Genomic DNA, 57,050 nt, shown 5'->3' with positions numbered 1-57,050 from the left:
TTGCAGTGTGGCCCGGCGCAATACACCACGAACAGCGTGGATTTACCGTAACCCGCCAATCCTTCGGCGGTCAGCAGTCGCACCGGCAAATTGATTGCGCCCGGCACATGTCCGCGCTCGAACGCCTGCGGACCGCGCACGTCCACCAGGACAAAATCCACGTCCCCCGCCTGTTGACTGTTGTAGACGTCGGAACAGTCGGTTTCAAAGGTCAGACGGTTGCTGAAATGCATCAGGGCAATGGCCGATGGTGCGGCGGGAACATTGCGGACCAGGCTGGTCATGGGTCGTACTCCAGTGTCTCGGTGGGTGTGAGAAGACTTTATTCCCCAGTCGCCAGCGGCTAAAGTGGCGCACAAGACACTCACCGGGAACTTTCCGCCAAATGCAGCCCACCCCTGGATTGGTCGCGATTCTGGCCTACGATGGCCTCTGCACATTCGAGTTCGGCATCGCCGTGGAGATCTTCGGCCTGGCACGGCCGGAGTTCGATTTCCCCTGGTACGAGCACCGGATCGCCGCCGTCGACCAGAGCCCGATGCGCGCCATGGGCGGGATTCAGGTGCTGGCCGATGGCGGCATGGAACTGCTCCGCGACGCCCGAACCATCATCATTCCCGGCTGGCGTGATCGCAGCGCCCCGGTGCCCGAAACGTTGCTCGCAGCCCTGCGCCAGGCCCATGCGCGCGGGGCGCGGTTGCTGTCGATCTGCTCCGGTGTGTTCGTGCTGGCGGCGACCGGTTTGCTCGACGGTCACGGCGCTACCACGCATTGGCGCTACACTGCGGAACTGGCCGAGCGATTCCCGAACATTCTGGTGGACCCCGACGTACTTTACGTCGACTCGGGGCAACTGATTACCTCAGCGGGCAGCGCTGCCGGTATCGATGCCTGCCTGCACCTGGTGGCGCGGGATTTCGGTACGCAAGTGGCCAATTCGGTGGCGCGGCGACTGGTGATGTCACCGCAACGCACCGGCGGCCAGGCGCAGTTCATTCCGACACCGGTCAGTCCTACGCCGCGCAGCGATCTTTCACGCGTGATGCAGTGGGCTCGTGAGCGCTTGCATGAACCCCTGGAGGTTCGCGACCTGGCCAGCGAAGCGGCCATGAGTGAGCGCACTTTTCTGCGTCGGTTCACAGAAGCGACCGGTATGCCGCCCAAAGCGTGGTTGCAACATGAACGCCTGGCGCGGGCTCGGGAGTTGCTGGAAAGCACGAGCCAGAACACCGACCGGATTGCCGAACATTGCGGCTATCGCTCGGTGGAAAGTTTCCGGGTGGCGTTTCGCAACGTGGTCGGCGTGCCGCCGTCGGTGTATCGGGAGCGGTTTGGACGGGAGGTCAAAACGGGAATTTGAGGCCCGTGCCCCCCTGACCTCAAGGCTTACGCAAAAGATACGTATCCATAATCCACCCGTTGGCCAACCGCGCGGCCTTGCGCACCCGCTCGATCTCATCCGCCACGTCCTTGAGCTTGCCGCTGATGAGGATTTCATCCGGCGTCCCCAGGTAAGCGCCCCAGTAAATCTCTGTCTCCTGATCCGCCACCTGATGGTAGGAGTCTTCCGCGTCCAGCATCACCACCAGGCTGTCGGCATCACTCACCTGCCCGGCCGCCAACCGCCTGCCGGTAGTGATTTCAATGGATCGACCGATCCGGTTCAGCGGCACCTTGTGCTGCGCCGCCAACGCCTGAACGCTGGTGATGCCGGGGATCACTTCAAACTCGAAGTCACATCGGCCCGACGCCAGAATCGCCTGCAGGATTCTGATGGTGCTGTCATACAACGCCGGATCGCCCCACACGAGGAAACCGCCGCACTGGCCGTCGGACATTTCCTCATTGATCAGCCGCTCGAAGGTCAGCTGCTTGGCAAGGTTCAGATCTTCCACACTGGCCTTGTAGTCCACATCACCGCGCTCACGCTCCGGACTATGCGCTTCAACGAAGCGGTAAACGTGTTCGCTGATGTAGCGTTCGCAAATCTCGCGACGCAGGTCGATCAGCTTGTCCTTGCTCTGGCCTTTGTCCATCAGGAAAAACACATCAACCAGGTTCAGCGCCTTCACGGCCTGCATCGTGATGTAGTCGGGATTGCCGGCACCGATGCCGATGACCATCAGTTTTTTCATTAATACCCTCCCTCAACGTCAGCGCTCGACAAACGCAAACGCCAGCAACCATTGAACCGCAACTCGATAGCTGACAGCGGTTCGACGTCGACCCGATTAAACGACGGGCTTTGCAACATCCGGGTCAACGCCGCACGAATGACAAATGGATGGGTGATGGCAACGATGTGGCCCGGCGTAGCTTCCAGTGTCTTGAGCCATGCAGCCACCCGGTCACCCAGTTTTGCTACCGACTCGCCACCGTGAGGCGCGGAATGCGGATCATCGAGCCAGGCCTGCAGTGCCTGCGGTTCGGATTTCTGCAGATCATCGATCTGCGCGCCGTTCCAGCGTCCAAAATCGCAATCCCTCAGCGCCTCGACAATCTCCACATCACTGCCGAACAACCCGGCGGTTTGCCGTGCTCGACGTTCCGGTCCGCTGAACAGCCGCGGCGTCCCCTTGAACCGGGAACGAAGGGAGCCTTGTGCCGATTGCCAATCCATCTCAACAGGCTCATCCGTAGGAAAACGCGCCAATTTCTGTGCGACGGTTCGAGCGTGGCACATCAGGGTCAAACGGGTTGCCTGCACGAAAGATCACTCGGTTTAAGGAAAAGAAAACGGCGTCAAGCCACCATTCAGGCGTAATTGTGCCGTAAGAAGTGCGATCGGGGGCGTTTCATTACACCGATCCTCCCTAAAAAACAGCGATCTCCGACATCACTGTCAGCGAGGGCCTACAACGCTGATCGACATCCGTGTAGCCCCCGACCTACGGGCATTTCGCCCCATATTGGGGCTGGACAGGACCGCGCAAAAATTCACTAGACATGGGGCGCGGGATAAATAAATACTGCTGTAACGGATTATAAAATGTAAACAACACCCCCCCATCCAGCAGGAGCCCGGATGCCCTCTCCCAGAGACATGAACCACCGCCTCCGTTGCCAGAACCCGACCGGCCTCTCAATTGCATGGGACGCCGAAACAGTGCTGTCCCGAATAACGACTGATTAGAAAAAGAGCGGCGCTGGCAAGCCATCAAGCGACCGCCGATTAAACGCGTGGAAACCGACAGTGATAGTCAGGTTCGTGCCAATCGCCGAACCCTTTGATACAGGAGTGCATCCATGCTGGTCTTACGCCCAGTGGAGTTAACCGACCTGCCCCAGCTGCAGCGACTGGCGCGCGAAAGCCTGGTCGGCGTCACGTCCTTGCCGGACGATACCGAACGCTTGCGTGAGCGGATTCTCGACTCCTGCGCCTCGTTCGCCAAAGACGTCCAGGGTCATGGCCCGGAAAACTACTTCTTCGTGCTGGAGGACCTGACGAACCGACGCCTGGCAGGCTGCTCGGAGATCCTCGCCACGGCCGGTTTCGACGAACCGTTCTACAGCCTGCGCAACCGCCATTTCACCAGCGCCTCGCGAGAACTGAACATCGAGCACGGCGTGCCGGCGCTGTCGTTGTGTCACGACCTCAGCGGCCATACCTTGCTGCGCGGTTTTCACATCGATGCGGCGCTGGTGCGTACGCCGTCCTCCGAACTGCTGTCACGGGGGCGACTGATGTTCATTGCCGCTCATGCGCAGCGCTTTGCCGAAGCGGTCATCACCGAGATCGTCGGCTACAGCGACGATGAAGGAGGGTCGCCATTCTGGGATGCGCTGGGCAAACATTTCTTCGACTTGCCCTACGCCGAGGCCGAGCGCCTTTGCGGGCTGGAGAGCCGGACGTTCCTGGCCGAACTGATGCCGCAATACCCGATCTACGTGCCGATGCTGCCTCAGGCGGCGCAGGACTGCATCGGCCGCATCCACCCCGATGGCCAGGAAGCCTTCGATATCCTTGAACGCGAGGGGTTCGAGACCAACAGCTACATCGACCTGTTCGACGGCGGCCCGACCTTGTACGCGCGTCTCGCCAGCATCCGTTCCATCGCGCAAAGCCAGACCGGCACGGCAACACCGGGCGACGTCATCGATGCTCGCGGCCGCTATCTCGTGAGTAACGATTCGTTGAAGGACTATCGTGCCATCGTCGCCGATCTGGAGTACACCGCCGGACATCCCGTGCCCCTAAGCACCGAGATGTGCACGGCCCTGAACGTGAGCGAAGGCAGCCCGATCCGGTTGATCGCCCTGTGAGCATCATCCGACCCCATGCCCTGCATTTGCGTCGGCCCGTAGAAGGAGCTGCATCATGATTGTCCGTCCGGTTCACGTCACCGACCTGCCCGCCCTGCTGGCACTGGTACGGCAGGCTGGCCCGGGGTTAACCACCCTGCCCGCCAACGAGGATCGCCTGGCCCACCGGCTGCGCTGGGCACAACGGACCTTCGCCGAACAGGTCGAGAGGGCCGATGCCGACTACCTGTTCGTGCTCGAAGACGATGACCAGCAAGTGGTGGGGGTCAGTGCCCTGACGGGGGCCGTCGGGCTGCGTGAGCCGTGGTACAACTATCGGGTCGGGCTGACAGTCAGTTCATCACCGGACCTGGGCATCCAGCGACAGATTCCAACCCTGTTTCTGAACAATGAAATGACCGGGCAATCGGAAATCTGTTCATTGTTCCTGCGACCCGATCAACGCCAGGGCAGCAATGGCCGATTGCTGTCGTTGGGACGCTTGTTGTTTGCGGCCGAATTCGCCCACCTGTTCGGCGAGAAGCTCATCGCCGAACTGCGAGGCAGCGCCGATGAGCAAGGCTGTTCACCGTTCTGGGACAGCCTGGGCCGGCACTTTTTCAAGATGGACTTCAGCCACGCGGATCACTTGTCGGGACTGGGCAGCAAAGCGTTCATCGCCGAACTGATGCCGCGCCAACCGCTGTACACCTGCCTGCTCACCGAGCAGGCCCAGGCCGTGATCGGCAAGGCCCACCCCAACACCGAGCCGGCGATGAAAATCCTCACGGCCGAAGGTTTCACCCACAAAGGCTATATCGACATCTTCGACGCCGGCCCGGTCATCGAGGCACCGCTGTCGAAAATCCGTACCGTGCGCGACAGCCAGGCGCTGGTGCTGGCCATCGGCACCCCGGACGAACAGGCTCCGGTCTGGCTGATCCACAACCGCCGACTGGAAAACTGCCGCATCACCGCCGCCCCGGCCCGACGGGTGGGCAACAGCCTGATTGTCGACCGACTCACCGCCAAACGCCTGCAATTGCAACCCGGCAACTCCGTACGCGCAGTGCTACTGCTCAATCAACAGCAACAGGCTGTGGCAGCCTGAAAAGACGGCCTCCCGCCCAGCAGGATGGGGCCCGTTCAGGGCCACCCTGCAAATTCGTCATCATTCTCACCCCTGTTGCGTGATAGCCTTTTGTATCTTCGGCGTTGACACTCTTGTTCAAGCCTTTCCATTCCTTTGTATTGGTGGAACTCATATGTCCAGGCTTTCCCATCAGGATTTGCGCCGTAACTTCCGTGAACTGTTCGCGTCCAACAAGTGCTATCACACGGCATCGGTCTTCGACCCGATGTCGGCACGCATCGCGGCGGACCTGGGTTTTGAAGTGGGAATTCTGGGTGGTTCGGTTGCCTCGCTGCAGGTACTGGGCGCCCCCGATTTCGCCCTGATCACGCTCAGCGAGTTCGCCGAGCAAGCCACCCGTATCGGTCGCGTTGCCCAATTGCCGGTCATCGCCGACGCCGATCACGGCTACGGCAATGCATTGAACGTCATGCGCACCATTGTCGAGCTCGAACGCGCCGGCGTGGCTGCCCTGACCATCGAAGACACGCTGTTGCCCGCGCAATTCGGCCGCAAGTCCACCGACCTGATCGGCGTCGCTGAAGGTGTCGGCAAGATCCGCGCCGCGCTGGAAGCACGGGTTGATACGGAAATGGCAATCGTGGCTCGCACCAATGCCGGGATTCTGCCGGTGCAGGAAGTCATCAGCCGTACCCAGCAGTACCAGAAAGCCGGGGCGGACGGGATTTGCATGGTGGGCGTGCGTGACTTCGATCACCTCGAACAGATTGCCGAACACCTGAGCGTGCCGCTGATGCTGGTCACCTACGGCAACCCGCTGCTGCGCGACGACAATCGCCTGGCCGAACTGGGCGTGCGCGTCACCATCGACGGGCATGGCGCGTACTTCGCGGCGATCAAGGCGACCTACGACAGCCTGCGCGAGCAGCGGCAGATCTTCACCCAGGCGTCGGATCTGAGCGCGACGGAACTGACGCATACCTACACGCAGCCTGAGGAATACATTCGTTGGGCGGAAGAGTTCATGAGCGTTAAAGAGTAAAAGCGTGCATCTGTTCTGACGCCAACGCCCGCCGGCGATGGCGTCAGCATTGACGACTTGTTTCTTGGCCAACTCCATATCATCCGCGATAACAGATAAATCCGCGGCGCCGCGCTCTCAACCTCCGCGTATTCCTCCGGCGTATGAATATTGCCGCCCACAATCCCGAACCCGTCCAGCGCTGGCGTACCCACACCTCGCCTAGCCGGTGCCCTTCAGCGTCGCGATCACGGGATTGCGTTTGTCGAGGGGGTGTTCGGCACGAACTCGATGGTGGCGCCGAGTTCTTTCAGTTCATCGATGGCGATGTCGCTGACCTGGGTCAGGCCAGGTTCGTAACCGGAGCCGGAATCGGCAATCCCGATTCACCAAAGATTCCACAAGTGCACGGTGCAGCGTTCAGATAGAGTCGATCAGTTCGTGACGCGGCTTGCCATCCCCACAACAGATCACGCGATTACGGCCGGTGGTCTTGGCTTCGTAGAGTGCCTGGTCAGCGTCGTTGAGCCACAGCATCGCGTCATTGTGAGCCGGGTTGAAGGCGGCGAGCCCAATGCTGAGGCTGACTTTCAGCGCCGGGTTCTGTTCATAACCGAGGGTGGCGAAGCGATCACGAAGCGCATCCATGGCGGCTGCGGCGTGATCGAGCGCAAGGCCCGGGAGGATGACGCAGAACTCGTCGCCACCGTAGCGACCCGCCACATCGGCCGCCCGCAGATTCTGTTTGAGCATCTTGCTCAGCTGACGCAACACGATGTCCCCGGCGACATGGCCGTAGGTGTCGTTGATGGTTTTGAAATGGTCGATGTCGATCAGTGCAATCGCCCCGCCCTGCGGCTGGCGTTTGCCGCGCTGGAATTCGATTTCCAGCTGATCTTTCCAGGCCCCGTGATTGAGCAGGCCGGTGAGGCTGTCGGTGCGGCTCAGGGTCAGTAATTCACGTTTGTGCCGTCCCAGCGTGGTGGCCTGTCGGAAGCAAATCCAACCCAGCGCCAGCGGATACAGGGTCAACAGCGGCAGGCAGGCATACATCTGCAACGGGCTGGTTTGCGGCACGAAGGCCGGCACAAACACCAGAAATCCGACACCGACCCCCAACACCTGCGCAACGGCCCCCACCAGCAGGAAGCGAGGGCCGCCGATGGCTACGTTGTTCATCGCCATCATGGCGATGGTGGTTGCGCTAGGCAGCGGATTGAATTGCATGGCGGCAACCCAGAAGCCACCCAGAAAGGCATCGACCAGCAGATTACGATGTTCGGCGTGATAGGGAGCTTTTGCCCGACGCGCCCATTGGTAAGCCACGTGCGGCCAGAAAACACCGTTGAAGAGCATCAGCGCCCAGACCCACGGCACCGGGTCCAGCGGGTACATCGCGGCGGCCACACACACCAGCCCCGCGGCGAGCCCCAGGGTTCGCGTTGCGTAGAGCCTCTTGGTTAGTGAAAGTCCTTTTCCGCCCGTTTTTTCCATTGGAGCCTCTGCGCCACTGCACGGAACCTGCTGACACCGAGGTTTCAGGTGTGCTGGAAGTCTAACAGGGCAACGTCAAATAGCCATCACCGGCTGGCAGTCTGAATACCGCGGTATTGCCGTGAAGCAGGCGTCGAATGTTTGGCTATACATGAAGAGAGGGTTCAATACACAACGATAAAAAAGGAGACCCATGCAAACTTTTCAAGTGTTGATCATCGGCAGCGGATTTGGCGGACAGTGTGCGGCGATCAATTTGCTCAAGGCCGGCATTGATGATTTTCGACTGCTGGAGCGGCGGGACTTTTTCGGCGGCACCTGGTGCCAGAACACCTACCCCGGTGCGGCCGTCGATGTGCCCTCACCGCTTTATTCGCTGTCCTTCGCCCCTTACCGCTGGACCCAAATGTTCGCTGAACAGGCCGAACTGCATCGCTACACGCAGTACGTGGTGGATGAATTCGGCCTGCGCGACCGTGTGGAACTGGAAGCCAACGTTGAACGCATCGAATGGGACGACGACGCCAGACACTGGGCGGTGCACACCGCGAACAAAGGCACGTTCTACGCCCGGTTCCTGATCAATGCCACGGGGCCGCTGAGTCAACCGGTCATTCCGCATTTCGAGGGCATGGAGCGCTTTCAAGGCAAGACTTTTCACACGAACAACTGGGATCACACCTACGACTATCGGCAAAAACGCGTCGCCATCGTAGGCAGTGGCGCCAGCGCGGCGCAGGTGATTCCGGCCATTGCCCCGGACGTCGAGCATTTGCATGTGTTCCAGCGCACGCCGCACTGGGTGCTGCCACGGGCCGATCGCGCCTTCGGCCCCTTCCAGCGCTGGTTGCTCGGCCTCAAACCGGCCTACAAGGTGCTGCGCTGGATGATTTATTGGCAATTCGAAACCCGGGTGATCGCCTTCAAATACTCGAAACCGGCGATCCGCCTGGTCCAGCAACACGCCCTGCGCTTCATCAAACGCCAGGTCCCCGACCCCGAACTCAGACGCAAACTGACACCGGACTACACCATCGGCTGCAAGCGCGTCATTGTTTCGAGCACCTTGTACCCGGCACTCGGTCGGCCCAACGTAACGTTGCACAGCCGCGAACAGGGCATCGCGTCCATAGACGAAACCGGCGTCGTCACCCAGGACGGGCAGCACATCGACCTGGACCTGATTGTCTGGTCCACCGGTTACGACGCCACCGACGGGGTGATTTCCTACCCGGTAACAGGTAAAAACGGCAAGCAACTCAGGGATTTCTGGGCCACCTATCCTCGCGCCTACCTCGGTACCAGTCTGCCGGACTTCCCCAACCTCTTTATCGTCACCGGGCCCAACACCGGCATCGGCCACACTTCGGCGCTTTTCATCATCGAATCCCAGATGAACTACATTCTCGATTGCATTCGCACGCTGAAAGAACAGGGTTTGCGCAGCATCGAAGTTCGCCCCGAGGCAGAACGTACCTACACTGAAATGATCCACCGGGAAATGGAACGCACGGTGTGGAAGTCCGGAGGCTGCCACAGTTGGTATCAAAGCAAGAGTGGTCATGTGATTGCCATGTTTCCCGGGTTCAGTTTCAGCTACCACCGAATGACCCGGACGCTGAAACCCGCCGATCACATCTTGTCCTGATCAGAGAGAAGGGAGACGCCTGATGCTTTTGTTGGTTGTCGCAATCGCGGTTTTCGTGGCCTGGAGCTGGTTGAGCTACCCGGCCATCGGTCACTGGCTCTATGACTTGAACATGGCGGCCGAAGCCAGGCTGTATCGGCTGCACAAGATCGTCGTGCCGATTGCCGAAATGACCGTTTCGACCTGGCAGGGCGGACCGTACGAAGCCTCAAGCAGCGTGCTGATGCTGCACGGCTACAGCGCTGACAAGAACATCTGGCTGCGCTTCGCCCGGCATTTCGTCGGCACTTACCGGGTCATCATCCCCGACATCGCCGGGCATGGCGAAACCGGCTTCAAGGCCGGCGGTGGTTATGACATTCCCTTGCAGGCAAAGCGGATGATCCAGTTGCTTGATGTCTGCGGCGTCGAGAAGGTGCATGTGATCGGCAACTCGATGGGCGGCTACATGGCGGCGTGGCTCGCGGCGACTTACCCGGACCGCATCGCCTCGGTTGCCCTGATCGACCCGGCCGGTGTCACCGCGCCCGAAATCAGTGACCTGGAACGCCATCTGGCCAAGGGCCACAACCCGTTCCTGATTAACTCCCGGGAAGAATTCCGGCGCTTCTACGCCATGACCATGGCCGAGCCGCCATGGGTGCCCGGCGTGGTGCTGGACGCCATCGCCCAGCGTTATGAACAGTCTCGGGATGAATTGGAAGAAATCTTCAGGGACTTCCGTGCCAGCCCGCCAATGGAGCCGAAGCTGCCCGACATCAAATGCCCGACGCTGTTGCTGTGGGGGCGCAAGGACCGCTTGATCGACGTCAGCAGCGTGGCGATCTGGAGCAAAGGCATCGAAGACCTGCGGGTGGAAATCTGGGAAGGTGTCGGCCATATGCCGATGGTCGAGGCACCGGCGGGAACGGCGCGGCTGTATCGTGAGTTTTTGGCATCCCAGCGCACTCAACTCCACGTGTAACACCTGCCAGACTGGCTATAGCAGTCCTTTGCAGAATGAAGTCCGTAAGATTCTTCGTTTGTCGGCGCCGCTGAAGGCTGCGATCTTTTCCCCCATCCTTCACGTCACCGCGCCTGGAATTTTTTCATGAGCCACCCAAGCTTTGTCAGCCCTGACCTGATCCGCCAACGCTTCTCCAAAGCGATGTCCGACATGTACCGCAAAGAAGTGCCGCTGTACGGCGCGTTGATGGAACTGGTGGAACAGACCAACCGCCATGTGCTGGACAGCGAACCGCAGATCGCCCGGCAGTTGAACAGCACGGGCGAAATCCAGCGTCTGGACCTGGAGCGCCATGGCGCCATTCGCGTCGGCACGGCCGCTGAACTGGCGACTCTCGCCCGACTGTTCGCGGTGATGGGCATGCAGCCCGTTGGCTACTACGACTTGACCCCGGCCGGCGTACCGGTGCACTCCACGGCGTTCCGCGCAGTGCATGAGGCCGCGTTGCAGGTCAGCCCGTTTCGGGTGTTTACCTCGCTGCTGCGTCTGGAGTTGATCGAAGACCCGGAACTGCGTGCCTTTGCCCAATCGGTGCTGGATAAGCGCTCGATCTTCACGCCCACTGCGCTGACCCTCATCGAACGCGCCGAGTCCGAGGGAGGCCTCACCGAACAAGAGGCGCAGGAGTTCGTTCTGCAGGCGCTGGAAACCTTCCGTTGGCACCACAGCGCCACGGTCACCGCCGAGCAATACCGGAAACTCAGCGCCCAGCATCGCCTGATCGCCGATGTCGTGGCATTCAAGGGCCCGCATATCAACCACCTGACGCCGCGCACCCTGGACATCGACATTGTGCAGGCGCAAATGCCCGCCCACGGCATCACCCCCAAAGCGGTGATCGAAGGCCCGCCCCGCCGTCAGTGTCCGATCCTGCTGCGCCAGACCAGTTTCAAGGCGCTGGACGAACCCGTTGCCTTCACCGATCAAGCCGAAAGTCACGGCAGCCACAGTGCCCGGTTCGGCGAGATCGAGCAGCGCGGTGCCGCGCTCACGCCCAAAGGTCGGGCGCTTTATGACCGTTTGCTCAACGCTGCCCGTGACGAACTCAAGGACTTCCCCAACGAAGCCAACGCCGCACGCTACAACGCGCTGATGACGCAGCACTTCAGCGAATTTCCTGACACCATTGAGGGAATGCGTCAGCAGGAACTGGCGTATTTTCGCTATTTCGTTACGGAAAAAGGCCAAGGGGCGGAAGCGCTTAAGTCTTCGTCGCTGGAAGATCTGCTCAGCGGCGGTTATTTGCGGGTTGAACCACTGGTTTACGAAGATTTCTTGCCCGTCAGCGCAGCGGGGATTTTTCAGTCAAACCTGGGGGATGCGGCGCAGGCCCACTATGGCGAGCACTCGAATCGGCAAGCGTTCGAGAAGGCCCTTGGGCGATCGACCATCGATGAGTTGGGGTTGTATGCCGAGACGCAGCGGCGTTCGATCGAAGCGTGTTTTGCAGCGTTGAACAATTGAGTCATTAACAATGCAAAAAAGATCGCAGCCTGCGGCAGCTCCTACAGAGGAATGTGGATTCCTGTAGGAACTGCCGCAGGCTGCGATCTTTTGATCCTATTTCAACTTCGCCAACAACGCTTCCGCCGTGGCCTCGGACGACGCCGGATTCTGACCCGTCAGCAGCAGACCATCGGTCACCACATAACTCGCCCAGTCATCGCCCTTGGAATAAATCCCGCCCTTCTCCTTGAGCATGTCCTCCACCAGAAACGGCACAACGTTCGTCAGTTGCACCGCCTCCTCCTCGGAGTTGGTGAAACCCGTCACCCGCTTGCCCTTGACCAGCGGCTGACCATCCGCACCCTTGACGTGACGCAACACGCCCGGCGCGTGACAGACCGCCGCCACCGGTTTGCCTGCCTTGTACAGCGCCTCGATCAACGCGATCGAGTTATTGTCTTCGGCCAGATCCCACAACGGGCCATGGCCGCCCGGATAGAAAACCGCATCGTAATCGTCAGCCCTCACACTGCTCAGCAGCGCGGTCGATGCCAATGCCGACTGGGCCGCGGAGTCTTTGCGGAAGCGATCGGTGGCCGCGGTTTGCGCGTCCGGCTCGTCGCTCTTCGGGTCCAACGGGGGCTGCCCGCCCTTGGGCGACACCAGCGTCAGCTGAGCGCCAGCATCCTTGAAAGCGAAATACGGTGCGGCGAACTCCTCCAGCCAGAAGCCGGTTTTCTTACCCGTGTCACCCAATTGATCGTGGGATGTCAGAACCATCAGGATTTTCATGTCGCGCTCCTTGAATTCGGAAAATGTTCAGTCACCTCGGCGCTGGGTTTGACCATCAGACTGCGTCGTTCGTTGCACTTTTCACAGAGGCTCTCTGCGTGATGGCCAACCGCCTTGATGCGCAAGAAGTTGCGCAATCGATACGGCGAGACACGTTACTTAAGGGCTGAGCGCCCGACTTTTCAGGCCTTCCGGCCCAGTGCGCAAGAAGTTGCGCAGTGCTGCGCAAGTTCTTGCGCACATTCAGGGGTGAACGTTGCCCGGCAAGCTTTTTCAGTGGCCAATAACACACATAAAACACTGATTTATATAACTTTAATCGTTTCTGGCACGGACCTTGATAACAGTCATGCACCCACCGGGCGATATCGCCTCCCGGGCACCTCACTTATTCAGCAAGGAGAGCATCCATGGCAACACCAGCGTACATGTCCGTCACTGGCGAAAAACAAGGCCTGATCACTGCCGGCGCATTCACCGCCGACTCGGTTGGCAACACCTACCAGGAAGGTCACGAAGACCAGGTCATGGTTCAGGCTTTCAGCCACGACGTGATCATCCCGCGTGACCCGCAATCCGGCCAGCCGACCGGTCAGCGCGTACACAAGCCAGTCGTGATCACCAAGGTCTACGACAAGGCCTCGCCACTGCTGCAAGCTGCTCTGACCTCCGGCGAGCGCATGAGCGAAATCGTTATCCAGTGGTTCCGTACTTCGGCTCAAGGTACTCAAGAGCACTACTACACCACCAAACTGGAAGACGCCATCATCGTCGCCATCAACAACAAAATGCACAACTGCCAGGATCCAGGCAACTCGCACTTCACCCACCTGGAAGAAGTGCAGTTCACCTATCGCAAAATCACCTGGACCCACGAAGTATCCGGTACTTCGGGTTCCGATGACTGGCGTGCTCCAGTCGTTTAATTACGGCTGATCGTTGCAAACATCGGCCAGCTCTGCTGGTCGATGTTGTTTACGCCCCTCCAGAATTTCGCGTGCGTTGATCCGCCTTGCGGTCGACGAACGCCGCAGTGCACACGAGGAACAAGGGATGTTCGCGCCGGCCAATCAGACTCACTTTGCCCTGACCATCGAAGGTCTTTCCAACGACTTCCAGGTCCTGTCCCTGCAAGGTCGGGAAGCCATCAGCCAGCCGTTTGTGTTTGAGGTGGAACTGGTCAGCGAAAAGCCGTCCCTGGACCTCGAAAGCCTGCTGCACAAACCGGCCTTTTTGCAGCTCTCGCCCGACGGCAGCGGCATTCATGGCCAGATCTATCGCGCTGCCCAGGGGGATTCCGGCAAGCGCCTGACCCGCTACGCGGTGACCCTGCGCCCGCAACTGTCCTACCTGGCGCATCGCATCAACCAGCGCATCTTCCAGAACCTCACGGTGCCGAAAATCATCGGCCAGATCCTCGAAGAACATGGCATCCAGAGCAATGCCTACGCATTCAAGGTCGGGGCGATTTATCCTGAACGCATCTACTGCGTTCAGTACGATGAATCGGACCTGCAGTTCATCCAGCGCCTGTGCGAGGAAGAAGGTATCCACTACCACTTCCAGCACAGCGCCACAGCCCACAAACTGGTGTTCGGCGATGACCAGACGGTGTTCCCGAAACTCGCGCCGGTGGCCTATCAGCAAGACTCCGGCATGGTCGCCAACGACCCGGTGATCAAACGCTTCGACCTGCGCCTGGAAACCCGCACCAGCCGCATCACCCGCCGCGACTACGACTTCGAAAAACCGCGCATCACCCTCGAAAGTGAAAACCGCGGCGACGCCCTGCCCGATCTCGAAGACTACGACTATCCCGGTCGTTTCATCGACCGCGAACGCGGCAAGCACCTGGCCAAACGCGCCCTCGAACGCCACCGCAGCGACTTCCAGCTGGCCGAAGGCAAAAGCGATCAGCCGTTGCTGGTCAGCGGCCACTTCCTGGCCCTGACCCAACACCCGAAAGCCAAATGGAACGACCTGTGGCTGCTGACCGAAGTCCTGCACGAAGGCAAACAGCCGCAAGTGCTGGAAGAGTCGGTCACCAGCAGCACCACCAACCTGAAAGACGATTTCCACCAGGGTTATCGCAACCGCTTCCAGGCCACGCCGTGGGACGTGCCGAATCGCCCACCGCTGACGCAGAAAAAACCGCGCATCCTCGGCAGCCAGAGTGCGGTGGTCACCGGCCCCAAAGGTGAAGAGATCCACTGCGACCAGTACGGCCGCGTCAAAGTGCAATTCCACTGGGACCGCGAAGGTCAGGCCGACGACAAGACCAGCTGCTGGCTGCGCGTCTCCTCCGCCTGGGCCGGCGCGCACTACGGTGGCATCGCCATCCCACGGATCGGCATGGAAGTGCTCGTCACTTTCCTTGAAGGCGACCCCGACCAGCCGCTGATCAGCGGCTGCCTGTACCACAAGGAAAACGTCGTCCCGTACGCCCTGCCGGCGAACAAGACCCGCACCACCTTCAAAACCCTCAGCTCACCGGGCGGCGCAGGCTTCAACGAACTGCGCATCGAAGACAAGAAAGGCCAGGAACAGATCTTCCTCCACGCCCAGCGCGACTGGGACGAAAACGTCGAACACGACCAGAAAATCCGCGTCGGCAACGAACGCCACGACACCGTCGAGAAAAACAGCTACAGCGAATTCAAGGCTGAAGAACACCACACCGTTTATGAAGACCGCAAAGTCGAAGCCCGCGCCAACGACCACCTGACCGTGGGCGTGAATCAGCACATCAAGATCGGCACCGGGCAATTCATCGATGCGGGCCAGGAAATCCACCTGAGCAGCGGCATGAAAGTGGTGCTTGAGGCCGGGAGCGAATTGACACTCATTGGTGGCGGCAGCTTCATCAAGATCGATGCGGGCGGCGTGACCCTGAGCGGGCCGGTGATCAACATGAACTCCGGTGGCGGACCGGGCAGCGGAACGGGCGCGGCGCCGTTGTTGCCGGGGGTGTTGAAGCAGGCGGATGCGGATAAGCCAGGTATGCCTATCGAGGCATTGGTAAAACAGAACATGGTGTTCAGGCAGACACCGTCGGGGGTCTGTGAAGTCTGCGAGGCAGCAAAAGCAGCAAAAGAGGTGCAGAAATGACCAACAGCAATGGCCGCGATGGATTCCTGCTGATGGATGGCGCGCATTTGGAAGATGCAGTGGTTTGGCTCTATCAAAACTATCCGAGCCACCAACCGATGCCCCTGCTGCTCGGAACGCCTTACGAACCCATTGCCGAAGCCGGCCCCATTCTGCTCGACGCCCCGATGGGTAGTCCCGCGTATCAAGCGTGGTCGCACGCGGACGGAAACTTGAGTAACGGGATATGGCTGCAAACTCAGCAATCGGCCAGCCAAGTATTCAATACGTTACAGCGACGAATCCGAATCTATTCCCCGGACCGACGAGAATTTTGGCTGCGCTTGGGTGACGCAACGCCGATGCGACAAGCATGGCTTGCAGGCGCGGTCTGGCCAATCGGCTTTTGGCATGGGATCGATTGCGTGTGGGTCAATCATGAAGGCAGTGCGAAACGTGCGTGGGCTAATGAAACACCCAAGGAAGATTGTGCCCCCAATGATAGCGGCATCAACGCGCAGATCGTTTTAACCTGGCCGTTGCTTGAGGCATTGGCTTCTGACACCGATAAATCACAGGAAGTCATGTAATGAGCCAACCAGCGCCTGCAAAACCAGAATTCAAACCGGCCGGCTGCCCATTACTCACCGCCGTGATACCACTACGTTACGCCATTGGCCCAACGCCCAGCCTCGATGTCGGCGCAATGAATTTGCCACCGCTTAACGGCAACTTTCCCGAGCTGGGTGACAAGAACGCGGTTACTCGTGGCAAGCCACTGAATTATGTCGCGCGCTTCCTCCGTAACGGTTACCTGTACGTATGGCAAACCTCCCCGGCAAAGCTCGTCGAGTTCACTGTCGAAAATACGATGCTGCAAGAAACCGCTCGCGGTGGCAAAGTCATCGATAAGAGTAAAAAACCTTATCTGATGCTGCCGGCTGGTACACCGGCGATGCTCGTTTGGTCGCCTACGCAGTGGACAGATCAACAGTTCGCGGCGGCTAAATCAAAAGCCAGCACGCGCACGCGGGTGATGCGTGCGTTTACACCTGGCGCCGCCCCCGCCAGCGGTAAAGCAGAGGGCATCTACGACTTCATTGGCGACTACAAAGAGCCGGAAGGTTTTCAATGGAGTTGTGAGTCCTCGACCAAAAATGCACCTAAATGGCAGCCAACATTGGTGTCGATGAAACGCTGCGAACAGCAGGCGTATGTCATAGCTGATGATGCGTGGGGTGTCTGGAAAGATTTGGCCGCGATGACTCGAGCCAGACAAGCTGCGTTTGACGATCTTCGTCAAAAACGCAGTGATGACTGGGCCATTGCTGGTGCGCTTAAATCACTGAGCGAAAACGACTCTAAAATCAAACAAGAACTGCCTTCAATGACCCGCCATGCCGAGCTTCTGAAGGTATGGAAGGAGCAGGAAACTGAAGAATCCGGAAACAAAAACGATATTCGGCGGATAACCCAACTTTGGAGTGATTGGCTTCAAACATTTAATACCAAGGGCCCGTCCACGCTTGATACAGCGGCAGGCCATTATGACATTACCCAATCAGAGGCTCGAGCTGAGCTGGAGAAAAACTTCGCAGCAGCTTGCTTGGGACCTGCTGGCTGCAGCATCAGCGCCAAGGCTCTGGCTGTAGCACTTGACCCTGAAAAAGGAAAAGAAGGGCACTCTTGGTTGATATGGTCCTTGCTGGGTTTATCTCAGCGCATGGGCCTCGCAGAGCTGAAATCACTGCTAGATATTTCTGACTCTATTAATGACAATGGCGCTGCCATGGCTAACGCAGCGAGCAGCAAGGTCAAAGATTTATTCGCTGCAATTAATAAAGTTGCTCATAATCTGGCATCACATACACCCGCCCCAATATTAGAGGCGTTGTTCCTGTCTCTTGCACCCGTAGCTGGTAACGAGTTACACGATAACGGGAAGCCTCCAAGCACCTTGGCAAGAATTTACATGGGTGCTGCCATGGCGCGAAGCGGTCAACGTATCGAGACTGTCAATGCCACCCCGAAACAAATAGGCGAGTGGCTAAGTGATTTGATGGGAACACGCCCAGCGGTGCCGAGTAAAAAGTTAAAATTAACGCCAGTTGCTTCTGCTGTACAAGATGCACTTCCCTTCTTCATTCTCGTTCCTGCAAAAACGACAGGAGCCGCAGCTGAAAAACTTGCGTCTATTTCTGAAATGGTTGCACCAGAGACCAACCTGAGAAACTTGCTCAACCTTAGCAAAGATTCAATGGACAAAGCCCCAGCAAAGTGTGTAGTTGCTTTAATGGCCGCAATAAATTTTGGATACGCATTAAAACAACTTATCGATAAACGATCTGCGAAAGGCGTAATAAACCTTGTAGGCGCTGGCGTGGGCCTTGGAGCTGCGACCGCAGCAGTTTGGCAAAAAGTCGCCGAAATAAACTGGGAAACAGCAGTAAAATCTTCGGGCAGTAACTCCTCAACAGCTCGAATTGCTTTGGCAGATGCTCTTGGATTTAGCTGGAAAGCAGCAGGCTTACAGAGTGTTGTTTCAGCATTCGATATTGTTGTGTATGGCATTGAAGCATTTGAGTCCTATCAGGATGGTGACTTTAATACATCCGCTATTAATGCAGGGTTAAGCGTTGCGTCAGCAGCAAACCTCGCTATTTATGTTCAGACCTTCCGGACAATCCGAGCTGCGCGCGCGGCGGTTATTTTTGGCGAAGCTACTGCAGTGGGACGAGGTGTAAGCCAAGCACCTCACCTGGCGTTTAAAGCAGTGGGAATAACAATAATTATAGTGGGCGGTGTCATAGCCAGACTTTATACTCAAGACACCCCTCTTGAGAAATGGGTTAAAGGCACGCGCTTTGGCATAAGCCCAGCTGACTGGTCGAAAACTTACGCCGAAACCATGACTGAGTTTTATAAAATTGTTTTCCCTATCAGTTTTGATGCATACCGACTGAACGAACTTAACCCCTACAGGGGCATGGTAGAAAGCACCTACCTAATGCTTAAGCTTCCCGGAAAAACTGAAATAACTGACAACATGATTCTTTTCGAAGGCGAAGAGATATGGGGAGGTATTTTCGGCTATGGCAGCAAGCGCGAAAAGGTAACATGGACAGGAGACAACTTTGATCGCCACGAAGGCACCCGCGTAGCGAATGATCCAGGTGTTGCCACTTACAGGCGCGTGTATCATACCGACCGAGAAGGCCGAGCGTTAAATCGTATCCGTGGTCAACTGACCTACTCTCCACTTGAAGGTGTGTCTTTACCGCCGATAGAAATCAAGGACATCGCATGGCTCTGAAAGACCTCATAAAACAGGCAAATAAAAAATATGGAGCCCCGCCTACGGTCGTTCTCAGGGCTGATGAGCCAACAGGCAAGGCTCCTTTAGAGCTATTCATTACCGATGAGCACACCGAAAATTATCTCACATTGAAAATGAGCGGCGATGCTGAACGGGGTGCAATGACAGGCATGCTCGCAGGCATCGCATCTCCGCTTGGCCTGCTTCTGTCAATATGGATGACGATGGAAGGAGAATGGGCGCTGGCAGCTTTGTCTCTCGCCATTGCGATTCCTATGTTTGTAATTCCTTTCTTATTTGAAATTTGTCGACCTCTTCCTCTACCCGTTCTATTCAATCGTCGCACTCGTGAAGTCTACTTTGAAAAAGAAGGCGAATTGTTTCATTCTCCATGGGATGGAATTCAAGCGATGGCATGCGAGTTTCAAATTGTCGGACCCTATACTGGCGGCATTGGAAATACGTCTTTAGAAATAATGCTTAATCGTTTTCGCGACCCTGGTAATTCATTAATGATTAGCCTCGGATCACCTATAGGTAAAACCCTGGATATGCAAAAAGGATTCTGGGAATACATACGTGCCTATATGAACAATGGACCATGGTTTGACGAGCGAGGCAATTACAGCGAATCAGATAATTTTGTGAAAAACCAACTAAACCTAAACACGAAACCATCAAGCTTTCTTGCTCATTGGCGAAAAACCATCGCGGACAAAAAAACTGCAACAAATGGGAAAAACTATCTCAGTGGTATGGACGCGCTCATGTTTCTAGGACACATAATGTTCTATCCTACCCATTGGATTCAGGATTTCACCTATAACATTGCAAAACGTAAGTCTCGTAATCGGTGGCCCACGGTCGTGCTGGAGCGTTTGCAGTCAGATGGTCCTACCACGAGATTGGTTGATATTGAGAAGTAGAGACAAATAGTTCCTTATGAGGTGCAGGTCCAGAGTTCTGCCCTGGCAAAGCCCCCTACGAAGGCCGCCCCAAAGCCGCCTTCCCTAAGGAAGTCCTGGAATGGTCAAAACCTATCCCCGCCGAGCAACACGCTAAGCCGAGCGAAGCGTTGCTCAAGGAGAGCGCTGAAATCCGGAAGGCCTTCTCCAAAGGGCAGAACCTGTTGGATTACTTCAAGGTAAAATTTGCCGAAACGGATAAAGAGGCTGCCGTGGGCGCGCCCTAGGCCGAACCCACCTTATGGTAATCCTGAATGACACCTACTTCTCCGCAGTACGACGAGTTCGATATTCGACAGCAGCGCCCTGTCACAGGGGAAACTCGTCGTTTTCCCACTGGCGAAGCATTGTTCCTCTCTCCTCTACCAGTTCCTACCGGGCAAATCCCAATGGATCTCGGCGGTAGTTTTGTTGAAGTCAACGACACCTATCTGGACTTGGGCAGCAGTAATCTCACCAAGTCTTTCCAAGCACGATTAGCGGTGTCACTCCCGACAGTCGTAGTTATCGTTTGTCTATTTATTCTCCCAACCTTGATGGGCTTCGCAGCATTCATAAATCCATTTGGCAGAAGCTTTTGGTTTTACTTCAACGATTTTTTTGAGTTCGGACTATCACTAGCGCTCTGGTGTGGAGGGGGAGCGGCGCTGATTGGCCTGTACGCGATTATCAGCACCACAAGAAGCAAAGCCCGCACCCGCCCCATCCGATTTAACCGTCAACGCCGAGAGGTCTGTTACTTCCCGAACGGCTCCGACGAGCCCGTGATCCAGCCTTGGGAAGACACGGTTGCGTGGATCTCAGTCAGCACCGGATTCACCGGAGTAGGCGTAATCAGTAGCTTCACCTTTGGTATGGCCATAGATAATCCCAAGGCCAATACGGTGCACTTTCTTACACAGGAGGTCATGACGCCTGTTCATGGACTAGGCAAATGGGAAGCCATACGTGTCTACATGGAAAAAGGACCTGAGTTCTGCCCTGGCAAAGCACCCTACGAGAGTCGCGACACCTTCGATAAAGAACGACAAGACATGCACGAGGAATACCAGCACAACGAACGCTCCGCTTTAGGAGTTGGTTGGTGGTACCTGACGCACCTGATCACCTGGTGGCGTTTTCCGTACTGGGTTGCGGAATGGGACCATCGTTTCAGTATGAAGTCTCTACCTGATTCCATTGCTGAGTGGTCCAAACCTCTTCCGTCTGAACAATGGGCCAAGCCAAGCCCAGCGCTTAAAGAGCAAAGCTCGAAAATCGAAAAAGCCTTTGCTCAAGGGCAGGATTTTATGACGTACTTCAAGGCAAACCTAAACGAAAGCAAGGCAGAAGAATCATCAAATAGCTGAGCTATATGATTGCCAAAAATCAGGTGGCCCGATAACCGTTAGATCAAGTCTGAGCTTTTACAAAACTGGAAGGCGCCATCATCGTCGCCATCAACAACAAAATGCACAACTGCCAGGATACGTCGAACTCGCACTTCACCCACTTGGAAAAAGCTTTTAACATCTATCCAGCAACAAGAGATGAGCATCTATATAGATGGCACGGTGGTAGTTTCCAAAACGAGACCAAAGGAAGACCACTTAACCCATTGGTACCCGAGGATTTTTGAGCCATGACTAAGATAAGTATTGCTTCTGCAGCCCCCACTAGCGACCTTGAAGTGGCCAAATTCCTGCACCAACGATTTAAAATGTCGCTGATTGGCTCACAAAAAAAGCTCGCCATGGGCGATAAAGGCTTTTTTTACACGCGTGACCTCTATCAAAATGACCATGTTGAGCGCGACAAGGATATTCGCGACATAATTAGTTTCTTCAGTCAAAAGAAACTTCCACTACTGCTCCTGGAAATCGAAGATGAGCAGGAATGGGGTGATTTAGATACAAACCACCTTAGTCAGTATTCGATTTCTGAAGAGGAACTGCTAAACGCGCTGGACTCATCTAAAGGACTTTACGAGTAGCAGAACCCATTTCTCATACTTAAATGCTTGACCTGCCTTCGATGAAAAGAGGGTGTTTTGCTGACGACGTCAGCAAAACACCCTAACAGTCAGGATCGCCTAGACTGCGCACGGTAATCGAGTTTTACCAGACTCGAGGCAGAGACAGGTCTCCATTACAATCGTCATTAGCTCTTACAGTCCAATTGCAGGGCGATTTCAGACACTGGGTCCCATGAAGCTTGCGGGCGGCTTGAACAACTACCAGTACGCATCTAACCCTACTGGCTGGCCTACTTGGGGTTGATGTTCAGAGCAATTACGAAAGCTGCTCCAGTCTCCCCAAGAAGGCTCCGCTGAAGCCATCCTCGCACTGACCCAGCCCCGGCGAATCATCTTCCAGGCAATAACCCTAAGCGGACACTAGCGTCAAGAGCGGAGACGTCACCCCACCGGTGGTCACCGAATCAAAGCCTGACGTCTACGTCGGACCATCCGGGCCGGACTCAACATTGCCATCTACCGGCTACCGGTATATGGGCTACAAAAATGCTGACGGAAGCGTCAACGGTCACGCGCAGAATACGATCGACACTCAGGAAGCCAGGCTTTCGTATTTTGGTTTTGAAAAATTTGAGACTGGAGACGCTGCGACGGAAGCTTCTAGGTTCGCGCGCCCAAACACGTCACTGCGGCAGATCCATCGCCGGCATGGAATGACGGCCGTCTGCGCTTGAAATTTGACACGCTACAGCTCTACAAGGACGGAGCACCAAACGTTACAGTGCCGTACGAATTTGGTGGCAAAGGTCCGAATCTGGAACCGTTCACCAAAGCCTACCCTGAGTACGGAACGGGCGGCTCGCAACAACTCATCCCAAAACCGGGAAATCCCACTGTCATTAAAGTGGATGAAGTCACTATTTTGCCGGAGTAGTAAACGTGCTAACTGACCTGCAGGCCCGCGTATCCCTTAAAGAGCTGATCGAAAAATACCTGAAGGGAAGAGATCCCGATTACGATCGTCTGATCGAAATCGTTCAGGATACTTCAAGGCAAGTACCGATCAGAGGGGTGCTCGAAGACATCCGACGGTTCAATAATGTGCAATTCACGCAACAGGAACTTGAACTGATCGACGACCTTTTATACATGTACGGGTAAGCGGCTTACACGCTAGCACTCATGCTGGTCTTCGGTGCTGACTTTTTCTGGTTGCTACCTAGCCAGGCTCAACGAGGAGACGCAGCAGACGCCATTTCTCTCATTCTCCACTCGCGAATAGACGTCCGCTACCTACCCAGGTTGTGTGAAAAAGCACTGAATACGTCGAAAGTTGAGAACTACGGGCGTTGTCTGCGACAACCAGCAGACGGAAGCGCGAATTGCCTTAGTCAGCTACATAGACGTTCGATTACTTCAAGGTAAAATTTGCCGAAACGGATAAAGAGGCTGCCGTGGGCGTGCCCCAGTCCAAACCCACCTTATGGTAATCCTGAATGACACCTACCTCTCCGCAGTACGACGAGTTCGATATTCGACAGCAGCGCCCTGTCGCTGGTGAAACCCGTCATTTTGCCACTGGAGAGGCTCTATTTTTGTCGCCACTGCCTGTGCCCACCGGGCAAATCCCCATGGATTTTGGCGGAAGCTTTGTTGAGGTGAATGACACATTCCTTGACGTAGGCAGTAGTAATTTCGGCAAGGCTTTCCAAGCTAGGGCAATGATTGGGCTCGGTATGATGTTCATTTTCTCATGCCTGATTGTTCTGCCTTTGCTTGCAGGATCTACTACTTGGGGAAATCCATTTTCCGAGTCCTTTTGGGACAGAACGGCAGGCATGTTCCATTTCGGTGTGACCTTTAGTATTTGGGGGGGAGGAATAGCGGCGCTCCTGGGTACTTACGTTATCTTGAGCACTACCAGAGCGAAGTCCCGCACCCGCCCTATTCGATTCAACCGCCAACGTCGTGAAGTCTGTTTCTTCCTCGAAGGTACTGACATCCCCGTCATTCAACCATGGGAAGAGACAGTATCTTGGCTCTCAATCAGTACAGGTGTTACTGGAGTGGGAGTGACAAGCGCCTATACCTTTGGTATGGCGTTCGACGACTCCAAAACGGACGTAGTGCACTTTGTTAGACAAGGAGTAATGACTCCTGCTCATGGCTTGGGTAAGTGGGAAGCCATACGTGTCTACATGGAAAAAGGACCTGAGTTCTGCCCTGGCAAAGCACCCTACGAGAGTCGCGACACCTTCGATAAAGAACGACAAGACATGCACGAGGAATACCAGCACAACGAACGCTCCGCTTTAGGAGTTGGTTGGTGGTACCTGACACACCTGATCACTTGGTGGCGTTTTCCGTACTGGGTTGCGGAATGGGACCATCGTTTCAGCATGAAATCTCTACCTGAATCCATTGCAGACTGGTCTAAACCTCTTCCGCCTGAGCAGTGGGCGAAGCCAAGCCAAGCTTTGAAAGAACAAAGCGCGAAGATCGAAAAAGCCTTTGCTCAAGGACAGGATTTCATGACGTACTTCAACGCAAACTTAAGTAAAACCGATGCAAAAGAGTCCGCAGGTAGTTCGGCATTATGAGCGCAGAGATCAAACAGCCCGGTGATTGGCGGGACCAGAGCAATCAGCGTCCTGTCGCTGGTGAGTCCCGACGGTTTGCCACTGGCGAGGCAGTGTTCTTTTCACCCTTACCCATTCCTACCGGGCAGACGCCAATGGACTTGGATGGAAGCTTTCTTGAGGTCAACGATACTTATCTCGATGTGGGTAGTAGCAACTTCAATAAGGCTTTTCAAGCCAGGGTTATGATCGCGAGTGGAATGCTCTTGCTGATTGTTAGTTTGATAGTAGGACCTTCCATCGCCGGTTTGATGAGTATTGGAGATCCCTACGGCCGAACATTTATCTACATTTTCATAGAGTTTTTTTCCACTGGCGTTGTCATCGGTGCTTGGGGAGCAGCAGGAGCAGCAGTTTTAGGACTGTATGTTGTGATCAGCTCCACACTCACCAAATCCCGCACCCGCCCCATCCGCTTCAACCGCCAACGCCGCGAAGTCTGTTTCTTCCCCCACAACTCCGACGAACCCGTCATCCAGCCATGGGAAGAACTGGTCTCCTGGCTCTCCGTCAGCACGGGCTCAACCGGCGTAGGCACGATGAGCACTTACACCTTCGGCATGGCCTTCGACGACCCTAAGGCCGATAAAGTCCACTTTGTGAATCGAGGTGTGGCGACACCTATCCATGGGTTGGGTACGTGGGAAGCGATCCGCATCTATATGGAAAAGGGGCCGCAATACTGCCCCGGCAAGGCGCCTTACGAGGGTCGCCATACTTTCGATCAAGAACGGGCCGATATGCACGAGGAGTACCGGCACAACGAGCGCTCGGTGCCAGGTGTTGGCTGGTGGTATTTTTCGCATGCAATCACTTGGTGGCGATTCCCGTACTGGGTTGCCGAGTGGGATCATGGCTTCAGCATGAAAAGCCTGCCTGACTCGGTTTCAGACTGGTCCAGGCCCTTGCCACCCGAGCAATGGGTGAAGCCAAGTGCTGAGTTGAATATACAAAGCGCCAGGATTGAACAAGCCTTCACCCAAGGTAAGGGCTTTAGTGCGTATTTCGAAACCAGGATAAACCCCGAATAAAACCCAAAAAAAAAATCGGACGATCTCATTGATCGTGCGTTTTTTATACCCTCGCCTCCAACAACCAATGACGACGCGGCGCAAGGTCGGAGTTACCAAGTTTGCGGATCAGCCTGGAGGTGTGTTTGAGGTAGCGGAACGGCAAACGCTCAAACGAGTCTTTCGGGCCGGCGCAGTGCTTGCGGGAGAAGCGCCAGGCCAGTTGACGGAACAGTCTTTTCTGCCAACGGATCAGCACACCTGAAGAAGGTGTTCGCCCAGTGTAATGGCCTTGGCAATCCATGCACCGGTAAAGAGCCCTGCCACTGGGCGAACGGAAAGTATTTTAGTAGAACTCTTTGAATATGTCCGCGCATATAACATGAAATTTATCGAACAACGATTAAATGTCATTCCAAATATGACTTACATACACCCACAAAACTCACTGGTTAGGCCATAAAACCGAATATTCTTGTACAAAAAAGTTATACAGGAACAATCGATACTATAGAGTCAATACTCAACTTTCGTGTTGGGTGGTCACTTTCAATACATCGGTGTAAGTCACGACAACGCTTTGCCCTACTTTCAAGTCCTTCAGTTTTTTCTGCACTTCAGGATTCTCGACGTTGACGGTTTTCGACTGGCCCGCCGGATTCTCGAAAGTCACCTGGTTTTTCTTCAGGTCGATGGCAGTGATTTTCAGCTGCACCTGGACCTGACGGAACGCTTCACCGCCCGGGTTTGGATTGTCTTTTGTCGCGCGGATTTCGCCGGTGTGCTCGATGGAGCCAGGCAGTCCTTTGTCGACATCGGTATCGAGATAGGCCGCCACCGAGCGGGTGACTTCGATCTTGACCTGATCCCCGACCTTCAGGTTGCCCAGATTCTTACGTTCCCTGTAATGAATGGCAGCGGACGACTCTGAACCAAAGCTCAGCGCCGTCCGTGCCACTGAGCATAGACGCTGTTCAGCGATTATCCGCCGTTTCTTGCGCGGTGGATTCGCCGCTTTCGGTGCCTTTGCCGCTGTCCTTGCGGCGAGTGGGATCGGTGGGTCGCAGGGCGTCGTTGTCGCGCTCGACTTCTCCGGGTGGACGCGGTTCGTCGGGGTGTTCCGAGGTGTCAGGCGATTGGCGGTTCACGTTGGTTCTCCTCAGGCGTCGGGGTCGTCGACCTCGTGGGCGACGTTCACGGCAGGCGAGTCTTTGTGGGATTGATCGGCCTTGGCCTTCAGGGCTTGCCACTGGTCGAGGTCGATGGCGCCCTGCCCCAGCAAATCGTCGGCCACACGCAGCAGCTCGGCGTAATGGGCGTCGGGGGATTGCTGCCAGTAGGCCTTGTCTTCAAACAGGCGCTGCCATGCTGCAAGGTCGGGTGGTTTGAGGTCGTCGCTCATCACGGGCTCCTGGGAACGCGGGCATTCATGAATTAGGAGGCCGACGCGCTGCTGAGAGTTCCGACTTAATAGCCGGTCATTTCCAGATAGCCCTGCCCTCCGTGACTGCCGCTGAGGCGTACGGGGCCTTCCCAGTACGGAATGCGCAAATCCATCCAGGCATTGGGGTTGAGCGCGTCAATGGTGATGTCGAGGTGTCTGGCGGGGATGGTGATCGACCAGCGCACGGGCATTGAGCGCCCGGCGACGGTGGCGGTGTCTTGCGGGGTGAGGCGGATGTCGGTGGCGTGCAGCAACTGAGTCTGGCCCTGGGCGTCGATCCAGGTGCCGGTGAGATATGGCTCGCCGTTCTTCTGCCGCATGCGGTACAGCATGACTTGTTCGCCGCTGTCCAAATGCAGGGAGAACCAGTCCCAACCGCTCTGGTTCGCGGTCAGCGGCTGGCTGCTCCACTCGCGATCAAGCCACGCCGGGCCGCTGACCTGATAGGTCTTGCCGTCGATCTCCAGCGTACCGCTGGCCTGAAAAAAAGGCTGACTGTAATAGTAAGACGCCTGGCCCTGTTCGGACTTCTGGCTGAAGCCCTTGTCCCCTTGCAGCACCGGCGGACGCGTGGACGTGAGCCGCAGTTGGTAGCTGAAAAGCTTGTCACGGGCGCTGAGTTGAAGATCCGCCAGCGTATCGGCGCCCTGACTGCTGAAACGCCAATCGTCGATCCACGCATTGAACGGCTGCACGCTCACCCCGGCCTGGCCGACGCCGCCACGGGCATAGCGTTCAGCCGCATGATGCACCGTCGCCGAGGTCACGGCCGCATGGCCCAGCCAGATCGTCTGGTTAGCCCAACCTGCCACTTCGGGTGTGGCTTTCAAGGCACTGCGAAACAGCGTCCATTGCACACCAAACTCGTGACCTTGATCGTCCTTGAGATTGGCGGTGATGTACCACCACTCGATGCGAAAACCATCGTGAGGTCCGTGATCCGCCGGAAAGCTGAACACCCGACCAGGCACGACCGGGGTAAACGCGGCCGCTTCACCACCGAGGCCAGCGAAGCCTTTTTCGACCGGCGTCGAGTCATCGCAACCACTCAAAAAAAGTGCCAGCACCAGCAAGCCGAGCTTAATCCTCATGAGCAAACGTCCTCAGCAGGTCCGCCGGTTGCGAGCGATACAGCGAGTACAGCGGCCACGCCGACGCCAGCAAGGTCGCCAGCACCGCCAACCCCATCAACTGCGCCAGTTGCAGCGGAAACACCCGCAACGGCAGGCGCCAGCCGAACGCCTGAACGTTGATCACCGTGTCCAGGCACCACGCCAGCGCGATGCCCAGCGGCAACGCCAGCACCAGCGTCAGCACCGCCAGCAACCAGGTTTGTCCGAGGTTGAGCAGCATCAACTGTCGGCGGGTAACGCCCAACGCCCACAGTGGCGCAAGTTGCCCGAGTCGGCTCTGGCTCTGGGTCAGCAGGCTGATGAACAGCGCCACGCCCGCGACACCAAGGGTCAGGCTGTTCAGCGCGGCGGTAGCGGCGAAGGTGCGCTCGAACAATTGGGTGGACCAGCCTTTGAGCCGGGCCTGATCGACGATGCGGCTGTCGTCCAGGGCGAAACGTGTTTGCAATGTCTTCAGAAAGGCCGGGATCAGCGGCGGCTCGATGCGCAGGTTGAAGCGGTTCGGCGTCAGTTGCGGCCAGCCGCGCAGCAGGTGGTCGACGTTGACCAGGAGGTGGCCCTTGGGATTGCCGTAGTCGGCGTAGATCCCGACGATTCGCGGCGACCACGGGCCGTTCGGCGTGGGCAGCGTGAGGTGGTCGCCGAGATGCACCTTCAGGCGCCGGGCCAGTTGCTCGCTGAGCATCAATGCGTCGTCCTTGGCCAATCGGTCCCATGGATTGTCGCCCAAGGCTTCCAGCAACGGCCAGTGCTGGCGATACGTCGGGTGGTCGATCACGCCAAAAACGTCCGCCGGCCAGCCCTGCAACTGGATCGACACCTGCCAGTTGGGCAGCACCGCGCTGAGTGAGGGTTGCTGTTTGAGCCAGCTCTGCAGTTCTCTGGCCTGGGCCGGATTTTGCGGGTTCACGTACAGCTCGGCGGTCAGCCGTTGTTCGAGCCAGTCGCTGAAGGTCTGGCGAAAACCGGCGGTCATGCTGCCGGCGCCGATGTTCGCCGCCAGCGCCAACAACAGCGCCATCAACGCCAGGCTCAGGGCCGGCAATTGCTGACGGCAATCGGCGAGAAACCATTGACCGAGCACCGAGCGGCTGCGCTGCAGCACCAGGTTCAGCACCGTATCGAGTACCACCGGCAGCGCCAGCGCCGCGCCGATCAGCAGCGCGGCCATCAGCAGGAATCCACTGGCCAGGCTGTCGCCAACGATCAACGCCAGCAGTGCGATCACGCCAGCAATCGCTGCCACCCAGCCCTGACGCCGCAACCAGCGCGCATGGGCCTGATGCCACGCCTGCGGATCGGCCAGGGCCAGCAACGGCAAACGTGCCGCCCGCAACAGGCTGTTGGCACCGGCCAGCATCGCACCCAGCAGGCTCAGGCCAACCCCGCTGAGCCACCACCCAGGGCTGAGGCTCAACTGCCCCGCCACTTCAGCGCCGTACAACCCGCGCAGACTGGCGGCGACGTCTGGCAGCAACACACTGGCCAGCAGGTAGCCGCTGGCGACGCCTGCGATGCCGCCGACCAGCGCCAGACCACCCAGCTCAACGGCAAGGCAAACGATCAGCATTCGAGCACTGACCCCACAGGCGCGCAGGGTTCGCAGCAGCCCCCGACGTTGCTCCAGTGCCAGCCCGATCGCGGCGTGAACAATGAACAGGCCAACGACAAAGGAGAGAAAACCCAAGGCATCGAGGTTCAGGTGAAAGCTTTCGGTCAGGCGCGAGAGGTTGTTCTCTTCGCCGCTGGTTTTTAGTTGGAGCTGGCCTTTGAATTGATCAGGCGAAGTCGCGGTGAAATCCTTGGGCAACAGCAGCCGCGACAGTTGATCCGGCAGCCCCAGAATCTGCTGGGCGAAACCAATGTCCACCAGCAACAGACCGGGGGCCATGTCGGCTTGCATTTGCAGTGGCGGCAACGCCACACCGTTCAAACTGGAAGGACGCTCACCTTCGCGCAGCCCCAACGCCTGCAACGTCTGCGGCGATATCCAGGTACTGCCCGGCGGGCTGAAGAACCTGACAATTTGTTCAATCTCCATCGCCCGCCCGGCCACCGCCGAACCGGCCGGCAACGACACCGGCTCGATGCCCATCAACTGCAAGCGTTGATCTTCATGGCCCTTGAGCGTGACTCGTCCTTGCAACACCGGCGACACCGGCCAGCCCGCACGGCGCAGCTCGATAAACAATGCCTGTGGAAACGTCCCACCACTCGGGGCACTGAGGCTGGCCTGGGGTTCGCCGCCGATCAATTGACTGGCCCGCGCATAACTTTCCCGCGCCTGACTGTTCAGCGCCTGCACGCCGGTCAACAGGCTGGTGGCCAGCCAGAGCCCGATCAGCACACTGAAAAACTGCACCGGGTGCTGTCGCCAATGGCTGAGCAGCGCGCGCATCGTTTCGCGAAAAACCCGCACTTCAGCGCTCGTCCGCGCCAGCCAGGCGACCACGGTGCAACACCACTTTCTGCGCCAGTCGCGCCGCCACTCTCGGGCTGTGAGTGACCATCAACAACGTCGTGGGGCTGTCGTCGAGCAGCTCCAGCAACAACTTCAACACTTCATCGCTGGTGGCTTCATCGAGGCTGCCGGTGGGCTCGTCGGCCAGCAGCAGTTTGGGTTGCGAGGCCAGCGCCCGCCCCAGTGCGACCCGCTGCTGTTGACCGCCGGACAACTGCTCCGGATAACGCCGCAGCAAATCCCCCAACCCCAGACGCTGCACCAGATGCGCCTGCCAACGCGGGTCGTGCCGCCCGGCCAGCCGCGCCTGAAACGCCAGATTGTCCTCCACGCGCAAACTGCCGATCAGGTTGAACTGCTGGAACACCAGACCGATTTCAGTCCGCCGCCAGTTCGCCAGCTGCCCTTCGTTCATCTGATCCAGCTGATGCACGCCACTGCGGATGCTGCCGCGATCGACCTTGTCCAGCCCGGCGATCAGGTGCAGCAAGGTGCTCTTGCCGCTGCCCGACTCGCCCATCAACGCCAGGCTGCTGCCGGCTTTGAGCGTCAGGTCGACACCTTGCAACACCGGCAGCGGACCTTGCGGAGTGGCGTAGCTTTTGAAGACGCCTTGGACCTGAAGCATGGTTGAACCTGATTGAGGAGCGTGGGGCAAAGGATAGCGGGCCGGGGCGGGTTTTGTCCGTTGCGGTTTTCGGTCCTTTTCCGCCAACGACACGCTCTAGGGAGCGCGATCAGGTTGGATTGAGCGCGGTGGAGGAGACCTTTACAGCTGCGGTGAATGGGCCGGCCTATTCGCGGGCAAGCCACGCTCCCACAGGTACTGCGGTGTTTTTGATTTGACCTCAGTACTTCACCCCCACCCACGAAAAACACAACGGCAATTGCGCCGTGCGCTTCTGATAGCGGTCATAAAGCTCCTCACGATTGGAATGCGGATATTCCTTGAAATGGCTGATCTGCAACCCCGCCTCGATAGCGCCGGTGAAGATCGCGCCCAGCGTGTGGACGAACCAGTAGGACGTCGCCGCCTGCTGCTCGACCTTGCCTTCGTAGACGATCGGCTGGTCTTGCACAAACGGCTCGCTGCGAAAGTATGAACTGGCCAAGCCATACGGGTCGGCGGCTTCAGGGTCGAACATCTCCAGGAACGGATGGGTTTCGTAGATCACCAGCGCGCCACCGGGCTTGAGGGTGCGGGCGACATGGTGGAAGAATTCGCCGATGTCCGGCATCCAGTTCAAGACGCCGATGGTAATCAGCGCCACATCGAACCGGTCATGCAGTTCGCTTGGCAGATGATGGATGTCAGCCTCGATGAATTCAGGTGCGTGCGGCGAGCGGGACGCCAGCTCCCGCGCCTGATCGAGAAAGGCCTCGGACTGGTCAACACCCACGACACTGCGGGCACCCAACGCAAACAGCGAAAGACTTTCGCGGCCGTTGTTGCAGCCCAGTTGCACCACGTCCTTGCCGTCGACGCCGACCTGTTCCAGCACACCGCGCAAGGTGTCGTCGATGCAGGAAAAATCCCGTTGAGTGACGGCCTTCAACAGGGACTGCCATTCGGGAGCGTTTTTGTGGTGTCGGGCGGAGTCATTCCAGGCATCGCGGTTGCTGGCGATGGCGTTTTCTTTTGTCGGCATTTCCATTGCACACTCCAGAACTCGGGGGTTATCAGGCCGACCCGAGTCTAGATCAGTGTTTTTGAAAAACCCATGTGGCGTTTGTTGGAATGTTGTAAGCCAGGCATCGCCCACGTCTGGCAGCTATAGTTAATGACCTTGGGGAAATTGCGGGAAAACCGATTTCGCAGGTGCAGCCATGAAACACACCGATCTGCCGCTGATATTCGCCCTCTGCCTGACCGCCGCCACCGGTGCTCACGCGCAAGACAGCCTGACACCCACGTCCGCGTACAGCAGCGAGTTCAACTATTACGGGGAAAACCAGCCGTTCGCCCACCCCGTTCCGCCGACCCTGAGCACCGTGCCACCGCGCTCGTACATCCCGACACCCCCTCCGGATTTCATCCCGATCGCCAGCCAGCATGAGTTCTCCGACTCACGGTTGCCGACGGTCGCGGACGCCACCGTACGAGTGTTCATCCGCTCCTATGACGCCGAACGCGGCGTCTACGTGAACGAAGAAGTCATCGATCCCACCTGCCTGCTGGCCTGTCTCAGCCGCCAGGGCCAGGCGACGCCCGTTTACCACTGACGCTTGTCCGGGCGCGCGAGGCCGAGTTTTTCGATCCGGTAGCGCAGCATGTCGCGGCTCAGGCCCAGCAGCCGAGCGGACTTGGTGACGTTCCAGTCGGTCTTGTCGAGCATCTTGCGCACCATGTCGCGTTCCACTTCCGGCAGGTTCATCGATTCGTTGCCGTTGTAGGCCGGTCGTGGCTCGCTGTGGTGTGGCGCCTCCGGCATCGCCAGCGGTTCGTCCATCAGGCTCAGGCAGACATTCAACTGGTGAGGGGCGATGGTGTCGGTCTGGGCCAGCAGCACGGTTTGTTCGAGCATGTTGCGCAACTCGCGCACGTTGCCCGGCCAGGTGTAGCCGAGCAGCAACTCTTCGGCCTGATCGCTGAAATGCAGGTTCGGTTTGCCATAGCGCTTGCCGTGGATCCCCAGGAAGTGCCGGGCCAGCAGCAGGATGTCTTCGCCACGGGCGAACAGGCGCGGCACCTTGATCGAGATGATGCGCAGGCGGAAGAACAGGTCACGGCGGAACTTGCCCTGCTGGACCATTTGCTCAAGGTTGCAGTTGGTGGCGCTGATCACCCGCAAATCGACCTTGCGCTCCTTCACCGAACCGACCCGGCGAATGGTCCGGTCCTCCAGAAGCTTCAGCAATTTGGCTTGCAGCAGCAGGTCCATTTCACCCACTTCATCAAGAAACAGCGTGCCGCCATCGGCCGCTTCCACCAGGCCGACGCGACGGTCCTTGGCATCGGTGAACGCGCCCTTTTCGTGGCCGAACAATTCCGACTCCACCAGGTTGGAAGGAATCGATGCGCAGTTGAATTCAATGAACGGCCCCTTGGCACGCGGACCGTCAAAATGCAGCGCGCGGGCCACCAGTTCCTTGCCGGTGCCGGTCTCGCCTTCTACCAGCACGGGCGGCAGATCGGTGTTGGCCATCCGGCGCTCGGCGTCGAGCAGCTGCGCAATGGTGCCTTTGAGATAGAGCATGGGAGCCGATTCGCCGATCAAGGCCTGCACCCCCGACTTCTGCGCTTCACGTTCCTGATAGAACGACAGCGTGCGCTCCATCCGGTCGGTGGCCAGAGCCTTGTCCAGCAACAGCCTGAGCTCCGGCAATGCCACCGGTTTGGTGACGTAATGGAACGCGCCCTCTTTCATCGCCACCACGGCGTCTTCGACATTGCCGTAGCCGGTCATCATGATCACTTTCAGGTCCGGCGCGCTGATGCGCAGCTTCTGGATCAGTTCGTGACCGCTCATGCCCGGCAGCGAGTTGTCGGTCAGCACCACGTCCGGGGCGACCGTGCGCAGTTGCTCCAGCGCCGCTTCAGCCGAGTGGCAGACCGTCACCTCGAAGTCCTTGCGCTCCAGGTAGGTCTGGATGTTCTCGGCGAGGAGTTCGTCATCCTCGACCAGCAGAATGCTGTGCTCCATATTCCCCTCCCGTTGCCACTTTAAAGTTGAGACTGACGCGGGTTCCTTCCTGCTCCTGACTGGTCAGTTCGACCGAGCCCTCGTAGCGTTCCATTATTCGTTTCACCAACGCCAGGCCGACGCCCAACCCGCCTTGCTTCGTGGTGAAAAACGGCTTGAAGACCATTTGCTGCTGCTGTTTGGTCATGCCCTTGCCGGTATCGCTCAGGGTCATGCGCACGTGACCGGGCGACGTCGATTCAATCTCGATGCCCAGCAGTCCGCCCTTAGGCATGGCTTCCAGCGCGTTGGCGAACAAGCTGTTGAGAATTTGCGTCAACAGCACTTGTTGGCTGACGACCGGCGGGCAGGCATTGGGAGTGAAACGAACTTCGACATGAGAGCGGTTGATCAGCGCTTCGAAGGCACTCAGGGTGTCGTCGATGGCCAGCATCAGGTCCACCCTTTCGTACTCGTCATTCATCGGTCGCAACGACACCAGCAGCTCGCGAACCCAGCGCGACATGCGATCGACCTGATTGATGATGTCGCCGATATTTTTCTGCGCGCTCTGGCTGGCGATTTCCTGGGCCAGTTCGGCACTGGAGCGGATGTTCGCCAGCGGATTGCGCAAGCTGTGGGCCACGGCCGAAGACATTTCCCCCAGGGCCACAAACGTTTCGTTGGCGACCAGTTGTTTCTGCTGGCTTTCCAGCAGCGTGGCCGCGCGCCGCACGATCCAGAACAGCCCGAGGAAGATGGCCGCGCCGCCGAGCCCGGTCGCCAGCCAGATGGCCTTGAAGCCACGCTGGATACGGTCCACCAGGTCCGCCGGCTCCTTGTAGATCTCGACCATCGCAATCACTTTGCTCTTGTCGGCATTGAACATCGGGATGTAGTTCTCGATGAACAGATACTTGGGCTCGCGCAGCAGCATCTGCTCGGGTCGCTCGTCGTCGATCTGGTGATAACTGGTGGATACCGGCTCCTTCATTTCGAAGGACTCGTCCAGTTCCTCGTCACCTTCGACACGCATGCCGATCATTTGCGGGTTGGTCGACCAGACCACGGTGCGATCCAGGGCGTACACCACCGCCAACAGGGAATCCGGCAGATGTTCGACATGATCGAGAAACTCGATGCGGGCCGCTGCACGGGATCCAGGATCGACGTCGGGATAGTTATTGTCCTGGCGAGGATCAAGCATTTCACCCATGGTTCTTGTCAGGGTGATGCCCGCGTGACGAATTTCAGCATCGCCGATCGCCTGAATGAATTGCGCGGTCAGCATCGAGTCACGCTCGATGCTCTCCTCGACCACAAAACGCGTGGAAATGTAGCCCAAGCCCATCGCCACGGCGGCGATGATGAAAAAACTGCCCAGGGAAAACCAGCGCAGCAGGTTGAACTGGCCGCGCCAGCCCATGCCTTGTGCCGCCGGCGTACTCGACGGCGCAGGTACTTTTTGCTCTTCCAGTATCTGCATGGCTGGATCCTTGATGCTGAAGCCTTTTCAGTGACGTTTCGAATCAGTGTAGGTGGCAATGATCGAGACCGGCGCCCGAATGATAGTAAGTAGCCGCTATTGCACCTGCGCTGCCTGCAACGGTTGTTGACGATCGGTTTCTTCCTGCAAAAAACCCATGATGGACTGCGCCGCGTTCTCATCCAGGCGCAGGTTCGGCATCGGGATCCGGTCAAAACGTTCAAACAGTTTCGTCGCGATCGGATCCTGCTCGGCGAGCATGCGGTCCGGTTCGCGGATCCAGCGACTGAGCCACGCCGGATCGCGCAGACGGGTCACGCCGATCAGGTCCGGGCCGATGCTGCGCATACCGATGCCCTGCCCGTCTTGCGGCCCGAGGCTGTGGCACGACGCGCAACGGGTGCGAAACAACTCTTCGCCGTTGCTCGGTGCACGGATCTCGGGTGCGTTGGCATAGCTCTCTTCAGCGCTGGCCTGCTTCCAGTTCTGCAAGGTGTTGGCCAATTGATCGGCGAGGATCCATGGGTTCTCGAAGGGAGAGGCTTTCATCCAGCGGCCCGTGCCCTGGTTGCCGACCATCAGACTCAGGTTGTGGTCCTTGTTGCGGCCGTTGTCGACGCCTTCAATGAACAGCCCGAGTTTCTTGCGCAAGTCGGTGACGGCGTCGAATTCCCCGGTGAGAAACTGCCAGCCCGGCCCGACCTTGAAGCGTTGCGAGTAGGCCTTGAGCACTTCGGGGGTATCGCTCAACGGATCGATGCTGATCGAGTAGAAAAAGATGTCCTGACCGACCCGGTCCCCCAGCAACTTTTGCACCTGACGCAGGCGCGCGGTTTCCAGCGGACAGGAGTCGCTGCACGAGGTGAAGATGAAGTTGATCACTACGACTTTGCCCTTGATCAGGTCATCGAAAAAATGCACCTGCCGACCGTCCTGGTCGGTCAGCAGGGTGTTGGGGAAATAGTCGCCGCCCCAGGGGGTTGCCGACTCCTGCGGCGCCAGAGCACCTTCATGGGCGACCAGCACCCGAGTCGCCAGCAGACAGGTCACCAGCATCAAAATCAGGTGCATGCCCAAAGCGCGGGAGCGCGGCGTCGGCAGTGGTCTGTCGGCGCCTGCCCGGTTCATTTTTTCACCGTCACTTGCGGGCCGAAGCCATCGCCATTGCGGAAGGTTGGCAGCGCGGCCGAGTTCACATAGCGCACACCATCCCAGCTGGGCAACGGGGTCGGCATCAACTGGAATTGCCCGGGTTTCTCGATGTCCCAGCGCAACAGCATGGAGTTGTCCTCATGCTGCGTGTTGTGACAGTGCTCCATGTAGGTCCCGGCAAATTCGCGGAAGTTGATCGCCATCTCGACGCTGTCCAGGCCATCGTTTTCCGAGCCGATGCGGTAAACATCCTTGCGCGCCCACTTTTCCCATTCCGGTGGCGCCTTGCCGCCGCGGCTGAGGATGATCCCCTCCTCGAAGTGCACGTGCACCGGGTGGCTCCAGCCCTTGCCGCCGGCCTTGATGTTCCACACTTCGAGCGTACCGAAGGCGGTGATGCCGGCATCGGTCGGGCCGCTGGCCAGTTTGGTCGAGGCGTTCAATCGGCGCGGATCCATGTGGAAACCGAAGCCGCCATCCGTCTTGACGGTCCACGGTGCTTCATCCGTGCCGTCGGAACGGCCGAAGGTGAAGGTGCGGTGACGGGCGTTGGCCAGCAGCTGCTTGTCGGCAGCGTTATCGCGATGAATCTTCAACGGGATCATCACCAGCCCTTCGGCCTTACCGGGTTTGGCCGGCTCGTATGCTGCCGGGTCCATGGCCAGGTCCTGACCGGTGTAGGCCTTGACGTTGAGTTGCAACAGTCTGCCTACCGCCGGGTCACCTTTGTCCCACTGCGGCCCCTTGCTGCTTTGCTTGATCACGGCCAGGTATTTCTCCGACAGCACATCGGACAGCGACACCGGTTCTTTCGGGCCTTTGCCATCGTCATGCACCAGCAGGTTGACGAAGAACAACTTGTCTCCGGGCTTGATGCCGTTTTTCGCGAAGTTGACGATGATGTCGAAGCGCTCGGCGATGCCTTGGGTCGGCAGGATCGCATTGTGATTCTGTTTATCGCCGTCGGCATCGAGGTCCATGCTCCCATCGAACGGCACGCTGTGTTCCATGATGTTGCCGTCGTTGGCAATCATGTGGAACGGCACGCGGGCATACGACACCCCGGAACCTTTGGGGCCCTGGAATTCGCCGCTGCTGCCCTTGATCTCGCGCACCAGCGCCAGTTTGAAATACCGCGACACCGAACCATTGAGGATGCGGAACCGATAGCTGCGGGCACGCACATCCAGGGTGGGTTTCCATTGCCAGTTGACCAGCACCTGGTCACCGAGGAAACCGTCGGTGTTGAACGGGTTGAACCAGAGCTGACCGGCTGGATCCCAGGCTTTGTCGGCCACCACCAGATTGACGTCGTAGTCGCGGTTGCCCCACGGCAAGGCGCTGCCGCTGGGGAAGCGCAGGTTGACGCCGTCGTTCACCGATTCGTTGCCGCGGTCCAGGGCGCTGTAGTAGTTCATCATCGCCGCGTTGCCCTTGTAGACATTCTGCGCGGTGAAATCGAGCATGTGGTCGTGAAACCAGTGGGTGCTCATGGTTTCACGCCAGTCGCCGCGGATCTTGATCGTGCCGTGATCGCAGGTCTTGCGGCTGGGGCTGAGGTCGTTGGTCCACAGGGTTTCGCCCGGCGCGCACGGGAACGCCGCGCGCGGATCGTGCGCGTCCGTGTTGATGCTGTCGTAACCGGCCAGCTGGATCGGCCAGCGATAATCGTAATACTGCCCCGGAAAGAAAAATGCGTTGGCATAGCCGTCGCTTTCCGCCGGCGCGTGACCATTGTGTTCGTGGGTGCTGATGGTATGCAGACCAAACCCCATGTTGGCCGACGGGTCGATCGGCAAACCGTTGTAGTGACGCATCAGCACCGGTTGACCGTAACGCACCATCAGCAATTTGGGCGGAAAGGTGCCGTCGAAGGTCCACACCGAGTTGTGGTTTTGCACCGGCATGTTCGGGTGGAAACGCGTATCCACCCCCTTGGCGGTGCCATCGGTTGCCGGCACTCCGGCGACGTTGTGATAGAGACCACCGGGGCCGAACTCGCCCAGGGCATAGCCGTGCATCTGACGGGCGTCACGCAAGCCGCCATTGGCTCGTGCGCCGGTCTGCACGGTCTTGTAGGCCAGTTGCGGGTAGAACTCGTTCCAGCGCTGATGCGACCAGCCCTTTCCTGGTGGACGACCTTCCGCCGAAGAGCCGATGTGGCGGTTGAGGAAGTACTCGATCTGCGCCTGCCACGGGTTGCGGTCGACCACGTTGGAAAACTGGCTCGGGAACGGCGTCAGCCCCGGTTGACGCAAAAACGCGTCAAGGGCCGCGCTCTGTGGTGCGCTGCGGGCTGCATTGTTGGGGTCTTGCTGAGGCGCCGGACCAATGGCTGCCGGTGGAAATGGCAGCAGCGCCGCCGGCGTCGTGGGGTCGAGTTTTTCCGGGCCGAACTCTTCGAACAGCAACAGTTGCTGGGTGAACGGCTGGGCGCCGAACAGCGGGCTGGGTTTGCCATTGGTGGGGTAATTGAAACTGGTCTGCACCGCCGGCGGCAGGATGTTTTCCGTGCGCGGGGTGTCGCGGCTGCCTTTGACGCCATCAGGCAAATCGAAGGAGTCTTCGTTAGCCTCGGGCATGGTCAGGATGGCGTTCAGGGCGGCTGGTTTGTCTGCCGGTTCGTCGTAGTAAGCCGAAGGGTCGGACGGTTCAGGCTGTCGCTCGTCATCGATCGGACTGGCACGCAGCGTCGCTGTGCCCAGCGTCATAGTCAGCAGGACGCTCAGGGGCGTCAAGAGGCCGAACCACTTGAAAGGGTGCCGCGCTTTACTGTCCATCACCAGCCGCCTCGAAGTCGTGAAGGGGGTGATGAGGGTTTTGCAAGGAGCTCGCCAAATTTGTAACAGTTTTATACGAAAAAGATAATCCTTATAAGACAATGACTTATCAACATCAATGTGCCACCACCGAAAACGGGCTGGGGAATGCCACCCGCTAACGGGGAAAGTTCATCCCCGTTTCAGGGAACCCGCTTGAATGACAGACGCACCCTCGTCCCCTCGCCCTCACGACTGTCCAGGCTCACGGCACCACCGCAACGCTCCATGATGCGCTTGACCAGCACCAGCCCGACACCGAGCCCGCCTTGCTTGGTGGTGAAAAACGGCCGGAAGGCCATGCTGCGTTGCTCCTCGTTCATGCCCTTGCCGGTGTCGCTCACCACTACGCTGACGCCTCGGAAATCAGTCGACTCAAGGGCGATGGTCAACGTGCCTCCCTTGTCCATGGCTTCCAGCGCATTGGCCAGCAAACTGTTGAGGATCTGCGACAACTGCACCTGCTGGCTCAGGACCATGGGTGTTTCCTTCGGCTCGAACACCACGTGGACCCCGGCCTTGGCAATCTGCTGTTCGAAAGCCATGAGGCTGTCTTGCAACGCCGCCACCAGATTCACCGGTTCGGGCTCGTCATGCAGTGGACGCAGGGATTGCAGCAGCTCCCTGACCCATTTCGACATGCGATCCACCTGGCCAATGATGTCGGTGATGTTTTTGTGTGCCGGGCCGCTGTCGAACTCCAGCGCCAGTTCGGCACTGGAGCGAATGGTCGCCAACGGGTTGCGCAAGCTGTGGGCCACCGCCGACGACATCTCGCCCAGTGCGACGAAGGTTTCGTTGGTGATCAATTGTTTTTGCTGCACCTCCAGCAGAATTGCCGCCCGCCGCACGATCCAGTACAGCCCCAGATAAATCAGCCCGCCGCCCAGCGCGGTGGCCAGCCAGATCAGCACCAGGCCGCGCTCCATGCGGTCGATCAAATCGTTCGGTTCCTTGTAGATCTCCACCATCGCGGTGACATTTGTTCCATCGGCATCGAACAGCGGGATGTAGTTTTCGATAAAGATGTATTCCGGTTGCTTGACGAACTTCTGCTCCATGCGCGCCTTGTCCACTTCGTGATAACTGGCCGACACCGGCCTCCTGAACTCGAAGGCCTTGTCCAGGTCCTCGTCGGCATGGATGGTCGTGCCCATCAAGGCCGGGTTTGTCGACCAGATCACCATACGGTCAGGCGCATAGACGTTGGCCAGAATCACGTCTGGCAGATGCTCGATATGGTCGAGAAATTCGCCCCGGGCATTGGCGCGGGCCAGCGGGTCGACGTCGGGAAAGTTGCGGTCCTGGCGGGGGTCCAGCAGCTCGCCCATGGTTCGCACATTGGGAATCGAGACGTGGCGCACCTCGGCCGAGGCAATCGCCTGAATGAACTGCGATGTCAGCAGCGCATCACGCTGCACACTCTCGGTAATCACGAACCGCGTGGACACCACGCCCAGCGACACCGCCACCGTGCCGATCACCCCCATGCTGATCAGTGAAAACCAGCGCAGCAGATTGAACGGCTGCTTGCGCGAGCTCAGGCGACTGCCCTCCTCGGACTGGAGCATTTGCGTCGGCATGTTCATGGGCGTACTTCCTGGCGATTCCCCCCATTGGTTATAGCCCACTCATGGCTGTTTGCCCGACCTTGGGTCCCCGCCGCCCCCAACCTGCCCGCTCTCCCCATCTACCCCCAATGCTGGGGACAGTGGCCCGTATGACCGGATGGCAAGCCGCCGCTGCCTATGCCTGAAAAGCCCTGATTCCGGGCCTCTGGCGGCGGTTTCCCGCGATTGGTATGGAAGTTGCCGAAGCACCCTCAACTGACCCATCCCCACGGGCAGGTCTCTGATAGAGGGAATACTCATGCACCCTTTACTGTCCAAAACCGCGATCGCCCTGGTTGTGTCCGCTCTGGCCCAAGGCGTGGCCCAGGCAGCGCTGTTTGCTGTCGATCCGGGCCCCTACGTTCCCGCCAACGGCAATTTCGCTTCCTGGTATCAGGACTCCCACGGTCGAACCTTTGACTTATGCCTGTCCAAGGCTGTCAGCTCCAGGGTTCCAAGCGCGCCCGGTGCGCCGTCCTACATGTGCCTCTTGAATCCGAATCCCGGTATTTTCGACGACACTCAGCCGATCGTTTTCCCGACCAACTTTCCCGATGAAGCGTTCTGGTTCACCGGTGACGGATCCATTGTCGACGCAGCACGGGGCATTGACTTGACCTACGTCAGCGCCGTCGAAGCGGCCTTCGCCGCTGGAGATCCGGTTGAAGGCGACCAGGTCAGTTTTGGCCGTATCCGTATTCGGGTGGACGTGCCCACCGCTGGCACCTATGTGATCACCCACCCCTACGGCGTCGATGTCTTCAATGTCGATACCCCCGGACGTCGCGCGATCAACATGACCCGGGACATCGGTATCGGCTCGCCGAAAACCTACGACGGCGCGCTCAAAAGTGACATCGGCCCTTTCCTGCGCAGCGTCAACGGCCCCTACACCGAGACCAACCCGGTCACTGGTTCCGCCGACCAATTCGTCGGTGATCCAAACCTGGAGGAAGCGTTTACCGGCAGCCCTTTCAACACCAACTACATCCGCATTGAAGGACCTAACGGCCTGGACTTGCGCACAACGGTAATGGCTATCTCCGGCAAGCTTTCGACGGTGGTTCGGCCCACCCCGATCATAGCCGAGCGCAGCACCTACTCACGCAAGGCCGGCAGCAGTGCCCCGGAGGCCCAACAGGATGTCTTCGTCCTGGCCCCGCCACCACCGGCCACCGTGACCCTGGACAGCAACAGCCCGGTGCTGAACCTGACCGAAGCCAACACCACCGGCCACTGGTATGCCCAGTCAGCCACCAACCCGACATTACCGAGCAATTTGCTGGTGACGGCCGACAACCACCTGGCCATTCCCACCAGCACGCCGACGTCCTTGACCATGCCGCTGACCGACCTGGTCGTGATTTCACGGGCCGAGTACAGCCTGAGCAACGGGCAAATCACGGTAGTGGCTTCGACCAGCGATGAAACGTCGCCGCCGGTACTCACCGTCACCTCCGGCACGGGTGTCGCCATTGGTGCCCTCAGTGGCAATGGCGCAGAAAAAACCCTGTCGACCGGCATCTCGCCGATTCCACCGGCCAAGGTTCGGGTGACGTCATCCAATGGCGGCAGCGATACCGAAGAAGTGGTCATCGTGCAATGAACGCTCTCATGCCCAGATCCGCATCAGGAGGCATCATGAACAAGTGGCCACGCTTCGCGCTCAACGCGCTCGGGCTGACGCTCTCGCTGTCCGGCAGTGCGTTCGCGCAACTCAATGCCGTCGATACCGGCCCCTACACCTTTGCCACGGGGAAATTCCCCATGTGGTATCAGGACAGCAATTTGCTGTCGCTGGAACTGTGCCAGTCACGGGCGACCAGCTCGCGGTCACCCGGCGCTCCTGGCGCGCCCGCCTACATGTGCATCCTGAACCCGGAACCTGGGATCTTCGACGACACCCAGCCCATGGTGTTTCCGGATAACTGGCCACCGGAAGCGTTCTGGTTCCTCGCCGAGACCAGCATCAACGATGTCGGAGGTTATGGCGTGGATGCCTACGTGGCCGGGATCGAAGCGGCATTCGCTGCGGAAAACCCGGTCGATGGCGATCAGGCCAGCTTCGCGCGGATTCGTCTGCGGGTGAACATACCTGTCGCGGGGACTTACACCATCACCCACCCGTACGGAGTGGAAACGGTCAACGTCACCACCCCGGGCCGTCGGGCGATCAACATCACCCGAGACATCGGCATCGGCGCACCGGGCAACTTCTCGGGTGCGCTCAACGGGGAGGTCGGACCTTTCCTGCGCAGCGTCAACGGTCCGTATACCGAAGTGAATCCGGACACCGGGTCCGTCGAAACTTATGTTGGCGATCCGAACCTCACCGAAGCGGTCACCGGCAGTCCGTTCAACAACAACTTCCTGCGTGTCCAGGGGCCGGCCGGTACCATCCAGACCAACCTCTTCACCGTGTCCGGCAAAGTCCTCGACAGCCGCGCGCAAACCCCTGTGGAAATCGGCCGCGCCACTTACCGCCGCACGTCGACAGGTCCGGGAACGAGCAGTACCCGGGTGGAAGTCTTCGGCAAATCTTCCAACAGTTCGAGCCTGTGCTTCCGCGAAACCGTGGCCCTGGTTCCAGGACCACCGCAGACACCATGCCTGGTCAACATGCTCGGCGACAACACCGGTGAGTTCTTCGCTCATCGCCTGACGGGGACTACCGTTCCTTCGGTGGTGGTGGTCATCGCTACCGACCCGAGTGGCACCAGCCGACCAACCGCAGTGTCGAGCAAAGTCACCGATGTGGTGAAAATCCAGACCGCTCGCTACAACTGGAGCAACCACAGCCTGCTCATCGAGGCCACCTCGTCTGACGAAGTGCTGGTGCCCGACATGGTCGCCCAGGGTTACGGACGTCTAAGCAAGACCGGCATCCTGCAACGGCTGACCGTTGCCGATCTGACGCAGCCTCCGGCCAGTGTCACCATCAAGTCCGCCGCCGGCGGCAGTGACACCGAGCCGGTTGTGGTGGTAGGGACGGCACCGAACAGCGGTGAAAACCAGTCGCCGCTGGCCGTCGCCGACACCGGCAGCACCAGTTTCGGTGTGCCGATCACCCTCAACCTGCTGGCCAACGACAGTGATCCGGACGGCAATACACCGTTGAGCATCACCGCGCTGACCCAACCCGCCGCCGGCCAGGGCACCGTGGCATTGAGCGGCACGACCGCCGTGGTCTACACGCCACCAGCGGTGGTCAATGCACCGTTGACCACGACCTTCACCTACAAGGCGCAAGACATCAAAGGCCTGGCCTCGACCGCCCCGGCAACCGTGACCATCACCGTGGCGCCTAACCAGCCTCCGGTGGCCGTCGCCGACAGCATCGCAACCCTGGGAGTGGCGGTGCCGATCAACGTGTTGCTCAACGACACCGACCCGGAAGGCAACGTGCCGCTCGCGATAGCCAGCTTCACGCAACCAGCGGCCGGTCGCGGCACCGTCAGCAGCAACGGCACGGTGATCACCTACACACCACCGGCCACCGTGACCACGGCGTTCACCACCACCTTCACCTACATCGCCCGGGACAACTTCGGCGCCCTGTCGGTGACACCGGCCACAGTCACGGTGCAAGTCTCGCCACGGCCACCGGCAGAAGCCTTTACGGTGACCACCGCAACCGTCTCGGCGCGTTCCAATAACCGCTTCACCTGGGACTTTGCGGGCACCTCGTCGGTGATCACCGGCAACACCATCACCGTCCGGGTCAGCACCCCAACCGGGCTGCAAACCCTGGGCACCACCACGGTGCCGGTGACCGGTCGCTGGCGGTTGACGGTGAACAACACCACCACGGTGATCCCGTCGGCGAACCCGACTGCCACCATCACCTCGTCCCAAGGCACCGTGCGTTCGGTGTCGGTGATCTCGAACTGAGTCCTCGCCCCATCGGTCATGTGGCCGATGGGGCAGGCCTCTTGCTGAAGGACAGCCTCATGAAAACGTCGACCGCCGCCCTGCTCTGCCTGCTTCTGCTCTGCAGCAGCGCGAGCGTGCGCGCCGACGATCTGATGGAGAACGACGACCTGGGCCCCGGCACCGACCTCGGCGAGTTGCCACCGCCGATTGGCCAGCACGCGCTGATCGACCAGACCGGCCAGGCCAACGTGGCGTTGCTGCAACAGAACGGCCAGTCGTTGCTCGGCACCATCGTCCAGTCGGGGAGCAATCAGGAAGCGTACATCCTGCAACAAGGCAGCGACCTGATGGCGATGATCACCCAGCAAGGCTCCGGCAACTCCGCCTCGATCACCCAGGCCGGCAGCCAGAACCGCGCGCAGATTTCCCAGAACGGCAACAACAACGACGCCAGCATCGACCAGGCCGGCACGGGGCTTTCCAGCGCCGTGAGCCAGTCCGGAAACGGCATGAGCGTTTCGGTCAAACAATACCGCTAAAGCACTGCACCACCTGGAGGTTTCATCATGTTCAAACTGACGCCCCTCACCGCCGCCATCCTGGTCATTGTCAGTGCCCAGGCGATGGCCGACGACAGTGTTTCCACCCAGGACCAGGTCGGCACCGCCAACGTCGCCGATGTGAAACAGACCCTGGCCCCCTTCAGCACCGCCACCCAGCAGCAACTCGGCCAGGGTAACGACGCGGCCGCCGTGCAGGACTCGGCCACCAGTACCATCGACCAGAACCAGGTCGGTGAGTACAACGCCGGTTACGCCGAGCAGTTGTTCGAAAACAACAGCACCATCAACCAGCAACAGACCGGCAGCTTCAACACCAGCCATGCCAGCCAGTCGATTGGTGTGGGTGGCGGTGAAGTGCTGCAGCAACAGCAAGGCACCGGCAACTTCTCGTTCGTCTATCAGGACAGCCAGGAAGGTACGACAGGTCAAACCTTCCAGTTCGGTGACAGCAACGAAGCCAACATCGAACAGATCCAGCTCGGCATCGCCAACACTGCGGTGATCATGCAGTACGGCACCACCAACTACGCCACCGCCGAACAGATCAACCACATGGGCGGTCAGATCAACCTCAACCAGACCGGCACCAGCAACTACGCCTACGGCGACCAGCGCAACGGCGACGGCGGCAACCTGACCATCAACCAGCTCGGCGAAGGCAACGGCGCTGAAGTCTGGCAGGACGGACAAGTCGGCAGCGAAACCACCGTCGACCAGATCGGCCTGACCAACGAAACCGTGGTCGACCAGAGCTTCGGCGAAAACAACACCGCCCAGGTCTTTCAGGTCGGCGACCTCAACGCGATCTATGCCGATCAGTTCGAATCCACCGGCTCGACCATCGCGCTGTACCAGACAGGCACGGGCAACACGCACTTCACCTACCAGACCGGCGAAGGTCATTCACTCACCGCCACCTCGGTAGGCAACGACAACAAGGTCTACGCCAGCAACTGGAAAGGCCCGCAAAAAGGTGGCCAGTTCGGCAGCAATCAGCGCGCAACCATCAACCAGACCGGCAACGCCAACATCGCCAACTTCACCCAGGACGGCGTCGGCCACATCATGACCACCAACCAGACCGGCACCGGGAACAAAACCACGGTCAGCCAGGCCGACAGTTACAACGAGCTGTACTTCGACCAGAACGGCAGCGACAACATCCTCATCGCCGATCAACGCGGCACCACCAACCTCGCCTCGGGCACCAGCACCGGCACGGCCAACCGCACCGAATTCGACCAGTCCGGCACCGGCAACCAGGCCTACACCACCCAGTGGGGCAGCGATAACCAGATCACGCTGAAACAGGCTGATACGATGAACGTGGCGTATGTGACCCAGGGCGGCACCGGGAACATTTCCAATGTTGATCAGAGCGGTGTGGCGCAGATGGCGACTGTTCAGCAGTTGGGGACGGATAACCGGGCGACGGTGTTGCAGCAGTAATTGTGGAGGTATAAAAAACCGCGGCCCTGGGTGAGGGTCGCGGTTTTTTTTGTCTGGGGTTTGCAAGGTTGAACGGTCCCTGTAGGAGCTTGGCTTGCCAGCGAAGGCGGCCTGACAGCCGACCGTTTTTTTCAGGTGTACATATCCGTTTTTGCGGTAACGGCGGCTATTGGTTTCGCCCTTACGGCGACTCACTTGGGAAAGCGCCAAGTAACCAAGCGCTTTTGCCCCTTTCGTTCGGTGCCTCGCCTAGGCTCAGCATGCCCTCCTTCCGGTCCTGCTCCGTGGGCCCGCCGCCATCGGCCATCCATGGTCGGGGGCGGCTACTGCCACAGCAACGCAAGGCGGCCTACCGGCAGGCCTTGCTCTTTGATAGTACGCATTTCCCTGTGGGAGCTAGCCTAGCGATGGACGTCAACGATAACGCGTGCTGTCTGAATGAACGCGGTGTCCGGGCGTCCATCGCTAGCAGGCTAGCTCCCGCAGGGATTGTGGTGGATCTGTGAAATCAGTCGAACGGGTACACCTGAAAGAGCCTGGTCGGCCCGAAGGCCGCCTCGGTTCACTCTTCTTCAGGCAGCTTGTTCTGGGTCAGGTATCGATCAAGCGTCTCACTACTCTGCGGCGAATTATCCCCCGCCACCTGCCACAAATGCCGCTCGATCCCCTGAGCCAACAGATGCCCCACCGCCGCCTCGATCGCCGACAACACACACAACTGCGCCGGTTCGTTGGTGGTGTACCCGACCTCAGCTTCGAGCAACTTCTTGAACTCGATAAACTTGAACACCCCGGCACTACGGCCCACGGAGTAGATGGTCTTGCTGGTCATCACATTGGCCAACACCTGCCCGCTGCGCACATCCACCGCCCGCAGGTTCACCGTGACCTGATCCACCCGATACTCCCGGGAAATATCGATCCCCAGGTAACGCGCCCCTTCCCCGCCGCTTTTCACATTGGTGTCGTAGGCAATGATCCCGCCTTCGAGCATCATGTTCGCCGCTTGCAGCGGCGGCAGTTCACCCTGGATATTCACCGGTGTGTTCGGTTTTTTCTGCGAGGCGCGGATGATCTTGCGCTCGGTCAGCAGGTTCTGCAGCCCCTCACGCTCCAGCACCACAAACCAGCCGCTGGCCTGCAACGCATCCATCAGCATGCTTGCCGCGCCCTGGGTGACGCTGGTGGAAAACGAACTGGCCGGCGTCGGTTTGTACTGACCGGTCTGGTCGCGAAAACCGTACACCACCGCCATCAACCGGCCCTTGGGTCGCGGCATGTTGATCAAGTCGTAATAGGTCGAAGCCCTCGGGGTCAGCGTCGGGGTTTCGGTGTCCTGCTCCGCCCCGACGGGGTCGCGCAGACTGCACCCTTGTAACGCCGCCAACATCAGCCCTAGCACCATTATTTTTTTCATGTCCTTCACTCCCCATCAACCCGAATCCCGTCAAGGGGCCAGGCCGCTTACCTGAATTTCGGAGACTTCACCGGTCGCTCGGTCGGTCACGACGATGGTCAATTGTCCGGAGTCGTCGACCACGTTGACGATAAAAGCGTCGGTGGTCAGGCTCCCGGTGTTGCCCGCGGAGATGTTGTCCAGCAACTGACCGAGCAGCCGTGATTGCAACTGACTGGTGAACCGCTCCAGCGCCGACGTCCCGGCCGCAGCGGTGCGTTTTTTCAAATCAGGATCGTCGTAATCGTTCTGGGCCTGGGCGTTGTTGAGTAGCCAGGTCCCGTTCAACGGGTTGCCGCCAAACGATGGATTGATGGGCGTGTAGACCAGCTCGGTGGCCTGGACCAGGCCGCAACTGCCGAGCCCGATCAACCAGATACCTGCCCTTGAAAACAGGGGGCGCTGCGAGAAGATTGTTGTTTTCATAATTCGTCCCTCTCAAGGTCCGTTGTGTCCTGCAACATGGCTTCCAGCTTGCGCTGGACGATCTGCCCGCGAACCCAGTCGGCGGCGGCATAGGCCTCGTCCTTGAGTTCCACGGTATTGGGCGGCAGAAAACGCCGATAAACCAAACGCTGCTGATACTCCACGGTGACCAGGGCGCCCCAGCGCGCCGAAGGTCGTTCGCGCACCACCAGGTTGAAATCCATCGGGCTGGTGGCGCGCAGGCGTTCACTGAATGAGTAGTAGAAGTCGTGGCCGATGTGCGAGATCGTGTCATCGACGATGAACCCCATCATTTCGTCCTCCTCGCCAGCCGGGGCGGCAGCGGACGTCAGCATCAGGATCATGGCCACGCAGAATCTGTTCATGGCTGCAGCGCCTGAGGCAATTTCGACTGGCCCTTGGCAGGTCCCGATGTGCCATCGAGGAAGGCCTTCTCGGCCACGAACTGCCAATCCTTGTAACTGGCCATGCCGGTGAAGTCCGACCACTGCGTGGGAAAATCCGCCTGCTTCAGCGGCTTGTCCGTGGAGGCGCTGTTGAGGCCGGTGATGCGCCCGTCGAAACCGCGCATCAGGACCCATTCGCCACCGCCAATCGGGTCCGGATACAGCTGCCGGAGATGGTGTTTGGGGCTGGGAAAACGCTCGTCCTGCAACAGGTCTTCCAGCGCTTTGGGGTATTGGGCCAGGCCTGGAGAACTGCGGTAGTAGCTGCGCAATGCCTGGGCGTATTGCGTACCGACCCAGAGCAACTGGCGCTCACGATCACGGCGCGAAGCGGTCGACCACAACTCACCGGCACTGGCCAGGCCCATACCCATCAGCATGATCAGGAACAGCACGCCCAGGTAGGTGAAGCCGCCCTCGCTGGTCCGCCGCTTCTCACTTAAGCGTGACAGCGGATTTGTGGCGAGGGAGCTGGCTCCCGCCGGGCTGCGCAGCGGCCCTAAAAGTGGGACTGCTGCACAGCCCGGCGGGAGCAAGCTCCCTCGCCACAGATTTTTACCACTCGGAAAAAAGGCTGCCATCACGCGCCCTCCCTGTGGCACCGCTTTTGATATCGGCGACCCCGCCCGGAACGCCTTCCGGCGGCGCGACCATGACCCAGAGGTCCTTGCGCTCGGCTATCGGGTCCATCGGCGGGTTGCGCAGGTAACGTTGTTCCACCAGTTGTTCGATAGAGTCGGGATAACGCCCGGTGTCGCCGTAGTAGTGATCCAGCGCTTCACGCATCGCCGACAGGCTCTGGCGCAGCGTGGTCTCTTTCGAGGCTTCGAGGCTGTTGAAATAGCGTGGCATGGCGATGGTCATCAAGGTCGCGATGATTGCCATGACCACCATCAGTTCCAGCAGGGTAAAACCCTTTTCCCGACGCATATGCTCACCACTCCCGGTACGCGATGCCGTTGAGACCCTTGCCGCGCGCTTTCGAATAAATGTCGAAGACGTCTTCGCCTTCTCGCGGGTTTTGAGCCGTGCTGTCATAGGCGCGCAGGCCCCAGCCGCCTTCGTCGTCGCGCTTGACCGGGGCCAGCGGGTCATGGGGTACGCGACGCAAGAAATAGAACTTGGCTCCCTTGGCGCTGCGCACGTCGCGCACGCCGTCCACCAGCACTTTGAGGTTCGGCGGATAGCCGCTGCTGTTCAGCGACTTCTCGATGTAACCGGCATCGAATGCACGCTTGTAGGCGTCGATGGCATCGCGGATCTGGTACAGCGCCGTGCGCAATTCCTGCTCTTTGCCCCGGCGCACCACGGTCTCGGTCAACGGTGCGGCCATACCGGCCAGCAAGCCGATCAGGGCCAGCGTCACCACGACTTCGATCAAGGTAAAACCACGTTGCGAGGCGCTCATGATCAAGGCTTCCCGACGCTGACTTGCACATTGGTGGCAGCCACCGGCCGATCGATGGACTCCGGCTGGTTCGATGATTCCATCCGGCGATCCGGTGCCTGAATGTGCATGCTGGTTTCGGTGCCGGTCGGGAACTCCATGTCCGACGGGCTCTGGTACGGCAGGTTGCGCACGATGCGAGGCGTGATCGACAACACCAGTTCCGATTTGCTGACGTTGTCCTTGTTGCTGCCGAACAACCGACCCAGGCCCGGGATGTCGCCAAGACCCGGAATCTTGTTGCCAGTGGCGCCATGGTCATTGCGCATCAGGCCGGCGAGGATCTGGGTTTCGCCGTCATGCAGACGCAGGGTGGTCTGGGCGTTGCGGGTATCGACCTGAACCGGGATCGTGCCCTGCCGGGTCGGTTCCAGCGGCGTTGCGTTACTGACTTCCAGGGCGATCTTGATCGCCACTTCGTTGTTCAGGTGCACGGTCGGTTGCACTTCCAGCTTCAGACCGACGTCCAGGTAAGTGACGCTTTCGGTGATCACCGGGCCTTGGGTCGACGGCACCGACGTGGCACTGATGATCGGCACACGCTGACCGATGTGGATACGCGCCTGCTCGCGGTTGCTGACACGAATCACCGGGCTGGCCAGGGTGTTGATGTCGTTGTCCTGGGCGTTGATCTTGAGCTGGGGCGATGGATTGATGGTGATCCGGCTCGAGTCGATACCTTTCAATTGGTTGAGCAGCGACACCGGCGAACCGTCGCTGTTGACCACGCCAAAGGTGTTCGGCCATTGCAGGCCGAGGTCGAGAATCCGCTGGGTGGCAACTTCCATCACCTCCACTTCCAGCACCACCTCAGGGTTGGACTGGTCTTGCGATTGCAGGAGCTTTTCCGCCATGCGGATGGCGTCTTCGGTGTCGCGCATGGTCAGGGTGTTGAGGCGCTCGTCGACAAACACATCGCGGGTCTTGAGCATGGTCTTGATCATGTTCAGTGCGGTGTTGGCATCGATGCTGGTCAGGTAGAACGTGCGCATCACCAGCTCCTGGTAATCCTTGAGCTTTTGCGGCGAGTCCGGGTAGATCAGCAAGGTGTTTTCGTTCACCACTTTCTGGTGCAGCTGGTTCTGTTGCAGCAGCAGTTCCACGGCGTCTTCGATGCGCACGTCACGCACGAAGATCGTGGCTTTCATGTCCGGGCGCAGGTCTTTGTCGAAGATGAAATTCAGGCCGGCGACCTGGGACAGCACTTCGAAAATGGTCTTCAGATTGGCGTCGCGAAACTCCAGGGTCACGGGCCGTTCCAGGCGTGTGCGCAGCTGTGGATACGGAATCACGTTGCGGCTCTGGACCAGGCGAATGTTGCTTTGCAGTTCAAGTGCGCCGTCGTTTTTAGGGTCCAGTTCGAGAATCTGTTTGACCTGGCGGTCGGCCCCGTAGATGTCGCCGCGACGCAGGTCGCCACGGGCCAGCTCGAGTTTTTCATCCAGGCTGCGCATGTAATCGAGTTGGCGCATGGCGTCCTGGGCACGACGGTTGTTCGGCTCGATGGTCAACACCCGGCTGTAGTTGACGCGTGCGGCGGAAAAGTCCCGATGCGCACGATCCGTATCGGCCTCGGTCAACAGCGCGGTAATTGCCTTGGCGTGGGCGGTATTCAGGGCCAGATGCAGTTCAGTATCACGAGGATTTTCCCGCAGCCCTTCTTCGATACGCGCCAGGCCGGCTTCGTATTGTCCTTGCTCGATCAGCTCGGACGCTTCCTTGTTGGCGATCCGCGCGGAACTGCACGCGGCCAGCCCTGCGCAGAGGCAGGCAAGGCTCATCAGCAAACGGCATCTGTTCATGGCGCGCTCCCCACAGACAAGGTCTGGGACACATGCAAAGGCAGGTAGATGAAGCTCAGTTCCACATCGGAAATGCCCTCGATCCGCCAGGTTTCGTCGATTACATCCCCTTTGCGCACGACGTATATTTTTTCGCCGTTCTGCAAAAACACTTGCAGGTCAGAACGGTCATCCAGCCTCCCGACAAACTGGAAAGGCATCGGCGGTACGCTGGGGACCTGCACCACCGGGGTCACGTTGATGGGTTGTTCGATGACGCTGGCGAGGGTCGGCGCCGCCTTCCAGCTGCGGGCGGCGAACAAGTCGCCGGCCGGGCTCAAGTCCTTCACCACTGCCGGCTTGGCAGTGGCCGGCGCGGCAGGCAGCGCACCCCGGGTTTTGTTTTTGCTCGCGGTCGGCAAGGTGGCAACGGCCGCATCGCCCTCGTCGACCGGCATCAAGTAATCCGGCAACCAGGCCAGCGCCGCCGCAACACCGAAGAACCCCATCCAGCCCACTACGCGCTTGATATTCATCATGACCTCGACAGGTAAAGGGTCATGCGGATCCGCCCGGTCAGGTCGGTGTCGGCGATTTTCTTGCGCTGGAACTCCACGTCCTCCACCACCACCGCCGGCAACTGGCCGAGCAAGGCATGCAGGAAGCGCCGCAGTTGCGGGTAGCTGCCGCGCACCGGCAGCAGAATCTGATAGCGGGCCAGATGGGTTTTAGGGTCGATGCCCAAGGCATATTCACCGCGCGCCAGGGTGATGTGTTCCTGGGCCGCCAGCGCGTAGATCTTGTCGATGGCGACGGTAGCCTGAGGTTGCGAAGGCAGCTTGCTGCGGAAGTCGTCGAGCTGACGTTGCGGCACCACCGGGGCGGCGACGCTACCGTCTTCCACCCTGGCCAGGTACTCGCCGGCGTCGCGGGTCTGCTGGCTGAGCTGTTGCAGCGACTGCCAGTCCGGCACCAGACCCGCCAGACCATAGACCAACGCCAGCGCCAGCATTGCCAGCCCCGCCAGACCGGGAATGCCCAGGCCTTGCAGGTATTCGTGGACGATCAATCTAGGGATTCGCATCGCCAATCTCCCAGGTAGCCGACAAGTTGAATTGCACCGGATGCTCCGGCACGTTGGCCACGATTTCGTGGCTGAGCAGCGACACATCGGACAGCTCGTCGCTGGCTTCGAGGTTGCGGTGGAAGTCGAGCATGGCGTCGAGGTCTTTCGCCTCGGCGCTGATCCTGAGCTGACCCTTGCGGGCATCGGGTGTCAGGGTCAGCAAGGCGATGTTGTCGCGAGGCATGGCTTCGAGCAGGGCAAACAGACTCTCCCAAGGCCGACGCAGTTGCTGCGAGACCTTGCGCATCTCGGCGAGGTTTTGCGCCTGCTCGCGGGTTTCTGCCGGCGTCAGGCTGACCTTGGTGCCGTTGTCGCCGGTGAGGACGCGCTGGGCGGTTTGCAGATGGCCCTGTTGTTGCGCGGTTTCGTCACTGAGGTGCTGCTGAACGAGGATGCAACCCAGCACCAGCACCATGCCCACGGCCAACAGGCTCCAGCCCAGGGGGCCCGAGCGGCGGCGCGGCTGAAAGTCGAGGTTCAGGGCGCGCATCTCAGGCCACCGCCCGGGACATGACGTACAGGCAATCGCGTACGGGTGTCCGGCCTTCTTCAAGGGTACGCAAATGTACCTCGGGTACATCGGGCTGCACGTCGATGCGCGCAGGGGCATGCAGGTAGACGTTCAGCGGCCGCTCGCTGGTGGAAGCCTGCAACTGGCTTTCGCGGCCGATCAGCGCGGTCAGTGCGGCGTCGCTGTCGCTGCTGCCCACCGAACGCACCGAGGCCCAGCGGCCTTCCCGGGCCAGCAGCAACACGCTGCGCACCGGTTCGGCGACCACGAACAGGAAGTCGCCGGCATCGAAGCTTCTATCGAAGTGATTGAACGCCGCCATCAGGTACGGCTGCACCGAACGCAAGCGCAGGCCACGGGCGCTGACCAGTGTGCGCAGGCGCGTGAGCAAGTCTTGCGGCAGCGCGCTGGCGATCCGGTCATACCCCGCCGGTTCTGCCGAAAGCACCAGGCTCCAGGGCTGAGCCGGTGCACCGTAAAGGTCTTCAAGGCACAGCTGGGCAAAGCCGCGTAATTCGTCGGGGCTGCTGATCTGTTCGCTCCAGGGCACCAGGCAGAAGCGGCTGAAGTGCCCGGAAATCACCACGCTCAACTCGGCACCGGAACGGGTGTGGTCGGCCAGCAAGTGGTCAAGGGTATCCAGCGCCACGGCCCAGGCATGGAAGCCTTCGTCGATAAAACCGACGCTGCCCAGCCACAGGGTTTCCCTGCCACGGCGCTGGCCGAGGCCGACACCACTGGCGCCGAGCACGGCGACAAAACGATCACGAGACAAAAGTGACACGATTGATCTCCTCGAGCGTGGTCCGCCCATCTGCAACCAGTTCCAGCGCCGACTCGCGCAGCAGGCGCAAGCCACGTTTGCACGCATGGGCCTTGATTTTCGAAATCGGTTGGCGCTCGACGATCATCTGCCGTAGCTCGTCGTCCAGGTGCAGCAGCTCGGCAATCGCCGTGCGCCCGCGGTAGCCGGTGCCCCGGCAATGGCCGCAACCCTTGCCGTGAACGAAGCGGTACTGATCGACGTTATGCGGATCGAGCCCCGAGGCGCGCAGTTCGTCGTCGGTCGGGTGACTCGGCGCGCTGCACGTGGTGCAGACCAGGCGGATCAAACGCTGGGCCAGCACGGCATTGAGCGCGGAGACGAGGCTGTAAGGGTCGATTTCCATCTGGGTGAACCGGCCGATCACGTCGAACACGTTGTTGGCGTGGATGGTGGTGAACACCAGGTGCCCGGTGAGCGCCGATTGCACGGCGATCTGGGCGGTGTCGGGGTCGCGGATTTCACCGACCATGATCTTGTCCGGATCGTGGCGCAGGATCGAGCGCAGCCCCCGGGCGAAGGTCAGGCCTTTCTTCTCGTTGACCGGAATTTGCAACACGCCCGGCAATTGATATTCCACCGGGTCTTCAATGGTGATGATCTTGTCCACGCCGTGGTTGATCTCGGTGATCATCGCGTAGAGCGTGGTGGTTTTGCCGCTGCCGGTGGGACCGGTCACCAGCACCATGCCGTAGGGTTCGGCGGCCAGCCGGCGCAGTTGGCGCAGGGTCTCGTCTTCAAAGCCCAGCGCTTGCAACTGCACGCCGCAGACCTTGTCCGCCAGGTCTTGCTTGTCGAGCACCCGCAGCACCGCGTCTTCACCGAAGATGCTCGGCATGATCGACACCCGGAAGTCGATCTGCCGACCACTGATGCCGATCTTGAAGCGACCGTCCTGGGGCACGCGTTTCTCGCCGATGTCCAGTTCGGCCATGACCTTGACCCGGGAAATCACTTGTTCGGCAAACTCGCTGCCCTGGATCTTGCTGATGTTGTTGAGCACGCCGTCGATGCGGTACTTGATCACCAGACCGCTGCCGGTGGTGCCCAGATGAATGTCGCTGGCATGCATTTTCAGCGCGTCGTACAGGGTCGAGTTGACCAGTTTGACGACGACGCTGGCGTCTTCGCTGATGCTGGTCAGGGACAGGCTTTGCAGGGTATCGATTTCGATGTTGGCTTCAGCCTGAGCGTTGAGCGACTCCACCGCATGGAAGCTTTCTTCGTGGCGCGCCAGATAGGCCTTCAGGTCGTCGGCATGCACCAGGTACAGCGGCGCGCCGTGCAGGCAGTCATCGATCCAGGCCAGGCGCGAAGTATCGAAAGGGTCGGCAAACACGCCAATGACCGCCTCGTCGTGACGCAGCAGGATGAATTCGCGCTTGAGGCATTGGGCCAGGGTGACCCGGTCGAACACCGGGGTGGCCTTGAACAGGCTGTCGGTGTCGAGCACCGGGTAATGCAAGGTGGCGCCGAGACACTGGATGAAGGGCATGGGAGCCAGTTCGCACAGCGTCCCGAGGGCTTCGAGCATCCGCTCGCCGGAACTGGCGGCCAGTGATCGTGCCTGGGAGAGTTGCTCACTGGAAAAGCGAGACGGTACACATTCCAACTGCGCCGGTTCGACGGCAAGGGATAGACGGTCCATGACTTGCTCTCCAACGCCGGGGGCTTTGAGCCCTGTCGA

The 57,050-nt window shown here is 59.1% G+C and carries 50 protein-coding genes and 4 pseudogenes (1 of these 54 only partly in view); 24 read left to right on the top strand and 30 right to left on the bottom strand.

Annotated features, from left to right (window positions below; translation table 11 throughout):
• Positions 1–284, bottom strand: the 5' portion of a protein-coding gene (locus ACM6IQ_RS12285; RefSeq protein ID WP_414878894.1) for a rhodanese-like domain-containing protein. It extends 151 nt beyond the left edge of the window; only the first 284 of its 435 coding nucleotides appear in the window; its start codon is at positions 282–284; its stop codon lies beyond the left edge, outside the window.
• 101 nt (positions 285–385) lie between these two features.
• Between ACM6IQ_RS12285 and ftrA the strand changes: the two genes are divergently transcribed.
• Positions 386–1,360, top strand: coding sequence for a transcriptional regulator FtrA (gene ftrA, locus ACM6IQ_RS12280; RefSeq protein ID WP_414878893.1), 975 nt, complete (start codon positions 386–388; stop codon positions 1,358–1,360).
• A gap of 19 nt (positions 1,361–1,379) precedes the next feature.
• Here the strand turns inward: ftrA and cobF are convergent, their stop codons facing one another.
• Complete coding sequence (cobF, locus tag ACM6IQ_RS12275; protein WP_414878892.1) at positions 1,380–2,135, bottom strand: precorrin-6A synthase (deacetylating); 756 nt, start codon at positions 2,133–2,135, stop codon at positions 1,380–1,382.
• A complete protein-coding gene (locus tag ACM6IQ_RS12270; RefSeq protein WP_414878891.1) occupies positions 2,135–2,707 on the bottom strand; it encodes a histidine phosphatase family protein in 573 nt (190 codons plus the stop codon). The genes cobF and ACM6IQ_RS12270 overlap by 1 nt, the downstream gene beginning before the upstream one ends.
• Positions 2,708–3,246: 539 nt before the next feature.
• On the opposite strand from ACM6IQ_RS12270, the gene ACM6IQ_RS12265 reads away from it, so the two are divergent.
• From ACM6IQ_RS12265 to ACM6IQ_RS12255, 3 genes are all read left to right on the top strand, one after another.
• Positions 3,247–4,263: an arginine N-succinyltransferase gene (locus tag ACM6IQ_RS12265; protein ID WP_414878890.1), complete on the top strand. Its 1,017-nt coding sequence runs from the start codon at positions 3,247–3,249 to the stop codon at positions 4,261–4,263.
• Between the two features lie 55 nt (positions 4,264–4,318).
• Positions 4,319–5,353: an arginine N-succinyltransferase gene (gene astA / locus ACM6IQ_RS12260; RefSeq protein WP_017338001.1), complete on the top strand. Its 1,035-nt coding sequence runs from the start codon at positions 4,319–4,321 to the stop codon at positions 5,351–5,353.
• Positions 5,354–5,507: 154 nt separating this feature from the next.
• The gene (locus tag ACM6IQ_RS12255; RefSeq protein WP_017338000.1) at positions 5,508–6,377 is read left to right on the top strand and encodes an isocitrate lyase/PEP mutase family protein; all 870 of its coding nucleotides are present in this window, start codon (positions 5,508–5,510) and stop codon (positions 6,375–6,377) included.
• Between the two features lie 204 nt (positions 6,378–6,581).
• Here ACM6IQ_RS12255 and ACM6IQ_RS12250 read toward each other — a convergent pair.
• Together ACM6IQ_RS12250 and ACM6IQ_RS12245 are read right to left on the bottom strand one after the other, a co-directional pair.
• Positions 6,582–6,730 (bottom strand): annotated as a pseudogene (locus ACM6IQ_RS12250) (glutamate carboxypeptidase); the annotation flags it as partial.
• Positions 6,731–6,776: 46 nt separating this feature from the next.
• Positions 6,777–7,850 (bottom strand): diguanylate cyclase, encoded by a 1,074-nt coding sequence (locus ACM6IQ_RS12245; protein ID WP_414878889.1) that lies wholly within the window; start codon positions 7,848–7,850, stop codon positions 6,777–6,779.
• Positions 7,851–8,043: 193 nt separating this feature from the next.
• On the opposite strand from ACM6IQ_RS12245, the gene ACM6IQ_RS12240 reads away from it, so the two are divergent.
• The 3 genes from ACM6IQ_RS12240 to ACM6IQ_RS12230 all read left to right on the top strand — a co-directional run bounded on the left by ACM6IQ_RS12240 (position 8,044) and on the right by ACM6IQ_RS12230 (position 11,968).
• The gene (locus ACM6IQ_RS12240; protein ID WP_414878888.1) at positions 8,044–9,498 is read left to right on the top strand and encodes a flavin-containing monooxygenase; all 1,455 of its coding nucleotides are present in this window, start codon (positions 8,044–8,046) and stop codon (positions 9,496–9,498) included.
• 22 nt (positions 9,499–9,520) lie between these two features.
• On the top strand, positions 9,521–10,462 hold the full coding sequence (locus ACM6IQ_RS12235; protein ID WP_414878887.1) for an alpha/beta fold hydrolase: 942 nt from the start codon (positions 9,521–9,523) through the stop codon (positions 10,460–10,462).
• A 126-nt stretch (positions 10,463–10,588) separates the two neighbouring features.
• Entirely contained in the window at positions 10,589–11,968 is a 1,380-nt protein-coding gene (locus tag ACM6IQ_RS12230) for a VOC family protein (RefSeq protein ID WP_414878886.1), read from the top strand.
• A 96-nt stretch (positions 11,969–12,064) separates the two neighbouring features.
• Here the strand turns inward: ACM6IQ_RS12230 and ACM6IQ_RS12225 are convergent, their stop codons facing one another.
• On the bottom strand, positions 12,065–12,742 hold the full coding sequence (locus ACM6IQ_RS12225; RefSeq protein ID WP_414878885.1) for a type 1 glutamine amidotransferase domain-containing protein: 678 nt from the start codon (positions 12,740–12,742) through the stop codon (positions 12,065–12,067).
• A 410-nt stretch (positions 12,743–13,152) separates the two neighbouring features.
• Here ACM6IQ_RS12225 and ACM6IQ_RS12220 point away from each other — a divergent pair, with 410 nt between their 5' ends.
• The 12 genes and pseudogenes from ACM6IQ_RS12220 to ACM6IQ_RS12165 all read left to right on the top strand — a co-directional run bounded on the left by ACM6IQ_RS12220 (position 13,153) and on the right by ACM6IQ_RS12165 (position 25,734).
• Positions 13,153–13,668, top strand: a complete 516-nt coding sequence (locus ACM6IQ_RS12220; protein WP_007919523.1) for an Hcp family type VI secretion system effector — start codon at positions 13,153–13,155, stop codon at positions 13,666–13,668.
• A gap of 127 nt (positions 13,669–13,795) precedes the next feature.
• Positions 13,796–15,850: a type VI secretion system tip protein TssI/VgrG gene (gene tssI / locus ACM6IQ_RS12215; RefSeq protein WP_414878884.1), complete on the top strand. Its 2,055-nt coding sequence runs from the start codon at positions 13,796–13,798 to the stop codon at positions 15,848–15,850.
• Entirely contained in the window at positions 15,847–16,419 is a 573-nt protein-coding gene (locus tag ACM6IQ_RS12210; protein WP_414878883.1) for a DUF4123 domain-containing protein, read from the top strand. The genes tssI and ACM6IQ_RS12210 overlap by 4 nt, the downstream gene beginning before the upstream one ends.
• Positions 16,419–19,142, top strand: coding sequence for a toxin VasX (locus ACM6IQ_RS12205; RefSeq protein ID WP_414878882.1), 2,724 nt, complete (start codon positions 16,419–16,421; stop codon positions 19,140–19,142). Before ACM6IQ_RS12210 ends, ACM6IQ_RS12205 begins: the two co-directional genes overlap by 1 nt.
• Positions 19,133–20,071 carry a hypothetical protein gene (locus ACM6IQ_RS12200; protein ID WP_414878881.1) on the top strand — a complete coding sequence of 313 codons (939 nt, stop codon included), beginning with the start codon at positions 19,133–19,135 and terminating at the stop codon, positions 20,069–20,071. The genes ACM6IQ_RS12205 and ACM6IQ_RS12200 overlap by 10 nt, the downstream gene beginning before the upstream one ends.
• Before the next feature lie 293 nt (positions 20,072–20,364).
• A complete protein-coding gene (locus ACM6IQ_RS12195; protein WP_414878880.1) occupies positions 20,365–21,459 on the top strand; it encodes a DUF6708 domain-containing protein in 1,095 nt (364 codons plus the stop codon).
• A gap of 59 nt (positions 21,460–21,518) precedes the next feature.
• Positions 21,519–21,611, top strand: a pseudogene (locus ACM6IQ_RS12190) (type VI secretion system tube protein Hcp); the annotation flags it as partial.
• Positions 21,612–21,731: 120 nt separating this feature from the next.
• The gene (locus tag ACM6IQ_RS12185) at positions 21,732–22,082 is read left to right on the top strand and encodes a hypothetical protein (RefSeq protein WP_414878879.1); all 351 of its coding nucleotides are present in this window, start codon (positions 21,732–21,734) and stop codon (positions 22,080–22,082) included.
• Positions 22,083–22,217: 135 nt separating this feature from the next.
• Positions 22,218–22,353: pseudogene (locus ACM6IQ_RS12180) on the top strand (RHS repeat-associated core domain-containing protein); the annotation flags it as partial.
• A gap of 650 nt (positions 22,354–23,003) precedes the next feature.
• Entirely contained in the window at positions 23,004–23,225 is a 222-nt protein-coding gene (locus ACM6IQ_RS12175) for a hypothetical protein (RefSeq protein ID WP_414878878.1), read from the top strand.
• 335 nt (positions 23,226–23,560) lie between these two features.
• A complete protein-coding gene (locus ACM6IQ_RS12170) occupies positions 23,561–24,664 on the top strand; it encodes a DUF6708 domain-containing protein (RefSeq protein ID WP_414878877.1) in 1,104 nt (367 codons plus the stop codon).
• Positions 24,661–25,734 (top strand): DUF6708 domain-containing protein, encoded by a 1,074-nt coding sequence (locus tag ACM6IQ_RS12165; RefSeq protein WP_414878876.1) that lies wholly within the window; start codon positions 24,661–24,663, stop codon positions 25,732–25,734. Before ACM6IQ_RS12170 ends, ACM6IQ_RS12165 begins: the two co-directional genes overlap by 4 nt.
• Positions 25,735–26,236: 502 nt before the next feature.
• On the opposite strand, the pseudogene ACM6IQ_RS12160 reads toward ACM6IQ_RS12165, so the two are convergent.
• The 7 genes and pseudogenes from ACM6IQ_RS12160 to ACM6IQ_RS12130 all read right to left on the bottom strand — a co-directional run.
• Positions 26,237–26,608 (bottom strand): annotated as a pseudogene (locus tag ACM6IQ_RS12160) (hypothetical protein); the annotation flags it as partial.
• A gap of 79 nt (positions 26,609–26,687) precedes the next feature.
• Entirely contained in the window at positions 26,688–26,861 is a 174-nt protein-coding gene (locus tag ACM6IQ_RS12155) for a hypothetical protein (protein WP_017337976.1), read from the bottom strand.
• 11 nt (positions 26,862–26,872) lie between these two features.
• On the bottom strand, positions 26,873–27,115 hold the full coding sequence (locus ACM6IQ_RS12150; protein WP_017337975.1) for a hypothetical protein: 243 nt from the start codon (positions 27,113–27,115) through the stop codon (positions 26,873–26,875).
• Positions 27,116–27,180: 65 nt separating this feature from the next.
• Complete coding sequence (locus tag ACM6IQ_RS12145) at positions 27,181–28,248, bottom strand: lipocalin-like domain-containing protein (RefSeq protein WP_414878875.1); 1,068 nt, start codon at positions 28,246–28,248, stop codon at positions 27,181–27,183.
• A complete protein-coding gene (locus ACM6IQ_RS12140; RefSeq protein WP_414878987.1) occupies positions 28,238–30,709 on the bottom strand; it encodes an ABC transporter permease in 2,472 nt (823 codons plus the stop codon). The genes ACM6IQ_RS12145 and ACM6IQ_RS12140 overlap by 11 nt, the downstream gene beginning before the upstream one ends.
• 1 nt (position 30,710) lies before the next feature.
• Positions 30,711–31,379, bottom strand: coding sequence for an ABC transporter ATP-binding protein (locus ACM6IQ_RS12135; RefSeq protein WP_017337972.1), 669 nt, complete (start codon positions 31,377–31,379; stop codon positions 30,711–30,713).
• 220 nt (positions 31,380–31,599) lie between these two features.
• A complete protein-coding gene (locus ACM6IQ_RS12130) occupies positions 31,600–32,406 on the bottom strand; it encodes a class I SAM-dependent methyltransferase (RefSeq protein WP_414878874.1) in 807 nt (268 codons plus the stop codon).
• A gap of 172 nt (positions 32,407–32,578) precedes the next feature.
• Between ACM6IQ_RS12130 and ACM6IQ_RS12125 the strand changes: the two genes are divergently transcribed.
• Positions 32,579–32,974, top strand: coding sequence for a hypothetical protein (locus tag ACM6IQ_RS12125; RefSeq protein ID WP_017337970.1), 396 nt, complete (start codon positions 32,579–32,581; stop codon positions 32,972–32,974).
• Here ACM6IQ_RS12125 and ACM6IQ_RS12120 read toward each other — a convergent pair.
• The 5 genes from ACM6IQ_RS12120 to ACM6IQ_RS12100 all read right to left on the bottom strand — a co-directional run bounded on the left by ACM6IQ_RS12120 (position 32,965) and on the right by ACM6IQ_RS12100 (position 41,420).
• Positions 32,965–34,395, bottom strand: a complete 1,431-nt coding sequence (locus ACM6IQ_RS12120) for a sigma-54-dependent transcriptional regulator (RefSeq protein WP_017337969.1) — start codon at positions 34,393–34,395, stop codon at positions 32,965–32,967. The genes ACM6IQ_RS12125 and ACM6IQ_RS12120 overlap by 10 nt on opposite strands.
• Positions 34,364–35,860 carry a sensor histidine kinase gene (locus tag ACM6IQ_RS12115; RefSeq protein ID WP_414878873.1) on the bottom strand — a complete coding sequence of 499 codons (1,497 nt, stop codon included), beginning with the start codon at positions 35,858–35,860 and terminating at the stop codon, positions 34,364–34,366. The genes ACM6IQ_RS12120 and ACM6IQ_RS12115 overlap by 32 nt, the downstream gene beginning before the upstream one ends.
• A 96-nt stretch (positions 35,861–35,956) precedes the next feature.
• Positions 35,957–36,988, bottom strand: a complete 1,032-nt coding sequence (locus ACM6IQ_RS12110; protein ID WP_017337967.1) for an SCO family protein — start codon at positions 36,986–36,988, stop codon at positions 35,957–35,959.
• Positions 36,985–39,792 (bottom strand): multicopper oxidase domain-containing protein, encoded by a 2,808-nt coding sequence (locus tag ACM6IQ_RS12105; protein ID WP_414878872.1) that lies wholly within the window; start codon positions 39,790–39,792, stop codon positions 36,985–36,987. Before ACM6IQ_RS12105 ends, ACM6IQ_RS12110 begins: the two co-directional genes overlap by 4 nt.
• 182 nt (positions 39,793–39,974) lie before the next feature.
• A complete protein-coding gene (locus ACM6IQ_RS12100; protein WP_017337965.1) occupies positions 39,975–41,420 on the bottom strand; it encodes a sensor histidine kinase in 1,446 nt (481 codons plus the stop codon).
• 280 nt (positions 41,421–41,700) lie between these two features.
• Here ACM6IQ_RS12100 and ACM6IQ_RS12095 point away from each other — a divergent pair, with 280 nt between their 5' ends.
• The 4 genes from ACM6IQ_RS12095 to ACM6IQ_RS12080 are packed head-to-tail and all read left to right on the top strand — an operon-like array spanning position 41,701 to position 47,326.
• Positions 41,701–43,047, top strand: coding sequence for a hypothetical protein (locus ACM6IQ_RS12095; protein WP_017337964.1), 1,347 nt, complete (start codon positions 41,701–41,703; stop codon positions 43,045–43,047).
• Positions 43,048–43,082: 35 nt separating this feature from the next.
• Positions 43,083–45,332, top strand: a complete 2,250-nt coding sequence (locus ACM6IQ_RS12090) for an Ig-like domain-containing protein (protein WP_414878871.1) — start codon at positions 43,083–43,085, stop codon at positions 45,330–45,332.
• Between the two features lie 59 nt (positions 45,333–45,391).
• Positions 45,392–45,853, top strand: a complete 462-nt coding sequence (locus ACM6IQ_RS12085) for a curlin (protein WP_017337962.1) — start codon at positions 45,392–45,394, stop codon at positions 45,851–45,853.
• Between the two features lie 27 nt (positions 45,854–45,880).
• On the top strand, positions 45,881–47,326 hold the full coding sequence (locus ACM6IQ_RS12080; RefSeq protein ID WP_414878870.1) for a curlin: 1,446 nt from the start codon (positions 45,881–45,883) through the stop codon (positions 47,324–47,326).
• Positions 47,327–47,888: 562 nt separating this feature from the next.
• On the opposite strand, the gene ACM6IQ_RS12075 is transcribed toward ACM6IQ_RS12080, so the two are convergent.
• The 12 genes from ACM6IQ_RS12075 to ACM6IQ_RS12020 form a co-directional block, all read right to left on the bottom strand.
• Entirely contained in the window at positions 47,889–48,743 is an 855-nt protein-coding gene (locus ACM6IQ_RS12075; protein ID WP_031318713.1) for a CsgG/HfaB family protein, read from the bottom strand.
• Between the two features lie 30 nt (positions 48,744–48,773).
• Positions 48,774–49,208, bottom strand: coding sequence for a curli assembly protein CsgF (locus ACM6IQ_RS12070; protein WP_017337959.1), 435 nt, complete (start codon positions 49,206–49,208; stop codon positions 48,774–48,776).
• A complete protein-coding gene (gene csgE, locus ACM6IQ_RS12065) occupies positions 49,205–49,594 on the bottom strand; it encodes a curli production assembly/transport protein CsgE (RefSeq protein ID WP_017337958.1) in 390 nt (129 codons plus the stop codon). The genes ACM6IQ_RS12070 and csgE overlap by 4 nt, the downstream gene beginning before the upstream one ends.
• Positions 49,591–50,055 (bottom strand): type II secretion system protein, encoded by a 465-nt coding sequence (locus ACM6IQ_RS12060; RefSeq protein WP_238588341.1) that lies wholly within the window; start codon positions 50,053–50,055, stop codon positions 49,591–49,593. The genes csgE and ACM6IQ_RS12060 overlap by 4 nt, the downstream gene beginning before the upstream one ends.
• Before the next feature lie 175 nt (positions 50,056–50,230).
• On the bottom strand, positions 50,231–50,605 hold the full coding sequence (locus ACM6IQ_RS12055; protein ID WP_017337956.1) for a type II secretion system protein: 375 nt from the start codon (positions 50,603–50,605) through the stop codon (positions 50,231–50,233).
• A gap of 4 nt (positions 50,606–50,609) precedes the next feature.
• A complete protein-coding gene (locus ACM6IQ_RS12050; RefSeq protein ID WP_017337955.1) occupies positions 50,610–51,083 on the bottom strand; it encodes a type II secretion system protein in 474 nt (157 codons plus the stop codon).
• 2 nt (positions 51,084–51,085) lie between these two features.
• Positions 51,086–52,924 carry a secretin N-terminal domain-containing protein gene (locus ACM6IQ_RS12045; protein ID WP_017337954.1) on the bottom strand — a complete coding sequence of 613 codons (1,839 nt, stop codon included), beginning with the start codon at positions 52,922–52,924 and terminating at the stop codon, positions 51,086–51,088.
• Positions 52,921–53,439 (bottom strand): hypothetical protein, encoded by a 519-nt coding sequence (locus ACM6IQ_RS12040; protein ID WP_017337953.1) that lies wholly within the window; start codon positions 53,437–53,439, stop codon positions 52,921–52,923. The genes ACM6IQ_RS12045 and ACM6IQ_RS12040 overlap by 4 nt, the downstream gene beginning before the upstream one ends.
• Positions 53,439–53,987: a GspMb/PilO family protein gene (locus ACM6IQ_RS12035; protein ID WP_017337952.1), complete on the bottom strand. Its 549-nt coding sequence runs from the start codon at positions 53,985–53,987 to the stop codon at positions 53,439–53,441. Before ACM6IQ_RS12035 ends, ACM6IQ_RS12040 begins: the two co-directional genes overlap by 1 nt.
• The gene (locus ACM6IQ_RS12030; RefSeq protein ID WP_414878869.1) at positions 53,974–54,519 is read right to left on the bottom strand and encodes a PilN domain-containing protein; all 546 of its coding nucleotides are present in this window, start codon (positions 54,517–54,519) and stop codon (positions 53,974–53,976) included. Before ACM6IQ_RS12030 ends, ACM6IQ_RS12035 begins: the two co-directional genes overlap by 14 nt.
• Position 54,520: 1 nt before the next feature.
• Entirely contained in the window at positions 54,521–55,324 is an 804-nt protein-coding gene (locus tag ACM6IQ_RS12025; RefSeq protein ID WP_414878868.1) for a hypothetical protein, read from the bottom strand.
• Positions 55,305–57,011 carry a GspE/PulE family protein gene (locus ACM6IQ_RS12020; protein ID WP_414878867.1) on the bottom strand — a complete coding sequence of 569 codons (1,707 nt, stop codon included), beginning with the start codon at positions 57,009–57,011 and terminating at the stop codon, positions 55,305–55,307. Before ACM6IQ_RS12020 ends, ACM6IQ_RS12025 begins: the two co-directional genes overlap by 20 nt.
• Between the last annotated feature and the right edge of the window lie 39 nt (positions 57,012–57,050).

It is taken from the genome of Pseudomonas sp. IT-P100, from assembly GCF_949767185.1.
In the GTDB taxonomy this organism is placed as follows: Bacteria; Pseudomonadota; Gammaproteobacteria; order Pseudomonadales; family Pseudomonadaceae; genus Aquipseudomonas; species Aquipseudomonas fluorescens_B.
Note: the sequence above shows the minus strand (reverse complement) of the source record. Positions and strands in the feature narration are given on the sequence as shown.

Bases quoted from the DNA above. Each gene is read 5' to 3' on its own strand.
- ACM6IQ_RS12145 (WP_414878875.1), bottom strand. From the start codon at position 28,248: ATGAGGATTAAGCTCGGCTTGCTGGTGCTGGCACTTTTTTTGAGTGGT.
- ACM6IQ_RS12225 (WP_414878885.1), bottom strand. From the start codon at position 12,742: ATGAAAATCCTGATGGTTCTGACATCCCACGATCAATTGGGTGACACG.
- ACM6IQ_RS12200 (WP_414878881.1), top strand. From the start codon at position 19,133: ATGGCTCTGAAAGACCTCATAAAACAGGCAAATAAAAAATATGGAGCC.
- ACM6IQ_RS12085 (WP_017337962.1), top strand. From the start codon at position 45,392: ATGAAAACGTCGACCGCCGCCCTGCTCTGCCTGCTTCTGCTCTGCAGC.
- ACM6IQ_RS12095 (WP_017337964.1), top strand. From the start codon at position 41,701: ATGCACCCTTTACTGTCCAAAACCGCGATCGCCCTGGTTGTGTCCGCT.
- ACM6IQ_RS12075 (WP_031318713.1), bottom strand. From the start codon at position 48,743: ATGAAAAAAATAATGGTGCTAGGGCTGATGTTGGCGGCGTTACAAGGG.
- ACM6IQ_RS12245 (WP_414878889.1), bottom strand. From the start codon at position 7,850: ATGGAAAAAACGGGCGGAAAAGGACTTTCACTAACCAAGAGGCTCTAC.
- ACM6IQ_RS12120 (WP_017337969.1), bottom strand. From the start codon at position 34,395: ATGGAGCACAGCATTCTGCTGGTCGAGGATGACGAACTCCTCGCCGAG.
- ACM6IQ_RS12055 (WP_017337956.1), bottom strand. From the start codon at position 50,605: ATGCGTCGGGAAAAGGGTTTTACCCTGCTGGAACTGATGGTGGTCATG.
- ACM6IQ_RS12035 (WP_017337952.1), bottom strand. From the start codon at position 53,987: ATGCGAATCCCTAGATTGATCGTCCACGAATACCTGCAAGGCCTGGGC.
- ACM6IQ_RS12165 (WP_414878876.1), top strand. From the start codon at position 24,661: ATGAGCGCAGAGATCAAACAGCCCGGTGATTGGCGGGACCAGAGCAAT.
- ACM6IQ_RS12030 (WP_414878869.1), bottom strand. From the start codon at position 54,519: ATGCGCGCCCTGAACCTCGACTTTCAGCCGCGCCGCCGCTCGGGCCCC.
- ACM6IQ_RS12185 (WP_414878879.1), top strand. From the start codon at position 21,732: ATGACTAAGATAAGTATTGCTTCTGCAGCCCCCACTAGCGACCTTGAA.
- ACM6IQ_RS12040 (WP_017337953.1), bottom strand. From the start codon at position 53,439: ATGAATATCAAGCGCGTAGTGGGCTGGATGGGGTTCTTCGGTGTTGCG.
- ACM6IQ_RS12100 (WP_017337965.1), bottom strand. From the start codon at position 41,420: ATGAACATGCCGACGCAAATGCTCCAGTCCGAGGAGGGCAGTCGCCTG.
- ACM6IQ_RS12080 (WP_414878870.1), top strand. From the start codon at position 45,881: ATGTTCAAACTGACGCCCCTCACCGCCGCCATCCTGGTCATTGTCAGT.
- ACM6IQ_RS12110 (WP_017337967.1), bottom strand. From the start codon at position 36,988: ATGAACCGGGCAGGCGCCGACAGACCACTGCCGACGCCGCGCTCCCGC.
- ACM6IQ_RS12045 (WP_017337954.1), bottom strand. From the start codon at position 52,924: ATGAACAGATGCCGTTTGCTGATGAGCCTTGCCTGCCTCTGCGCAGGG.
- ACM6IQ_RS12150 (WP_017337975.1), bottom strand. From the start codon at position 27,115: ATGAGCGACGACCTCAAACCACCCGACCTTGCAGCATGGCAGCGCCTG.
- ACM6IQ_RS12230 (WP_414878886.1), top strand. From the start codon at position 10,589: ATGAGCCACCCAAGCTTTGTCAGCCCTGACCTGATCCGCCAACGCTTC.
- ACM6IQ_RS12105 (WP_414878872.1), bottom strand. From the start codon at position 39,792: ATGGACAGTAAAGCGCGGCACCCTTTCAAGTGGTTCGGCCTCTTGACG.
- ACM6IQ_RS12060 (WP_238588341.1), bottom strand. From the start codon at position 50,055: ATGCTGATGGGTATGGGCCTGGCCAGTGCCGGTGAGTTGTGGTCGACC.
- ACM6IQ_RS12090 (WP_414878871.1), top strand. From the start codon at position 43,083: ATGAACAAGTGGCCACGCTTCGCGCTCAACGCGCTCGGGCTGACGCTC.
- cobF (WP_414878892.1), bottom strand. From the start codon at position 2,135: ATGAAAAAACTGATGGTCATCGGCATCGGTGCCGGCAATCCCGACTAC.
- astA (WP_017338001.1), top strand. From the start codon at position 4,319: ATGATTGTCCGTCCGGTTCACGTCACCGACCTGCCCGCCCTGCTGGCA.
- ACM6IQ_RS12135 (WP_017337972.1), bottom strand. From the start codon at position 31,379: ATGCTTCAGGTCCAAGGCGTCTTCAAAAGCTACGCCACTCCGCAAGGT.
- ACM6IQ_RS12210 (WP_414878883.1), top strand. From the start codon at position 15,847: ATGACCAACAGCAATGGCCGCGATGGATTCCTGCTGATGGATGGCGCG.
- ACM6IQ_RS12240 (WP_414878888.1), top strand. From the start codon at position 8,044: ATGCAAACTTTTCAAGTGTTGATCATCGGCAGCGGATTTGGCGGACAG.
- tssI (WP_414878884.1), top strand. From the start codon at position 13,796: ATGTTCGCGCCGGCCAATCAGACTCACTTTGCCCTGACCATCGAAGGT.
- ACM6IQ_RS12235 (WP_414878887.1), top strand. From the start codon at position 9,521: ATGCTTTTGTTGGTTGTCGCAATCGCGGTTTTCGTGGCCTGGAGCTGG.
- ACM6IQ_RS12195 (WP_414878880.1), top strand. From the start codon at position 20,365: ATGACACCTACTTCTCCGCAGTACGACGAGTTCGATATTCGACAGCAG.
- ACM6IQ_RS12255 (WP_017338000.1), top strand. From the start codon at position 5,508: ATGTCCAGGCTTTCCCATCAGGATTTGCGCCGTAACTTCCGTGAACTG.
- ACM6IQ_RS12115 (WP_414878873.1), bottom strand. From the start codon at position 35,860: ATGCAGATACTGGAAGAGCAAAAAGTACCTGCGCCGTCGAGTACGCCG.
- ACM6IQ_RS12070 (WP_017337959.1), bottom strand. From the start codon at position 49,208: ATGAAAACAACAATCTTCTCGCAGCGCCCCCTGTTTTCAAGGGCAGGT.
- csgE (WP_017337958.1), bottom strand. From the start codon at position 49,594: ATGAACAGATTCTGCGTGGCCATGATCCTGATGCTGACGTCCGCTGCC.
- ACM6IQ_RS12170 (WP_414878877.1), top strand. From the start codon at position 23,561: ATGACACCTACCTCTCCGCAGTACGACGAGTTCGATATTCGACAGCAG.
- ACM6IQ_RS12265 (WP_414878890.1), top strand. From the start codon at position 3,247: ATGCTGGTCTTACGCCCAGTGGAGTTAACCGACCTGCCCCAGCTGCAG.
- ACM6IQ_RS12130 (WP_414878874.1), bottom strand. From the start codon at position 32,406: ATGGAAATGCCGACAAAAGAAAACGCCATCGCCAGCAACCGCGATGCC.
- ACM6IQ_RS12050 (WP_017337955.1), bottom strand. From the start codon at position 51,083: ATGAGCGCCTCGCAACGTGGTTTTACCTTGATCGAAGTCGTGGTGACG.
- ACM6IQ_RS12205 (WP_414878882.1), top strand. From the start codon at position 16,419: ATGAGCCAACCAGCGCCTGCAAAACCAGAATTCAAACCGGCCGGCTGC.
- ACM6IQ_RS12125 (WP_017337970.1), top strand. From the start codon at position 32,579: ATGAAACACACCGATCTGCCGCTGATATTCGCCCTCTGCCTGACCGCC.
- ACM6IQ_RS12220 (WP_007919523.1), top strand. From the start codon at position 13,153: ATGGCAACACCAGCGTACATGTCCGTCACTGGCGAAAAACAAGGCCTG.
- ACM6IQ_RS12020 (WP_414878867.1), bottom strand. From the start codon at position 57,011: ATGGACCGTCTATCCCTTGCCGTCGAACCGGCGCAGTTGGAATGTGTA.
- ftrA (WP_414878893.1), top strand. From the start codon at position 386: ATGCAGCCCACCCCTGGATTGGTCGCGATTCTGGCCTACGATGGCCTC.